Annotated in this window: 53 protein-coding genes, 1 tRNA gene, 3 pseudogenes and 1 riboswitch (1 of these 58 cut by a window edge); of the genes and pseudogenes, 40 read left to right on the top strand and 17 right to left on the bottom strand. The window is 71.5% G+C overall.

The genetic code is table 11. The features are described 5' to 3' along the window. A protein-coding gene (locus ABZS42_RS07305; protein ID WP_355143078.1) for a helix-turn-helix domain-containing protein crosses the window boundary here: on the bottom strand, positions 1-131 show its beginning. Its footprint begins 523 nt before the window's first position; the window shows 131 of its 654 coding nt (coding positions 1-131); the start codon lies at positions 129-131; its stop codon lies beyond the left edge, outside the window. 507 nt (positions 132-638) lie between these two features. On the opposite strand from ABZS42_RS07305, the gene cysS reads away from it, so the two are divergent. Both cysS and rlmB read left to right on the top strand, forming a co-directional pair. Next, positions 639-2,057 carry a cysteine--tRNA ligase gene (gene cysS / locus ABZS42_RS07300; protein WP_355143059.1) on the top strand — a complete coding sequence of 473 codons (1,419 nt, stop codon included), beginning with the start codon at positions 639-641 and terminating at the stop codon, positions 2,055-2,057. Then, entirely contained in the window at positions 2,057-3,190 is a 1,134-nt protein-coding gene (rlmB, locus tag ABZS42_RS07295; RefSeq protein WP_355143058.1) for a 23S rRNA (guanosine(2251)-2'-O)-methyltransferase RlmB, read from the top strand. Before cysS ends, rlmB begins: the two co-directional genes overlap by 1 nt. A 70-nt stretch (positions 3,191-3,260) precedes the next feature. On the opposite strand, the gene ugpC is transcribed toward rlmB, so the two are convergent. Next, on the bottom strand, positions 3,261-4,352 hold the full coding sequence (gene ugpC / locus ABZS42_RS07290) for a sn-glycerol-3-phosphate ABC transporter ATP-binding protein UgpC (RefSeq protein ID WP_355143057.1): 1,092 nt from the start codon (positions 4,350-4,352) through the stop codon (positions 3,261-3,263). A gap of 353 nt (positions 4,353-4,705) precedes the next feature. Between ugpC and ABZS42_RS07285 the strand changes: the two genes are divergently transcribed. Next, positions 4,706-4,782 (top strand) — tRNA-Thr (locus ABZS42_RS07285). Between the two features lie 73 nt (positions 4,783-4,855). Here ABZS42_RS07285 and ABZS42_RS07280 read toward each other — a convergent pair. The 4 genes from ABZS42_RS07280 to mgrA form a co-directional block, all read right to left on the bottom strand. Next, a complete protein-coding gene (locus ABZS42_RS07280; protein ID WP_355143056.1) occupies positions 4,856-5,008 on the bottom strand; it encodes a hypothetical protein in 153 nt (50 codons plus the stop codon). 39 nt (positions 5,009-5,047) lie between these two features. Further along, a complete protein-coding gene (locus ABZS42_RS07275) occupies positions 5,048-5,971 on the bottom strand; it encodes a tetratricopeptide repeat protein (RefSeq protein WP_355143055.1) in 924 nt (307 codons plus the stop codon). Between the two features lie 329 nt (positions 5,972-6,300). After that, positions 6,301-7,440 (bottom strand): VanZ family protein, encoded by a 1,140-nt coding sequence (locus tag ABZS42_RS07270; protein ID WP_355143054.1) that lies wholly within the window; start codon positions 7,438-7,440, stop codon positions 6,301-6,303. Between the two features lie 188 nt (positions 7,441-7,628). Then, entirely contained in the window at positions 7,629-8,660 is a 1,032-nt protein-coding gene (gene mgrA, locus ABZS42_RS07265; RefSeq protein ID WP_355143053.1) for an L-glyceraldehyde 3-phosphate reductase, read from the bottom strand. 148 nt (positions 8,661-8,808) lie between these two features. Here mgrA and ABZS42_RS07260 point away from each other — a divergent pair, with 148 nt between their 5' ends. From ABZS42_RS07260 to ABZS42_RS07245, 4 genes are all read left to right on the top strand, one after another. Next, positions 8,809-9,720 carry a LysR family transcriptional regulator gene (locus tag ABZS42_RS07260; RefSeq protein ID WP_355143052.1) on the top strand — a complete coding sequence of 304 codons (912 nt, stop codon included), beginning with the start codon at positions 8,809-8,811 and terminating at the stop codon, positions 9,718-9,720. A gap of 93 nt (positions 9,721-9,813) precedes the next feature. Continuing rightward, a complete protein-coding gene (locus ABZS42_RS07255; protein WP_355143051.1) occupies positions 9,814-10,212 on the top strand; it encodes an AraC family transcriptional regulator in 399 nt (132 codons plus the stop codon). A gap of 35 nt (positions 10,213-10,247) precedes the next feature. Further along, a complete protein-coding gene (locus ABZS42_RS07250; RefSeq protein ID WP_355143050.1) occupies positions 10,248-10,667 on the top strand; it encodes a VOC family protein in 420 nt (139 codons plus the stop codon). Between the two features lie 201 nt (positions 10,668-10,868). Continuing rightward, positions 10,869-11,636, top strand: a complete 768-nt coding sequence (locus ABZS42_RS07245) for an enoyl-CoA hydratase/isomerase family protein (RefSeq protein WP_355143049.1) — start codon at positions 10,869-10,871, stop codon at positions 11,634-11,636. Between the two features lie 106 nt (positions 11,637-11,742). Here ABZS42_RS07245 and ABZS42_RS07240 read toward each other — a convergent pair whose 3' ends face one another. The 3 genes from ABZS42_RS07240 to ABZS42_RS07230 all read right to left on the bottom strand — a co-directional run bounded on the left by ABZS42_RS07240 (position 11,743) and on the right by ABZS42_RS07230 (position 14,568). After that, positions 11,743-12,186 (bottom strand): HNH endonuclease, encoded by a 444-nt coding sequence (locus ABZS42_RS07240; RefSeq protein ID WP_355143048.1) that lies wholly within the window; start codon positions 12,184-12,186, stop codon positions 11,743-11,745. Between the two features lie 304 nt (positions 12,187-12,490). Continuing rightward, complete coding sequence (locus tag ABZS42_RS07235) at positions 12,491-14,020, bottom strand: FAD-dependent oxidoreductase (RefSeq protein ID WP_355143047.1); 1,530 nt, start codon at positions 14,018-14,020, stop codon at positions 12,491-12,493. Positions 14,021-14,061: 41 nt separating this feature from the next. Then, positions 14,062-14,568 carry an MSMEG_6728 family protein gene (locus ABZS42_RS07230; protein ID WP_355143046.1) on the bottom strand — a complete coding sequence of 169 codons (507 nt, stop codon included), beginning with the start codon at positions 14,566-14,568 and terminating at the stop codon, positions 14,062-14,064. 94 nt (positions 14,569-14,662) lie between these two features. Between ABZS42_RS07230 and ABZS42_RS07225 the strand changes: the two genes are divergently transcribed. Next, a complete protein-coding gene (locus ABZS42_RS07225; RefSeq protein ID WP_355143045.1) occupies positions 14,663-16,636 on the top strand; it encodes an NAD-binding protein in 1,974 nt (657 codons plus the stop codon). A 47-nt stretch (positions 16,637-16,683) separates the two neighbouring features. Here the strand turns inward: ABZS42_RS07225 and ABZS42_RS07220 are convergent, their stop codons facing one another. Together ABZS42_RS07220 and ABZS42_RS07215 are read right to left on the bottom strand one after the other, a co-directional pair. Then, positions 16,684-17,928: an APC family permease gene (locus ABZS42_RS07220; RefSeq protein WP_355143044.1), complete on the bottom strand. Its 1,245-nt coding sequence runs from the start codon at positions 17,926-17,928 to the stop codon at positions 16,684-16,686. Further along, positions 17,925-18,713, bottom strand: a complete 789-nt coding sequence (locus tag ABZS42_RS07215; protein WP_355143043.1) for a phosphatase PAP2 family protein — start codon at positions 18,711-18,713, stop codon at positions 17,925-17,927. Before ABZS42_RS07215 ends, ABZS42_RS07220 begins: the two co-directional genes overlap by 4 nt. On the opposite strand from ABZS42_RS07215, the pseudogene ABZS42_RS07210 reads away from it, so the two are divergent. Beyond that, a pseudogene (locus ABZS42_RS07210) lies at positions 18,598-20,007 on the top strand (DUF4032 domain-containing protein). The gene ABZS42_RS07215 and the pseudogene ABZS42_RS07210 sit on opposite strands and share 116 nt — an antisense overlap. A 390-nt stretch (positions 20,008-20,397) precedes the next feature. On the opposite strand, the gene nagA reads toward ABZS42_RS07210, so the two are convergent. The 3 genes from nagA to ABZS42_RS07195 are packed head-to-tail and all read right to left on the bottom strand — an operon-like array spanning position 20,398 to position 23,413. Further along, a complete protein-coding gene (nagA, locus tag ABZS42_RS07205; protein ID WP_355143042.1) occupies positions 20,398-21,507 on the bottom strand; it encodes an N-acetylglucosamine-6-phosphate deacetylase in 1,110 nt (369 codons plus the stop codon). Then, positions 21,504-22,487, bottom strand: a complete 984-nt coding sequence (locus ABZS42_RS07200; RefSeq protein WP_355143041.1) for an ROK family protein — start codon at positions 22,485-22,487, stop codon at positions 21,504-21,506. The genes nagA and ABZS42_RS07200 overlap by 4 nt, the downstream gene beginning before the upstream one ends. After that, positions 22,484-23,413, bottom strand: coding sequence for an SIS domain-containing protein (locus ABZS42_RS07195; RefSeq protein ID WP_355143040.1), 930 nt, complete (start codon positions 23,411-23,413; stop codon positions 22,484-22,486). Before ABZS42_RS07195 ends, ABZS42_RS07200 begins: the two co-directional genes overlap by 4 nt. Positions 23,414-23,612: 199 nt before the next feature. On the opposite strand from ABZS42_RS07195, the gene ABZS42_RS07190 reads away from it, so the two are divergent. The 19 genes and pseudogenes from ABZS42_RS07190 to ABZS42_RS07100 all read left to right on the top strand — a co-directional run bounded on the left by ABZS42_RS07190 (position 23,613) and on the right by ABZS42_RS07100 (position 36,801). Continuing rightward, on the top strand, positions 23,613-24,398 hold the full coding sequence (locus ABZS42_RS07190; RefSeq protein ID WP_355143039.1) for a DeoR/GlpR family DNA-binding transcription regulator: 786 nt from the start codon (positions 23,613-23,615) through the stop codon (positions 24,396-24,398). Positions 24,399-24,539: 141 nt separating this feature from the next. Continuing rightward, on the top strand, positions 24,540-25,550 hold the full coding sequence (locus tag ABZS42_RS07185) for an ATP-binding cassette domain-containing protein (RefSeq protein WP_355143038.1): 1,011 nt from the start codon (positions 24,540-24,542) through the stop codon (positions 25,548-25,550). After that, positions 25,547-26,563 (top strand): ABC transporter permease subunit, encoded by a 1,017-nt coding sequence (locus tag ABZS42_RS07180; protein ID WP_355143037.1) that lies wholly within the window; start codon positions 25,547-25,549, stop codon positions 26,561-26,563. Before ABZS42_RS07185 ends, ABZS42_RS07180 begins: the two co-directional genes overlap by 4 nt. Positions 26,564-26,984: 421 nt before the next feature. Beyond that, entirely contained in the window at positions 26,985-27,359 is a 375-nt protein-coding gene (locus ABZS42_RS07175; RefSeq protein ID WP_355143077.1) for a DUF3263 domain-containing protein, read from the top strand. Between the two features lie 313 nt (positions 27,360-27,672). Further along, on the top strand, positions 27,673-28,350 hold the full coding sequence (locus ABZS42_RS07170; RefSeq protein WP_355143036.1) for a hypothetical protein: 678 nt from the start codon (positions 27,673-27,675) through the stop codon (positions 28,348-28,350). Next, complete coding sequence (locus ABZS42_RS07165; RefSeq protein WP_355143035.1) at positions 28,347-28,739, top strand: phage holin family protein; 393 nt, start codon at positions 28,347-28,349, stop codon at positions 28,737-28,739. The genes ABZS42_RS07170 and ABZS42_RS07165 overlap by 4 nt, the downstream gene beginning before the upstream one ends. A 21-nt stretch (positions 28,740-28,760) precedes the next feature. Next, positions 28,761-29,531, top strand: coding sequence for a DUF3618 domain-containing protein (locus tag ABZS42_RS07160; RefSeq protein ID WP_355143034.1), 771 nt, complete (start codon positions 28,761-28,763; stop codon positions 29,529-29,531). After that, a complete protein-coding gene (locus ABZS42_RS07155) occupies positions 29,515-30,396 on the top strand; it encodes a hypothetical protein (RefSeq protein ID WP_355143033.1) in 882 nt (293 codons plus the stop codon). The genes ABZS42_RS07160 and ABZS42_RS07155 overlap by 17 nt, the downstream gene beginning before the upstream one ends. A gap of 115 nt (positions 30,397-30,511) precedes the next feature. Beyond that, positions 30,512-31,021 (top strand): GNAT family N-acetyltransferase, encoded by a 510-nt coding sequence (locus tag ABZS42_RS07150; protein WP_355143032.1) that lies wholly within the window; start codon positions 30,512-30,514, stop codon positions 31,019-31,021. Positions 31,022-31,305: 284 nt separating this feature from the next. Further along, positions 31,306-31,719 (top strand): hypothetical protein, encoded by a 414-nt coding sequence (locus ABZS42_RS07145; protein ID WP_355143031.1) that lies wholly within the window; start codon positions 31,306-31,308, stop codon positions 31,717-31,719. A gap of 2 nt (positions 31,720-31,721) precedes the next feature. Then, complete coding sequence (locus ABZS42_RS07140) at positions 31,722-32,918, top strand: SRPBCC family protein (protein WP_355143076.1); 1,197 nt, start codon at positions 31,722-31,724, stop codon at positions 32,916-32,918. Further along, positions 32,915-33,130: pseudogene (gvpJ, locus tag ABZS42_RS07135) on the top strand (gas vesicle protein GvpJ); the annotation flags it as partial. The gene ABZS42_RS07140 and the pseudogene gvpJ (ABZS42_RS07135), both read left to right, overlap by 4 nt. 223 nt (positions 33,131-33,353) lie before the next feature. Next, on the top strand, positions 33,354-34,109 hold the full coding sequence (locus ABZS42_RS07130) for a GvpL/GvpF family gas vesicle protein (RefSeq protein ID WP_355143030.1): 756 nt from the start codon (positions 33,354-33,356) through the stop codon (positions 34,107-34,109). 3 nt (positions 34,110-34,112) lie between these two features. Beyond that, positions 34,113-34,562 carry a gas vesicle protein GvpG gene (locus ABZS42_RS07125; RefSeq protein WP_355143029.1) on the top strand — a complete coding sequence of 150 codons (450 nt, stop codon included), beginning with the start codon at positions 34,113-34,115 and terminating at the stop codon, positions 34,560-34,562. Further along, positions 34,519-34,866 carry a gas vesicle protein gene (locus ABZS42_RS07120; protein ID WP_076466968.1) on the top strand — a complete coding sequence of 116 codons (348 nt, stop codon included), beginning with the start codon at positions 34,519-34,521 and terminating at the stop codon, positions 34,864-34,866. Before ABZS42_RS07125 ends, ABZS42_RS07120 begins: the two co-directional genes overlap by 44 nt. 1 nt (position 34,867) lies before the next feature. Beyond that, on the top strand, positions 34,868-35,245 hold the full coding sequence (gene gvpJ / locus ABZS42_RS07115; RefSeq protein ID WP_355143028.1) for a gas vesicle protein GvpJ: 378 nt from the start codon (positions 34,868-34,870) through the stop codon (positions 35,243-35,245). Further along, complete coding sequence (locus ABZS42_RS07110) at positions 35,229-36,173, top strand: GvpL/GvpF family gas vesicle protein (RefSeq protein ID WP_355143027.1); 945 nt, start codon at positions 35,229-35,231, stop codon at positions 36,171-36,173. The genes gvpJ (ABZS42_RS07115) and ABZS42_RS07110 overlap by 17 nt, the downstream gene beginning before the upstream one ends. Next, positions 36,170-36,451, top strand: coding sequence for a gas vesicle protein (locus ABZS42_RS07105; protein ID WP_355143026.1), 282 nt, complete (start codon positions 36,170-36,172; stop codon positions 36,449-36,451). The genes ABZS42_RS07110 and ABZS42_RS07105 overlap by 4 nt, the downstream gene beginning before the upstream one ends. Beyond that, positions 36,448-36,801: a gas vesicle protein K gene (locus ABZS42_RS07100; protein WP_355143025.1), complete on the top strand. Its 354-nt coding sequence runs from the start codon at positions 36,448-36,450 to the stop codon at positions 36,799-36,801. Before ABZS42_RS07105 ends, ABZS42_RS07100 begins: the two co-directional genes overlap by 4 nt. A gap of 129 nt (positions 36,802-36,930) precedes the next feature. Here the strand turns inward: ABZS42_RS07100 and ABZS42_RS07095 are convergent, their stop codons facing one another. Continuing rightward, positions 36,931-39,207 carry an AAA family ATPase gene (locus ABZS42_RS07095; RefSeq protein WP_355143024.1) on the bottom strand — a complete coding sequence of 759 codons (2,277 nt, stop codon included), beginning with the start codon at positions 39,205-39,207 and terminating at the stop codon, positions 36,931-36,933. A 96-nt stretch (positions 39,208-39,303) separates the two neighbouring features. On the opposite strand from ABZS42_RS07095, the gene ABZS42_RS07090 reads away from it, so the two are divergent. From ABZS42_RS07090 to ABZS42_RS07060, 7 genes are all read left to right on the top strand, one after another. Continuing rightward, positions 39,304-42,171, top strand: coding sequence for an alpha/beta fold hydrolase (locus ABZS42_RS07090; protein WP_355143023.1), 2,868 nt, complete (start codon positions 39,304-39,306; stop codon positions 42,169-42,171). Further along, positions 42,171-43,034, top strand: a complete 864-nt coding sequence (locus ABZS42_RS07085; protein ID WP_355143022.1) for an ABC transporter permease subunit — start codon at positions 42,171-42,173, stop codon at positions 43,032-43,034. The genes ABZS42_RS07090 and ABZS42_RS07085 overlap by 1 nt, the downstream gene beginning before the upstream one ends. Before the next feature lie 612 nt (positions 43,035-43,646). Beyond that, positions 43,647-44,132: a hypothetical protein gene (locus tag ABZS42_RS07080; RefSeq protein WP_355143021.1), complete on the top strand. Its 486-nt coding sequence runs from the start codon at positions 43,647-43,649 to the stop codon at positions 44,130-44,132. Positions 44,133-44,194: 62 nt separating this feature from the next. Beyond that, complete coding sequence (locus ABZS42_RS07075) at positions 44,195-45,127, top strand: hypothetical protein (protein ID WP_355143020.1); 933 nt, start codon at positions 44,195-44,197, stop codon at positions 45,125-45,127. Then, positions 45,124-46,377, top strand: coding sequence for a peptidoglycan-binding protein (locus tag ABZS42_RS07070; protein WP_355143019.1), 1,254 nt, complete (start codon positions 45,124-45,126; stop codon positions 46,375-46,377). Before ABZS42_RS07075 ends, ABZS42_RS07070 begins: the two co-directional genes overlap by 4 nt. Next, positions 46,377-47,057: an ABC transporter ATP-binding protein gene (locus ABZS42_RS07065; RefSeq protein ID WP_355143018.1), complete on the top strand. Its 681-nt coding sequence runs from the start codon at positions 46,377-46,379 to the stop codon at positions 47,055-47,057. Before ABZS42_RS07070 ends, ABZS42_RS07065 begins: the two co-directional genes overlap by 1 nt. A 10-nt stretch (positions 47,058-47,067) precedes the next feature. Further along, the gene (locus ABZS42_RS07060; RefSeq protein WP_355143017.1) at positions 47,068-48,291 is read left to right on the top strand and encodes an ABC transporter permease; all 1,224 of its coding nucleotides are present in this window, start codon (positions 47,068-47,070) and stop codon (positions 48,289-48,291) included. Positions 48,292-48,359: 68 nt separating this feature from the next. On the opposite strand, the gene ABZS42_RS07055 is transcribed toward ABZS42_RS07060, so the two are convergent. Next, positions 48,360-49,043, bottom strand: coding sequence for a DUF4232 domain-containing protein (locus tag ABZS42_RS07055; protein WP_355143016.1), 684 nt, complete (start codon positions 49,041-49,043; stop codon positions 48,360-48,362). Positions 49,044-49,150: 107 nt separating this feature from the next. Next, a riboswitch (SAM riboswitch) is annotated at positions 49,151-49,284 on the top strand. 10 nt (positions 49,285-49,294) lie between these two features. On the opposite strand from ABZS42_RS07055, the gene thrC reads away from it, so the two are divergent. From thrC to paaN, 3 genes are all read left to right on the top strand, one after another. Continuing rightward, positions 49,295-50,581 (top strand): threonine synthase, encoded by a 1,287-nt coding sequence (gene thrC / locus ABZS42_RS07050; RefSeq protein WP_355143015.1) that lies wholly within the window; start codon positions 49,295-49,297, stop codon positions 50,579-50,581. Between the two features lie 342 nt (positions 50,582-50,923). Next, positions 50,924-51,943, top strand: a complete 1,020-nt coding sequence (locus ABZS42_RS07045; RefSeq protein ID WP_355143014.1) for a GNAT family N-acetyltransferase — start codon at positions 50,924-50,926, stop codon at positions 51,941-51,943. A 52-nt stretch (positions 51,944-51,995) separates the two neighbouring features. Next, positions 51,996-53,669, top strand: coding sequence for a phenylacetic acid degradation protein PaaN (gene paaN / locus ABZS42_RS07040; RefSeq protein ID WP_355143013.1), 1,674 nt, complete (start codon positions 51,996-51,998; stop codon positions 53,667-53,669). A 74-nt stretch (positions 53,670-53,743) separates the two neighbouring features. On the opposite strand, the gene ABZS42_RS07035 is transcribed toward paaN, so the two are convergent. After that, positions 53,744-54,199, bottom strand: a complete 456-nt coding sequence (locus ABZS42_RS07035; RefSeq protein WP_355143075.1) for a GNAT family N-acetyltransferase — start codon at positions 54,197-54,199, stop codon at positions 53,744-53,746. Between the two features lie 297 nt (positions 54,200-54,496). On the opposite strand from ABZS42_RS07035, the gene ABZS42_RS07030 reads away from it, so the two are divergent. Beyond that, positions 54,497-54,700: a cold-shock protein gene (locus ABZS42_RS07030; protein ID WP_076466951.1), complete on the top strand. Its 204-nt coding sequence runs from the start codon at positions 54,497-54,499 to the stop codon at positions 54,698-54,700. Between the two features lie 391 nt (positions 54,701-55,091). Then, positions 55,092-55,420: pseudogene (locus ABZS42_RS07025) on the top strand (RDD family protein); the annotation flags it as partial.

Below are 55,420 nucleotides of genomic sequence, written 5' to 3'. Positions count from 1 at the left end.
ATGCCCAGCCGGTTGGCGGCCTCGGTCACGGTCAACCCGTTCGGTGCCTCCGCCACCAGGTGCAGCAGGCGCAATCCCCGGTCCAGGGTCTGCGCCGACTCGCCGGCGCGCACCGTCGTCTCGCCCGCCATCGCCCCGGCGACCGGTCCCGGGTCGCGTGGGCTCGCGGTCGGGCGGGTGGGGGATTCGGTGCGGCGGGTGCCGTGGGCGGGAGACGTGCTGTCGTTGACCGGCCGCGGGTGGCGTGGGCTCGTGGCTTGGCTGGTGGGGGTTTCGGTGCGGCGGGTGCCATGGGCGGGAGGCGTGCCGTCGTTCACCGGCTGCGGGTCGCGTGGGCTCGCGGTTGGGCGGGTGGGGGGTTCGGTGCGGCGGGCGATGCCGGCCGGAGACGCCCCGTCGTCCGGTTCGCCGCCGGTCGGGGCCCTGCTGGCGATGGCCGCCGGGCCCGGGTCGCGCTGGCGTCCGGCCCGGCCGCTTGGCCGGATCACCGGGTCGTCGCCCCGCGTCGATGCCGCTCCGGACGGGTTCGCGGCATGGCCCGCTGCGCCGCCGCCGAGCCGTGCCGCCGTGTCCATGACAGCGAGCGTACGACGAGCCACCGGGCGGCCCGGAGATACGCGGACGGCTACCCTTGTACGGTGACGCTGCGCTTGTACGACACCGCCACCCGATCGGTCCGGGAGTTCGTTCCCCGCGAAGCCGGCAAGGTGGCCGTCTACCTGTGTGGTCTCACCCTCCAGGCGCCGCCACACATCGGTCACCTTCGCTCCGGAGTGAACTACGACATCCTGCGCCGTTGGATGACCGCCGAGGGCTACCAGGTCACGTTCGTCCGCAACCTGACCGACATCGACGACAAGATCCTGGTCAAGGCGCAGGAGCAGGGGCGGCCGTTCTGGTCGATCGCGTACGCCAACGAGCAGATCCTGGCTGATGCGTACCGGCAGCTCAACGTGTTGCCGCCGACGTACGAGCCGCGGGCGACCGGGCACATCCCGGAGATGCACGAGCTGATCGGCAAGCTGATCGCCGACGGGCACGCCTACCCGGCGCTCGACGGCTCCGGCGACGTCTACTTCGATGTCAGGTCCTGGCCGGAGTACGGGTCGTTGTCCAACCAGTCGCCCGACGACATGCAGTCGGCCGGCGACGCCCCCGACCGGGGCAAGCGCGACCCGCGTGACTTCGCCCTGTGGAAGGGCGCCAAGCCTGACGAGCCGGCGGACGCGTACTGGCCGTCGCCGTGGGGCCGGGGTCGTCCGGGCTGGCACATCGAGTGCTCGGCGATGTGCTGGCGCTATCTGGGGGCGGAGTTCGACATCCACGGCGGCGGGCTCGACCTGACCTTCCCGCACCACGAGAACGAGCTGGCCCAGTCGAGGTCCGCCGGCCTGCCCTTCGCCCGCTACTGGGTGCACCACGGCCTGCTCAGCATCGGCGGAGCGAAGATGGGCAAGTCGCTCGGCAACACCCTCGACCTGGCGTACGTCCGGTCGCTCGGCGTACGGCCGGTGGAGCTGCGCTACTACTACGCGGCGGCGCACTACCGCTCCCGGATCGACTACTCGGAGGAGGCCCTCCGCGAGGCGGCCACCGCGTACCGGCGGATCGAGGGGTTCGTGCAGCGGGCCGCCGAGCGGGTCGGTCCCGGTCTGCTCGGCGAGTTGCCGGCCCCGTTCGTCGAGGCGATGGACGACGACCTGAACACCTCCGCCGCGCTGGCCGTATTGCACGAGGTTGTCCGGGACGGCAACTCCGCGTTGACGGGCGGTGACGATGTGACCGTCCGCACGGCGCTGGCCGCCACCCGCGCGATGCTGGATATCCTCGGCATCGACCCCCTCGACCCGGCGTGGAGCGCCGGCGGCCAGGCGGACGACCTGCGTGATGTGGTGGATTCCCTCGTGGCTCTGGCCTTGGAGCAGCGCGCGCAGGCCCGCGCCCGTAAGGACTGGGCCGCTGCGGACGCCGTACGTGACCAGCTCAAGCAGGCCGGTGTGGTGGTCGAGGACACCCCGCAGGGCCCCCGTTGGACTATTGGAGAGCAGAAGATCTGATGGCTGGCAATTCCCAGCGTCGCGGTCGGCGGTTGACGCCCAAGGCGCGCGCCCCGAAGGGCTCCGGCGGTAAGAACCGGGACTCCCTCGCCGGCCGGGGGCGTACCCTGCCGGCCGACGAGCGGCCCTGGCACAAGGCGTACTCGGGCACCGAGAAGCTGCCCCAGCGCACCGCCTGGAAGCAGGAGAAGGAGCGTCGGGCCGCAGCCGATGAGGGGCGGGCCCCCAAGATCGGTCAGCCCGGCAGCAAGGACACCACCTGGGGCAAGGGTGGCGGCCGGGGCGTTCCGGCGGGCGGCGGTCGCGGTGCGGCCGGCCGCGGTGGCAAGCCGACCGGTCGGACCGGCCCGCGGGTCGCCCCCGGGCGCAAGTCCAACCCGTCCCGGGACGCGCCCGAGCTGCTGGTGGGCCGCAACCCGGTGGTGGAGTCGCTGCGTGCCGGCGTGCCGGCGACCGCGCTCTACACCGCCCAGGGTATCGACATCGACGACCGGATCAACGAGATCGTCCGGACGGCCGCCGACCGGGGTATCGCGATCCTCGAGGTGAGCCGGGCCGAGCTGGACCGGATGACCGGCGGTGTGCTGCACCAGGGGGTCGGCCTCCAGGTGCCGCCCTTCGCCTACCAGCCGTTCGAGGACATGTTGGCGGCTTCCGTGGAGCAGCCGGCGCCGCTGCTCGTCGCGCTGGACGGAGTCACCGACCCGCGCAACCTCGGCGCGGTGCTCCGTTCCGCCGCGGCGTTCGGCGCGCAGGGTGTCTTCGTACCCGAGCGGCGGGCCGCCGGCATCACCGCGACCGCCTGGCGGACCAGCGCCGGTGCGGCGGCGCGCGTCCCGGTCGCCCAGGTGACCAACCTGACCCGGTCGCTGAAGGCGTGCCAGAGCGCGGGGTTCATGGTGGTGGGCCTGGACGCGGACGGCGAGACCGACCTGTACGACCTGGAAGCCGCCGTCGGGCCGGTCGTCGTGGTGGTGGGCTCGGAGGGGCGCGGGTTGTCCCGGCTCGTCGGGGAGACCTGTGACCTGACCGTGCGTATCCCGATGGTCTCGGACGTGGAGTCGCTGAACGCGAGCGTCGCGGCCGCGGTCACCCTCGCCGAGGTGGCCCGGCGCCGTTCGGCCGCCGAGTGAGGTAGTTCCGAAGCCAGACGACGAAAGGGGCGGTCCGCCGATGGCGGGCCGCCCCTTTTCTGGTCGTACGTCAGATCCGCTTGCCGGTGGCGGCGTTGAAGACGTGCGTACGGTCGGCGTTCGGCTTGACGAACACGGTGTCACCCATGTTCGGCATGTTGCGCCGGTCGGTCCGCAGGACGAAACGCTCCGAGTTGCCGCCCAGCGCGGCGTGGCCGTAGATGTTGGCGTCGGAGCCCAGGTCCTCGACGAGCTCGACCACGATCGGCATGCCGCCCTCGGTCGGGCTGACCAGGTCGACGTCCTCCGGACGGAAGCCGACGGTCACCTTGCCGTCGCCGCCCTCGGCCTTGGCCGCCTCGGCCTGCTCGCGGGTCAGCGGCACCAACAGCTCGGCGAACTCGGCGCCCTTCTCGGTCAGCGGCACCGTCTTGATGTTCATGGCCGGGGAGCCCATGAAGCCGGCGACGAAGACGTTGGCCGGGGTGTCGTAGAGCGCCCGCGGGGTGTCCACCTGCTGAAGCTCACCGTCGAGCAGCACCGCGACCCGGTGGCCCATGGTCATGGCCTCGACCTGGTCGTGGGTGACGTAGACGGTGGTGACGCCGAGCTTGGCCTGCAGCGACGCGATCTGGGTACGGGTCTGCACCCGCAGCTTCGCGTCGAGGTTCGACAGCGGCTCGTCCATCAGGAAGACCTGCGGCTCACGCACGATCGCGCGGCCCATGGCGACACGCTGGCGCTGGCCGCCGGAGAGCGCCTTCGGCTTGCGGCCCAGGTACTCCTCCAGCTGGAGCAGACCGGCCGCCTCCTTGACCCGCCGGTCGATCTCCGACTTCGGGGTCTTGCGGAGCTTCAGCGCGAACGCCATGTTCTCGTACACCGTCATGTGCGGGTAGAGGGCGTAGTTCTGGAAGACCATCGCGATGTCGCGGGCCTTCGGGGGGAGGTGCGTGACGTCGCGCTGGTCGATGTAGATCGCACCCTGGTCGACGTCCTCGAGGCCGGCGAGCATGCGCAGGCTGGTGGACTTACCGCAACCGGAGGGGCCGACGAGGACGAGGAACTCGCCGTCGCCGATCTCGAGGTCGAGCTGGTTGACGGCGGGACGCTCGGTGCCCGGGTAGATCCGGGACGCCTTGGCGTAGGTGACCGTAGCCATGGTTGTGCGCTTCCTTTCACCGGCAGGAACGTGCCGGACGATCCGAGTGAAGGAGCGACCGGCGCGTGTCGCGCCGGCCAAACGGGGGCAGGGAACCGGTCGAGGGCGGCCGATTATGACGTCCGTGTCATTGAACCGTAAACGCCTTTGCGGACGCTGCCAAGCGGCGAGCGATCTTCGGCACCCCGTCCGGTACGCATTCCGGTCAAGCGGGCACGGGCGGACATCAATCGCCGCCCCTTGGTGCCCCGGTCGCTCGGATCGACGTCGGGATGTTGACGTTTCCCGTGCTGGGAGGGCCTGCCGAGCGGGAAATCCGGACGTCACTCGCTATGCTGGCCACGAAACCCAGCGCCCCTGTAGCTCAGCTGGCCAGAGCACTCGCCTTGTAAGCGAGATGTCGCCGGTTCGATCCCGGCCGGGGGCTCCAAATCCACCAGGCGTTTTCGGCCGATGGTCGCCGTGAGACGACGAGTTGACAGCAACGCTGACAGCAACGCGGTTCATGACAGCCGTCCGTCGAGCTTGCCGAGCGCCTGACGCATCGCGTCAAGGTTGGCGTGAGCGTAGACCCTGAGCGTGATCTTCACATCGGCGTGTCGGGCGATGGCCTGGACGACATACGGCGGAACGCCCAGCTCCATCAGCAGGGACACGACTGTGTGACGCTGGCCGGCTGCCAGCGGTGTCGGGTCTCAGGACCCGCGTGACAGGTCGGTTTCAGGACCTGCGTGACGCAACCGGCTGGGTGAGCTACGGCCAGTCGTTGGTTCTTTTGGCGTGCCTTTTCGTGCGCCGCGACGCGAGAGGGGGATTCCCGACAAGCCTGATATCGCGACGGAGGTCAGGCCAAGGGTGGCTGCGGCTGGGATTGCTCGCGTGGCGCCGTACCCCGCACCGGCCGCGATGACTCCAGCGACGATCGCCGCCGTGGACACCTGGGTCAACGTGAGCATCGGGAACACTCGTTCTGCCGAGCGAGTGAGCGGGCCGCTAACCACCATGGCGGCTAAGGCGACAAAGCCGGGCCAGATCATCCAACGAGCGTCGCTCGACCTGCCGGTGTCTACCGCGAACCAACCACACAGCAGTACGACCGCGACCGGGAAGGCCGCAAGGTTTGCCGCGACCGCCACGGTGCGGCGCCGGATCCCCCGATACCCCCTGAGCGCGCCCCTCGCTGCGGCGCTGCCTGGATTCACGATGAGCGCTCGTTGGATGAGCTCTTTGAACCGTGCCGTGTCGCGACCGACCGCGAGGACATTCAAGGCGAGCAGGCTCAGCGCCTCGTGATCATCGGGTGCAAGCTCCACTGCGCGCTTCGAGTCGGCATACGACTCCCGGTACCTGCTGAGCAGCTGATTAGCCAGCGCGCGGTAGCGGTAGGCCACCGCATCCTCGGAATCGACCTCGATTGCTCGGCTGGCCGCATCGACCGCGGCAGCTTCCTCGTCGAGCCCAATCAACGCGCCGGCGAGGCGGCGCCAGCCAACACCGTCGTCCGGATGCGCAGTCAGATGTTCGCGCAGCAGTGCGACGGCGGGCTCGAACTGCTTGGCCAGAACTAGCTCCCGCGCCTGTGCGACGGCATCGTCGCCGTTTCCGGACTCCGGCTGCATGCGGCTGCTCCTTGTCGCCCTCGATCAGCGGGCAAGGAAGTATCACCCACGACCGCGATGTCGGTGGATGCGGGAGTGTCGCGCAGGTCCTGATACCGATTTGTCATGCAGTGATCTATGACATCGGCGGTACGCAGCCGAGGGCGGCCCATGGTCGAGCTGGGCCGGCAGCCCACCCGGCTACGAGCCGAACTGGAGCGTCCCGGAACGCCGTCGGTAACCGGGCATCTTCTTCCTGCCGTCACGCACCTCCAGCGCGGAAGTCGGGACGTGAGGATGGGCGGTCAGGCCGGCCGCTTGGTCGGCCTGACCGCCGGTCGAAGTTCAGATCAATCGGCAGGGCCGGTACCACCACCGCCGGCCGAGACAGCGGTGACGGGCTGGGGCTGTCGGCCGTGATCGTGGCCCGGCAGGGCGGCCCGGGTGGTGGTCACCGTGCCCGCGAGGAGACCCACCGGGCTGCGGCGATCGTGGCGAACGCGGGCCGCGATGCCGAGCAGCAGCATGACCGCCGCGACGACGTTGGTGTGCTCGACGCCGATGAGGACGGCCGCCGGCAACCACCAGCCGACGAATCGCCGTACCACGTTGGCGGGACCGGCTACGGCGAGCGACCCGCCGGCGGCGGCCGCCCGCGCCGGGGCCAACGCGAAGATCACCTGGCCGACGGTTGCCCGGTCCCGGCGGAGCAGGGGTACGACGAGCGTGGTGGCCAGGGCGACGGCCACGATGGCGACCAGGTCGACGAGCGTCCGGTAGTGGTGCGCTGGCGGCTCGGCGAGCAGGGTCAGCGCGCCCCCAACGGCGGAGCCCGCGATTGCGGCGAGTGCCAGGTCGCTGATCATCGCCAGGCCGCGCCGCAGCAGTCGCGGGCCGGCGAGGTCCTCGACGTGATCGGGTACGGCGCTCGGGAGGACCCGGCCGACCGCCACCGCGATCAGCCAACCGGCCACGGCACCGAGCGTGTTGGTCATCAGGTCGTCCACATCGGCGACCCGGTAGGGGCACGGGTAGAGGCCGAACACCGCGGTGCCCTGGGTGAGTTCGATCAGCAGGGATCCGCCGAGTCCGAGCAGGGCCGTGACCGGCAGGCCGCGCCGGAACCGGTAGCGGACCAGGAACCCCAGCGGGACGAAGAGCACCACGTTCAGCGCGACCTGTGCGAATTCGGTGCTGGTGACCGAGGTCACGAGGTCACCGTGGCCGGCGCGCAGCACGTCAGCCACCGACGCGAGCGGCCGCAGCTGGTGGTGGTCCCCGACGCACGCAGCGGCGGTCCTCGGTGGCAGCGGGAACAGGGTGAACGCCAGCACCCCGCACAGATACAGCGCGGCCGCGCCGGCGATCATCGCCGACCAGCCGCGCAGTCGCCCGTAGTGGGCGTAGTGCCAGCCGATCCACGGGAGGATCGCGACCGGCGCCAGCAGCGCGAACAGGACGAGCGTGATCACTGACTCGGTGATGTGCATGAGGAGCTACTTCCGGCGATGACGTCTGGCCTCGCCAGGCGGAACCCGTCGGGTGCGACGAGGCAGCGGCGGGGTCCGAGCGGGGCGCGTGCGCGGTCCACGGTAATTCCGAGGATCGGACGCCCGGTTCCGGCCAGAGCGGCGCGGGGGTCGGGCCGCCGCCGCAGCCCGACCTGCGCGTGCCGGTGTCAGTCCGCGCTCGACCGGGCCCAGAGGTTGATGCCGGACTCGGTCGCGTACTGGTCGATCTCGGCCAGCTCCTCGGCGGTGAACGTGGCGTTCTCCAGCGCCGCCACGTTCGCCTCCAGCTGGGCGACGCTGCTCGCGCCGAGCACCGTGGAGGTCATCCGCGGGTCGCGCAGCGTCCAGGCGATCGCCAGCTGTGCGAGGCTCTGCCCGCGCCGGGCGGCGATGTCGTTCAGCGCCCGGATCTTGCCCAGATTCTCCTCGGTGAGCCACTCCGGGAACAGCGACGTCTGCGCGTTGGCCCGGGAATCCGCGGGCACCCCGTTCAGGTAGCGGTCGGTCAGCATGCCCTGGGCCAGCGGCGAGAAGCCGATGCAGCCAACCCCGTCGCGCTCCAGCACGTCGAGCAGCTCGTCCTCGATCCACCGGTTCAACATCGAGTACGACGGCTGGTGGATGAGCAGGGGAGTTCCGAGGTCGCGGAGGATCGCGGCGGCCTCGGCCGTGCGGGCCGGCGAGTACGAGGAGATGCCGACGTAGAGCGCCTTGCCGGCGCGTACCGCCGCGTCCAGCGCGCCCATGGTCTCTTCCAGCGGGGTGTCCGGGTCGAAGCGGTGCGAGTAGAAGATGTCGACGTAGTCGAGCCCCATCCGCCGGAGCGACTGGTCCAGCGACGCGGTCAGGTACTTGCGGGAACCCCATTCGCCGTACGGGCCGGGCCACATGTCGTAGCCGGCCTTCGTCGAGATGATCAGCTCGTCCCGGTACGGCCGGAAGTCGCCGGCCAGGATGCGACCGAAGTTCTCCTCGGCCGACCCGTACGGCGGGCCGTAGTTGTTGGCGAGGTCGAAGTGGGTGATGCCCAGGTCGAAGGCGCGGCGCAGGATGGCCCGCTGGGTCTCCAGCGGGCGGTTGTCGCCGAAGTTGTGCCACAGGCCGAGCGAGACGGCGGGCAGCTTGAGGCCACTGCGACCGGTCCGGCGGTACTCCATGGCGTCGTACCGATCGGGTTCGGCGACGTAGCTGGTGTTCACGGCACTCCTGTGGTTCATTGACGGGCGGTGGTGGCAGTTCCCACTGCCCGATCTCGTTGGTCAGGTCGGGCCGCTCAAGCCTTCAGCGCCATCGCCCCACCGTCCAACAGCAGAAAGCGCTCAGATTCAGCACCTAGACTGCTCAATCATGGAGTTGCGGCACCTGGAGTACTTCGTGGCGGTCGCTGAGGAACGCCACTTCACCCGGGCGGCGGAGCGGATGCGCGTGGCGCAATCCGGATTATCCGCCTCGATCCGGGCGCTGGAGCGGGATCTGGATGCCGAACTCTTCGTCCGAAGTACCCGTCGGGTCGAGTTGACGGATGCCGGGCGGGCCCTGCTCGCCGAGGCACACCGGACCCTGGCCAGCGCCGCGGCGGCGCGTAACGCCGTGGCCGCCGTACGTGGACTGCTGCGGGGCAGCCTAACCGTCGGCACCGAACAGTGCCTCGGCGTGATCGACCTGCCGCCGCTGCTGGCGTCGTTCCGCCGGGCACACCCCGGTGTGGAGATCCGGCTGCGCTACGCCGGCTCCGGACACGTCGCCGAACAGATCCGGCTCGGACGGCTCGACGTTGGCTTCGTGGCCCTCCCCGGCCCGGCGCCGGACGGCGTACGCCTGTTGCCGCTCGCCGCCGAGGAGATGGTCCTGCTCTGTCACCCTGCGCACCCGCTCGCCGAGCGGGAGAGCGTCGACGTGGCGGCGCTGCTCGACGAGGACTTCGTCGACTTCAGCGCCGACTGGGGTGCGCGGCGGGTCAACGACCAGACGTTCGCCCGGGCGCGCGCCGAGCGGCGGATCTCGGTCGAGGTCAACGACGTGCACACCCTGCTCGACTTCGTACACCAGGGTCTCGGTGTGGCGCTGGTGCCGGCGCCGGTGACCCGCAAACCGCACGCCAAGGGACTCCACGTGGCCGCGCTCGCCGCGGCGGACGCCCCGACCTGGCAGGTGTCGGTCGCGGTCCCGGCGTCCGCGCCGCCAGGCCCGGCCAGCGCCGAACTGCTCCGGATGGCGCTGCCGGAACGGGCCGTGGGCACGCCGGCCCCGGTGTGCTGAGCAGTGCCTGGACGGCCGTTTCGGCCCGACCGGGCGGCCGTCGAGGCCCGGTCACCGCGTCGATAACCTGGCCGTGAGCGGAAGAGGAGAGCGGTGAGCCGAGCGGCCGAGGAGTCGAACCGGGCGATGCTGCGCGCCCGGGACGCGATGGACCGGTCGTACGCCGATCCGCTGGACATCCCGGCGCTGGCCCGGATAGCCCACGTGTCCGAGGCGCACTTCGTCCGCACGTTCCGCGCCACGTTCGGCGAGACCCCGCACCGTTACCTGCAGCGGCGGCGGATCGAGCGGGCCATGTACCTGCTGGTGCAGACCGGCCAGGACATCACCGACATCTGCCTCGCCGTGGGCTTCAGCAGCCTCGGCACCTTCAGCCGCACCTTCCGCCAGATCGTCGGGGAGCCGCCGACCGAGTACCGCAGGCACAAGGCGCCGGTGGACGTGCCGACCTGCTTCGCCAAGGCTTGGACCAGACCCAGCAGTTTTGGATAAGCAGCAGGTCAGGGCGGTCCTCTAGCGTCATTGGCATGACGATGAACGCGCTGACCCGCTCCCAGATCTACGTCCTCGACCAGGACGAGGCGCTCGACTTCTACGTCGGCAAGCTCGGCCTCGAGGTGAACACCGACGTCGACCTCGGCTTCATGCGCTGGCTCACGGTCAACGTCCCCGGCGACAAGAACCGGGAGATCCTGCTGGAGAAGCCCGGCCCGCCGGCGCTCGACCCGGCGACCGCCGGGCAGGTTCGCGAGCTGCTGACCAAGGGCGCCATGGGAGGTTGGCTCTCCATCACCACAGACGACGCGCACAAGACGTACGAGACGCTCGTCGCCAAGGGCGTCGACATCACGGACGAGCCGACCGAGAAGCCGTACGGGATCGACTTCGGCATCCGCGACCCGTTCGGCAACAAGATCCGCATCGGCCAGATGCGCCAGCAGGGCTGAGGGGGCGGGACCGGTGACCATGGTCGGCTTCGGGCTCGCCGTGACCGTCGGCTTGGCCTGGGTGACGGTGGTCCTCGCCCGGGCCGCGCCGGCCGGCCGGAGCTGACCCGGGCCCGGACGGATGGTCGCCCGGCAGGCATCCCTCGTGGTGGCTGCCGGGCGACCGCCGTTAAGGTCTCTCGCACCAGGCGGCGAGGGAGGATGACGGTGGCGGACGCGGAACTCGTCGTCGAGGTGGCCGGGCCGGTGGCGACAGTGATCATCCACAATCCGGCCCGGCGCAACGCGATGACGCCGGACATGTGGCGGCAACTCCCGCCGATCCTCGACCGGCTGGAGGCCGACCCCGCCGTCCGCGCGTTGGTGCTCACCGGCGCCGGTGACGCCTTCTGCGCCGGTGCCGACCTGGGCGACCTGGACGAACTGCTGGCGGCCGGCGACGGAAGTATCGCGGTGGCCGCCGAGGAGCGGCTCGCGGACTTCGGCAAACCGACCATCGCGGCGGTACGGGGTGCGTGCGTCGGTGGGGGCTGCCAGCTCGCGGTCGCCTGTGACCTGCGGATCGCCGCGGACGACGCCCGGTTCGGCGTACCGCCGGCCCGGCTCGGTCTGGTCTACCCGGCACCCACCACGCGGCGCCTCACCCGCCTGGTCGGCCCGTCCGCCGCCAAGTTCCTGCTCTTCACCGCCGAGCTGATCGACGCTGAGCGGGCCCTGCGGATCGGCCTGGCCGACGAGGTGTTGCCCGCAACGGCGCTCGACGCCCGGGTGGACGAGATCACCACGGCAATCGCCGAGCGCTCGCCGATCAGCGTCGCCGCGGCGAAGGAGATCGTCGACGATCGCGCCGGGCCGGCCCGGATCGCCTGGTGGCACCGGAAGGTCGCGGAGAGCGGCGAGGCCCGGGAGGGGATCGCAGCCGTTCGCGAGCGCCGTACGCCCCGCTTCGCCTGGACGCCGCCCGACTGAACTCGACGCCTCGCGGGTCGGGTTGCCCGTTGAGGCGAGGGGCCGGCGGGTGCCACGCCGGAGGTGTCCCTCCGGCGCGGCCCCCCGTTCCCGCCGGCCGGTCCGCTCACCGCCCGGCCAGCGCCGCCCAACCCGGGACGAGCGCCTCCCGGCGCAGCGGCATGCCCGCCTCGGCCGGCGTACGGTCGCCCTTGCGCTGGTTGCACGCGTAGCAGGCGGCGGTCGTGTTCCGCCAGGTGTTCCGGCCGCCGCGCGAGCGGGGCAGGATGTGGTCGACGGTGTCGGCCGGCCCGCCGCAGTAGCCGCAGCAGCGGCCGTCGCGTCGTAACACCCCCGCCCGTGACCAGGCCGGTCCGCCGGTGAACCGCCAACGGGTCACCACGTACCGGACCAGTCGGACCACCCGGGGCATCGGGAAGACCCCGATCACCTGGTCCGGATCGGACTCGTGGATCTCGGCAACCCGGCGGCAGAGCATCCGGATGGCGTGCTGGATGGTGACCCGGTGCAGCGGGCCGAGGTCGGCGTTGACGACGAGGACGGCATTCACCGGAATCTCCCTCCACGATGACGGACGAACAGGGGCCGGACAGCGAACGAGCCGCCCGGTCCGGAGGTGGGACGGGCGGCTCGACGGGTGCGGGTGCGCGTCAGTCGGGCCGGTCGTCTCCGGGACCTTCGGCTCGGCAACCGTCGCTGAGCAGCCACGACGGCACGGTGGTGACGTGCGACATCGACATGGACGGCTCCCGGAGCGGCGGTTGACCTTGCGCGCTCACGGTAGGTCCGCGCGGTCGACCGGGGCAACGGATTTCGATCGGACGGCGGCGGTCACCGGGCGGGGCGGGCCGGGTTCAGGTTCGCCTGGCGAGCAGACCGCGCGGTCGGACGGAGTAGACCGGTTCGGCCGCTGCGCGCTCCGCGCGCAGGATGTGGTTGGCCGCGATGATGCCCGTCGCCGCCGCACGTTCCATCAACGCGCTGGGGAACTCCGTGGCGATGCCGTCGCCGGCGAGGTAGACGCCGTCGGCGTCGGTGCGTACCCCTGGCCGCTGGGCGTGACTGCCGGGGGTGAAGGCCGGCGCCCGCGCCTGCACCCGGGCGCGCAGCTCGCGGGTCGACAGTTCGGCGACCTCCGGCCAGAGCGCAGCCAGCTCGCCGCGCATCCGTTCGGCCAGTACCGTGGCGGGCACGTCCGGCTCGCAGGCGTACGCGTGCAGCTCGAGCACGCTGCCGCCGGTGCGCTCGGCCCAGCGCCGGGACTCCCGCTCCAGCCGGTGGTAGAGCGTCACCGAATCCAGAGTGGACTGACGGGAGACGCCGTTGAAGATCGCCCGGTCGGGCCGTACGTCCCCGTCGAACCAGTAGCGGGCCACCGCGTAGGGCGGACCGGGCACACCGAACCGGAGCATGGCGGCCACCAGCCGTGGCGCGTGCGCCGCCAGTGCGGGGGAGGCGCGGACCAGCTCGGCGAGCGCGGGCGGATCGACGGCGAGTACGACGTGCGCTGCCTCGTGCCCGATGCCGCCGTCGGTCAGCACCCGCCAGCCCGCACCGGTGGGGTGCAGCGCGGTGGCCGCCGCACCGGTCAGCACCCGCCCGCCGTGCCGTTCCAGGTGCCGGGCCAACGGCGTCCAGATCGCCGCCGTGTAGTCCTCGTCCGGCGCGTCGAACGCCAGCCCCTCCCCGTTGCCCAACAGGTAGAAGTGGAACTGGGCGACCAGCTCGGCGGCCGACATCTCCGACTCGTGGTTGAAGAAGGAGTGTGCGAAGACCTCGAAGAGCATCGCGCGGGCCCGGTCCGGCAGCCGCAGCGAGTCCAGCAGTTCGTCAGCGCTGGTGTCGTCCAGTTCGGCGTACGTGCGCACCGGGTGGTAGCTGAGCAGCGGCAGCGCGGCGTCCCGGTCCATCCGCCGCAGGTCGGGCAGGCGGATGCTGGGACTGCGGGCCAGCAGGGCGAGCAGGTTCAGCGGTGGTACGGCAGGCAGGTCGCCGAACTCCTCGGTCGGCCACCGGTCGGCGAGGATCGGGTAACCGGGCACCGGCCGCAGGAAGCCCAGCGCCGGATCGATCCGGCGCAGGATCGAGCGCCAGTTGTAGTACTGCCGGAAGAACGCGTGGAACCCGTGCTCCACCTGCTGCACACCGTCGGCGAGCTGCTCCGGCCAGGCCGCCAACCGGCCGCCGAGAGTCGCCGAGGACTCCAGCACGGTCACCCGTACCCCGCGCTCGGCGAGCACCACCGCCGCCGACATGCCGGCGATCCCGCCCCCCACCACGACCGCGGCCACCGGGTGCGGCACCCGGGGCGCACCGTCGCCGCCGGGGTCGACGACGTGCCGCCGTACGCCGAGGAGCCGGCCGGTCAGCCGCGACAGCACCATCAGGCCATCTCCTCTGGTTCGCCGGACGAGACCGTCGTGCGTCAGGAGGGGAGGTCTCCCTGTCCTTCGGCGGTGCGGCAGCGTCGCTCCCGGTCCGAGTCGGGCCAGACGTACTCGAGGTCGGGCGGGACGTCGCCGAAGAGCGGGCGGTAGTGCTCCGGGTCCTTGCGTACGAGCGACGAACGGTGACTCAGGTGCAGTTCCTCCCGGCCCAGCCAGGGCGGCAGCTCACCGGCGGCGGCCAACTCCGCCTGGCCGCGGACGATCCCGATACCGCAGGCGGCGGCGAGATCCCGGGCCATCGTCACGGCACAGGTGTCGGCCCGTCCCGGCTCGACCCAGACCGCGCACATGTCCAGCCCGTACCGGGTCAGCGCCTCCTCGTACCCCGCCCACATCTTCACCGCGGGGTGGTTGCGCCAGCCGTACGTCGGCCAGGTCAGCCCGCGCAGCACCTGGATCGTCTCCACCCGCTGCTTCCCCAGCCGCTTCTGGTCCAGCGTCCGGGCGCTGGCCAGGAAGTCCGGGTACGGGAGGAAGGTCTGCATGCCGCTGCTCTACCCGCCGGCTCGGGGCCCCATGCCTGGCCGGGGCGAACCGGAAGGTCTCGCCCAGCGTGGTCGTCCTTACTACGATTCCGGCATGGGGGAGCCGTGGCGGGACCGGGCACGTCGGGCGGTCGAGTGGAACTGGCGGCTTCGCCCAGCCGGTGATCCCCGCCCGCACTACGTCATCTGCGGGCGCGACTCGCTGGCCTACTACGTGGCCGAGGCCCTGCTGCAGAGTGACCTGCCCGCCGGCGGCGCGCGGGTGACCGTGGTCGTGCCGGAGCGGCACCGGTCCAACGGGGCCGACGTGGCGACGCTGCGGGGCGTGCGGGTGGTCCGTTCCGACCGGCTCGATGAGGCGACCTTCCGGGCCGCCAACCTGCCCGGGGCGGCCGGCGTCGCCCTGCTGGACCAGGACGACGTGGGCAACCTGCACGCCGCGCTCTGCGCCCAGGCGGTCGACAAGAACGTCCGGCAGGTGCTGCGGATGTTCAACGGCACCCTCGCCGACGGTGTCCGTACCCTGCTCAAGGCCCCGGTCGAGGTGCTCTCCGACGCCGAGATGGCCGCGCCGGCGTTCGTCGCGGCGGCGCTCGGCGAGGTCGACCCGACGCACTTCCAGCACCGGGGCCGGACGCTGCGGGTGGCCCGCCGAGCCGACGTGCGGGAGCAGGACGTGGTTTGCGCGCTGGCCGACCTGCGCGACCCGCAGCGGGTGGTGTTGCTGCCGGCCGACCAGTCCGCCGCCGATCTGGTGCTCGCCGAGGCGACCGGGCAGCCACCCGGCACCGAGGTCGCCGCCCGACGGCTGGTCCGGGCCCGGCGCCGGCCGGTCGCGGTGTTCATGCGGGCGGTAAGCGGCTTCGCCACCCGCAAGATCGGCATCGCGATGATGCTCGTGCTCGCGGTCGTCGCCATCCTCGGCGCGCTGATCGCCCAGACCGAGGACCACATCTCGCCCGCGGAGGCGCTGTACGTCACCCTGGTGACCACGCTCAGCGGCGCCGACCCGGACCCCGACAAATCGGGGGGCGCCCAGGTGATGCAGGTCGTGCTGAACCTCGCCGGGCTGGCGCTGATCCCGCTGCTCACCGCCGTCGTGGTGGACGGGATCGTCAACGCCCGGCTGGCCCTGCACACCGGCCGGCTCCAGCCACACCGCGCCGGTCACGTGGTGGTGGTCGGCCTCGGCAACGTCGGCACCCGGGTGATGGCCCAACTACGTGAGTACGACGTCGAGGTCGTCGCCATCGACAAGGATCCGGAGCCACGCGGCGGCGGCCTCGCCCGCCAGTTGGGGGTGTCGCTGATCGTCGGCGATGCGGCTCGGCCGGAGACGCTGGAAGCCGCCTCGGTCGCCGCCTGCCAGGCGCTGGTGATCGTGTCGACCGACGACGTGGCCAACCTGGAGGCGGCGCTCGTCGCGCGTGACACGCGGGCCGATCTGCGGGTGGTGCTGCGGTTGTTCGAGAACGACTTCGCCGAGCGAGTCGAGGAGGCGTTCGGCCTGGGGGTCTCCCGGTCGGTCTCCTACCTGGCCGCACCCGCGTTCACCGGTGCGCTGACCGAGCGGGCGGTCATCGCCACCATTCCGGTCGGGCGGCACGCGCTGCCCGTCGCCGAGGTGCCCGTCGCCGCCGGTTCGGAGCTGGACGGGCGACCGCTCGGCGGGGTCTTCCGGGAGGGGCAGGTGCGGGTGATCGCGCGTACCCCGGTCGGTGGCGGGCGGACGATCTGGTGGAAGGACCTGGACCCCCGCCAGGTGATCTTCGCGGGCGACCGGTTGACCGTGGTCGCCCGCCGCGCCGGGCTGGAGTGGCTCACCCGCCAGAGCGCCCCGCCGGCACCGCCGGACGTACCCGTCTCCCGGTCCGGCACCCCGCTCCGCGGCACTCCATCGCCGTCCGGCGGATCCGGCGTCCCGCCGACCTTCGGGGCGGCCGCCCTGCCGGAACAGGCGACCGGCGAACATCCCACGCCTCCGGGCGGCGGCAACGGCGGACCCCCGACCGGGCCCACTCGGGACGACGACGCCCCCGGCCCGCACCCGGCCGCCCACCCCAACTGAACCCGCCCTGACCCGGTCAGCCGGAGTCGCCAACGGCGACCTCCCGATCAACGTGCCGGTAGGAAGCGGCGGAGCGCGTACCAGGCGGCACCGACGGCGAGGACGCCGAAGCCGGCGACGACGCTGGTCAGCGGCAGGTTGACGGCGAGCAGCAGGCAACCGGCCAGCCCCAGCAGGGCGAGCGCCTGGACCGGCAGCTTGCGGCCCGGGTCGCGGCCGAGCGTGAGCGCCGCCGCATTGGTGATCGCGTAGTAGACCAGCACCGTGCAGCTGGAGAAGCCGATCGCCTGGCGGACGTCGCCGAGCAGCACCACCACGATCACCACCGCGGCGACCGCCAGCTCGGCCCGGTGCGGCACCCGGTACCGGGGGTGTACGGCCGCCAACGCACCCGGCACGTCCCGGCGGCGGGCCATCGCCAGCAGGGTCCGGCCCACCCCGGCGAGCAGGGAGAGCAGCACGCCGGTGACCGCTACGGTTGCCCCGGCCCGGACCACCCAGGCGAGCCCGGGCAGGCCGGCCGCCGTCACCACGTCGGCCAGGGGCGCGACGGAACCGGCCAGCCGGTCGGCGCCGAGCACGCCGAGCGCGACGACGGCGAGCACCAGGTAGGTCGCCAGCACCACGCCGAGCGCCAGCGGCACGGCCCGGGGGATGGTCCGCTCCGGGTCGCGGACCTCCTCGCCGAGCGTGGCGATCCGGGCGTACCCGGCGAAGGCGAAGAAGAGCAGGCCGGCAGCGGTGAGCACGCCCCGACCGGAACCCCCGGGTCCGGCCAGCCGAGCAAGCTCGACCGGCCCGCCGATGACGCCGGTGACCGCGACCAGCGCCAGCACCGCCAGCACCAGCGCGACCAGTGCCTTGGTCACGGCCGCGGTCTTGCCGATGCCGCGCAGGTTCACCGCGGTCACCGCGAGCACCGCGGCGACCGCGACCAGCCGGGCCTGCCCCGGCCAGAGGTACGCCCCGATGGTCAGCGCCATCGCCGCGCAGCTCGCGGTCTTGCCGACCACGAAGCCCCAGCCGGCGAGGAACCCGGCGAACGTCCCGAGCCGCTCCCGGCCGTAGACGTACGTGCCGCCGGACTCCGGGTAGCGGGCGGCCAGCCGGGCGGAGCTGGTCGCGTTGCAGAAGGCGATGAAACCGGCCAGCACCACGGCGGGCAGCAGTCCGGCGCCACCGGCCGCCGCCGCTGCCGGAGCGAAGACCACGAAGACACCCGCGCCGAGCATCGACCCCAGGCCGATGAGCACCGCGTCGGGGACGCCCAGCCGGCGTTCCAGTCCAGTCACGGCGGGCCAGGGTACGGACCGGAGGTGAACAACCGGGTGCGGCCCGACCAGGGCACCCGGGCGGGCAGCGGTACGTCGTCCCACGGCACCCGGTGCATCAGCCGGTCCAGGAACAGCCCGAGCAGCAGCCCGGCCACCGAGTCGGTGAGCCAGTGAAAGCCCAGGTAGGTGGTGGTGCAGAGCACGATCAACGGCGGGAGGATCCGGATCGCGAGGACGAGCCGGGGCGGGACGGTGCGCCCGTAGGTGCGCAGCAGCGGGGCGAGCAGCAGCGCGAGCACGCCGTACCAGACGATCGCGTTGGCCACGTGCCCCGACGGGTACGACTGGGCGAAGCGCAGCGGCAGGTTCTCCTGGAACAGCGGCAGGGTCTGCTCGGGCGACAGGAAGGGCTCCTTGATGCTGGCGCTCGGCGCCGGCCGGGCCGTCCAGACCTTCAACGGCCCGATGGTGAAGGTGGTGAGCACAAATCCGAGGACCGGCGGCAGGATCGGCCGGATCGAGCGGACCCGGATCGCGACCAGCACCCCGAGTCCGGCCGCGATCAGGGTCAGGGGGGTGCCCTGACCGAGCAGGTTCAGGGTCCGGGCCAGCCAGTACGCCACGGTCGGGCGGTGCGTGTCCGCCCAGTCCGCCACCGCCTTGTCGAGGCCGAAGAGGTGGTGGGTGGTGAGCGCCACAGTAAGGCCGACCAGGGCGGCGAGCAGCAGTGCGTCGTACCACCAGCCGGCGGGTCGCACCGGCCGCAGCCGCACCGGTTCGCGTACCCCTACGGTGTTGCGCATCCGACCAAGCTACCGGGCGGCGCTGTGGGCCCAGCCACGATGGGGAGCGTTGTGCGGGTGGACGGGTCACACTTGTGCCCGTGCGGATCACCTCTGCTCTCGTGGACCCGGCGTTGCTCGACCTTCCGTGGTCGACCCCGCTGGAGGAGTGGCCTGCCGAGCATCTGGTGGCGCTGCCGCAGGGCATCTCCCGGCACATCGTCCGCTTTGTCCGGCTGGGCGACTACGTCTACGCCTTCAAGGAGACCCGCGAGCGGATCGCCGAACGGGAGTACGACCTGCTCCGGGCCCTGGAGCGGATCGACTTTCCGGCGGTCGAGGCGGTGGCGGTCGTCGCGGACCGGCAGACCGACGACGGCGAACCCTCGAGTCGGTGCTGATCACCCGGCACCTGCAGTTCTCGCTGCCGTATCGGGCGCTCTTCTCGCACACGCTGCGCCCGGAGACGATGGGCCGGCTGCTCGACGCCCTCGCCGCGCTGCTGGTCCGGATGCACCTGACCGGGTTCTTCTGGGGCGACTGCTCGCTGTCGAACACCCTGTTCCGTCGGGACGCCGGGGCGTTCGCGGCGTACCTCGTCGACGCGGAGACCGGGGCGCTGCGCCCCTCGCTCTCCAACGGCCAGCGGAACGAGGACCTGGAGATCGCGCGGGTCAACATCTTCGGTGAAGCGCTGGACCTCCAGGCCGCCGGGTTGCTGCACGAGTCGATCGACCCGGAGGTGGTCTCCGAGGAGGTCGTGCAGCGTTACGAGCGGCTCTGGCACGAGATCACCTACGAGCAGCAGGTCGAGCGGGAGGCCCGACACGACATCGAGAGCCGGATCCGCCGCCTCAACGAGCTGGGCTTCGACGTCGCGGAGGTGGCCATGTCGACCATCGCCGACGGGCGTTACCTGGTCCGCCCGAAGGTCGTCGACGCGGGCTACCACACCCGCCGGCTGCTGCGGCTCACCGGCCTGGACGCCGAGGAGAACCAGGCCCGCAAGCTCCTGAACGACCTGGACGCCTACCGGGCCGAGAGCGACCTCAGCGATGAGCAGCAGGCCGCGCACCGCTGGCTGACCGAGGTCTTCGAGCCGGTGGTACGGGCGGTGCCGGCCCACCTGCGGCGCAAACTGGAGCCGCAGGAGCTGTTCACGCAGATCATCGAGCACAAGTGGCTGATCTCCGAGCGGGCCGGCCGGGACGTCGGGATGCGCCACGCGGTGCAGTCGTACCTGTCGGACGTGCTCGTGCACCGTCCCGACGAGCAGGCCGTGCTCGGTGTGGAGCTCCCCACCGTCACCGGCTGACGGACTGTGGCGGGCCCGCTGCCTGTTGTTCGCTGCCCGTTGTTCGCTGCTCGCGGGCAGGGCTGCCGGGGCGGGGATTGCTGGTTCGGGTGCTTTAGATCTGATGACGCAAACGAATCAAGCCCTCGGAGCGCCCGGACCGGTGCCCGGACGGGGTGCCAGGGTGCAGTGGATCGGTGCCCGGACGTGTCTGGGCATGCTGCCCGGACGCAGTCCGAAGGGGCGCCGGTGATGACGCGGATGACTCAGTTCTAAAGGGAGTGCGGGGTGGTCGCGGTGCCGGGCTCGACAAGGCCGCAGAGGTGAACGTCTGTCGCGGTGCCGGGTTCGACAAGGCCGCAGGGGTGAACGTCTGTCGCGGTGCCTCAGGGCCGGGGTGACGGGAGTGGGTTACTCCTGCCAGGCGCCCGCCCGCAGTACCCGGACCACGTTGAGGTCGTCGTCGAGGATCACCAGATCGGCGCGCAGCCCCACCTGGAGAGCGCCGAGCTGGTCGCCGAGGCCGATGGCGCGGGCCGGAGTGGTCGCGGCCATCCGGGCGGCGTCCGCCATGGGGATGCCGGCGGCGACGGCGTGCCGCAGCGCGGCGTCCATGGTCAGCGTGCTGCCGGCGATCGCGCCGTCGCGGGCGAGCCGGGCCACCCCGTCGGCCACGGTGACCGCCTGGCCACCCAGCTCGTACTCGCCGTCGGGCATGCCGGCGGCGGCCATCGCGTCGGTGATCAGCGCGGACCGCTCGGGGCCGGCCACCGACGAGGAGAACGTGAGCATCCCGTCGTGCAGGTGCACACCGTCGGCGACCAGCTCGCAGACCACGTTCGGGGCGTCCAGCAGAGCCGTCACCGGGCCGGGCTCGCGGTGATGTACCGGCCGCATCCCGTTGAACAGGTGGGTGCCGACGCTCGCGCCGGCGGCGATCGCCGAGCGGGTCTCGTCGTACGTGGCGTCGGTGTGGCCCACCGCGGCGACCACCCGGTGCGCGGTGAGCAGCTTCACGGCCTCCAGCGCGCCGTCCCGCTCGGGGGCGAGGGTCACCATCCGGAGGGCGGACCCGGCCAGTTCGATCAGCTCGGCCAGCTCGTCGGTGGACGGGTCGCGGAGGTACTCCGGGTTCTGCGCGCCGCACCGGGCCGCCGAGAGGTACGGCCCCTCGAAGTGGATGCCGGCGAGCACGCCTTCGCTCACCAGCGGGCGGAACGCGGCGGTGGCCGACCGCATCAGCTCGAACGGGGAACTGACCAGGCTGGCCAGCAGCGTCGTGGTGCCGTGACGCAGGTGGAACGCGGCGGCCTGCCGGGCCTGCTCGGGATCTCCGGTGGTGAAGGTGTGCCCGCCGCCGCCGTGGGTGTGCATGTCCACGAAGCCGGGCAGGATCCAGTGTCCGTCGTGGACCGACGGGTACTCGGCCACCGCCGTGATCCGCTCGCCGTCCCACTCGACACAGCCCTGCCGGATGACGCCCGCCGGGGTCACCACCTTGCCGCTGACCCGCTGGGTCATCGCGCCTCCCTGGTTGTCGAGACGCCACCGTGGGCGTCGAGAGCTAGCAGAGCGGCGCCGAGGCACCCGGCCTCGTCGCCGAGGGCCGCCGCGACCAGGCGCGGCTCCCGGTGAAAGGTCACCCGCTCGTGCAGCGCCGCCCGGAGCGGGTCGAGCAGTCGCGCGCCGGCCTGTGCCAGCCCGCCGCCGACCACGACCGTGGCCACGTCGTAGAGCGCCTGTGCGGTGGCGAGCCCGTCGGCCAGCGCCTCGACGGCCTCCTGCCAGACCCGTACCGCGACGGGCTCACCCGCGGTCGCCCGCTCGGCGACCTCGGCCGCGGTGCCCGGTGTGCCGGCGAGTTCCTGGTACCGGCGGCCGATGGCCGCGGCCGAGGCGACGGCCTCCAGGCAGCCGGGTCGGCCGCAGCCGCAGCGCGGCCCACCCGGCCGGACCAGGATGTGCCCGAACTCGCCGGCCGCGCCGTGCGCGCCGATGTTCGCCGTCCCGTCGACGACGTGCGCGGCCGCGATGCCCGTGCCGATCGCGACGAAGAGGACGTGGCCGGCCCCGCGACCGGCGCCCAGCCGGGCCTCGGCGATCCCGCCGGCCCGCACGTCGTGGCCGAGCGTCGCGGGCAGGCCGAGCCGCGCCACCGCCAGGTCCCGCAGTGGTACGTCCCGGAAGCCGACGTTCGCCGACCAGACCGCCACGCCGCGCGTCTCGTCGACCACACCCGGTACGGCGATGCCGAGTGCGACGGGGGTGAGACCGTCGGCGCGCGCCTTGTCGGTCAGCCCCTCGGCGACGTCGAGGATCGTGTCGACCACTGCCGCCGGGCCGCGTGCCGCCTCCGTCGGGTGTCGTTCAGTGTGTACGGCGACGCCGTCCGGGCGGACCAGGCCGCACTTCATGCCGGTGCCGCCGACGTCGAGCGCGACGACGACGTCGCTGTCGGCCGCGTTGCCGTGCTGGATGGTTCGGTCGTGCTGCTCGCTCACGCAAGCACCACGGACCGGGTGAGGTGCCGGGGCGCGTCCGGGTCGAGGCCGCGGCTCGTGGCGAGGGCGACCGCGAACCGCTGGGCCAGGATCAGATCCGCCATCGGGTCGACCGGCTTGCGTCCCGCCGCCCAGTTGCCGAGCACGGTGCGGCAGCCGTGGGTGCGGCTGTGCACGAACGCCGCGCCGGTCGCGGCGACATCCTCCGGCAGCCCGTCGGGGAGGGCGCCGAACGCCCAGACGAGCCGGCCGGGGGCGGCGATCGAGATCGGGCCGTGCCGGTAGTCCATCGCCGGGTACGCCTCGGCCCAGAAGCTGGCCGCCTCGCGGCACTTCAGCGCGGCTTCCTGGGCCAGGCCGACCGTCCAACCCCGACCGAGGAAGGTGACCTGCTCGATCGACGTGGGGTCGATCGGTAGCGGGGCTCGGACGGCCACCTCGGCGTCGGCGGAGAGCGCGTCGAGGTTCTCGCCCAGGTGGGTGCGGAGCAGGGCCAGGGCCGTGGTCGCGAAGCGGGTCTGCACCACCGATCGCTCGTCGGCGAAGGGCATGAGGACCGCGGCGTCGGCCAGCTGGGCCGCCGGCGAGTCGGGGTCGCCGACGAGGACGGTGGTGGGCGTCTGCCCGCGCAGGGCGTCGAGCAGCTCCACCACCTCGGTGGTGGTGCCGGAGCGGGTGATGCCGATCAGCCGGTCGTAGCGGCGGCCGGTCGGGAACTCCGAGGCCTGGAACGCGTCCGTCTCGCCCTGGCCGGCCTGCTCGCGCAGTGTCGCGTACGCCATGGCCATGAACCACGACGTGCCGCAGCCGACTACGGCGACCCGTTCGCCGGGCGCCGGCAGGTCGGCACGTACGTCGGCGGCCAGCTCGGCGGCCCTTCGCCAGCAGTCGGGCTGGCTCGCGATCTCCGCGTGGACGTACGCCATGAGAACTCCTCGGAGGAGGCAGCCGTGCGCAATAGGGCTCGATACACCCGTCTTTCGAGCGCCATTCTGCGCGAAATCGGGTGGCCGTGGCAACCGGCTGAAGGATCGAGCAGGTCAATGTTTTGCGCCAGCGTAGTTTCGCGCACTACTGTGCACGCAATCAATCACCGATTGTGCAGCAGCTGGGAGGGCATCCGCGGTGGACCGGTACGCCAGATGGAATGCCCTGCTCGAGATGCTGACCGAGGACGGTCGGGTCAGCGTCGAGGAGGCGGCCGAGCGACTGGACGTCTCCCAGGCGACCATCCGGCGCGACTTCGACCAGCTCGCCCAGCAGCAGATGATCACGCGTACCCGTGGTGGAGCGGTGGCCAACGGGGTCTCGTACGACCTGCCGCTGCGCTACAAGACCGCCAAGCACTCGGCGGAGAAGCAGCGGATCGGCACTGCCGCCGCCGCGCTGGTCACGCCCGGCACGGTGGTCGGTCTCAACGGCGGCACCACCAGCACCGAGGTGGCCCGGGCCCTGGCCGTACGGCCGGACCTGAACACCAACACCGACGGTGCGCAGCTGACCGTGGTGACCAACGCGTTGAACATCGCCAACGAGTTGCTTGTGCGTTCCCGGATGAAGGTCGTCGTGGCCGGCGGCGTGGTCCGGCCGAAGTCCTTCGAGCTGGTCGGGCCGCTGGGCGGGGCGTTGCTGCGCGAGGTCACCCTCGACATCGCCCTGCTCGGCGTGGACGCGATCGACCCGCAGCTCGGCGCCGCCGCCCACCACGAGGGTGAGGCGGCGATGAACAGCCTCATGGTGGCCCGGGCCAAGCGGGTGGTGATCATCGCCGACTCGTCCAAGCTGGGGGGTCACGCGTTCGCCCGGATCTGCTCGCTGGAACGGGTGGAGACCCTCGTCACCGACTCCGGTGCGAACGTCGATCTGGTCGAGGCGTTCCGCGCCGCGGGTGTGCACGTCGTCTGCGCCTGACCTGCACGGACAGGCCCCCCACAGTGGTGCTTGACCCCATCTGGCTTCCCGGTCGGCGCGTCGGTGCATACCGAGTATTACCGCGCAATGCATACCGCGTATGGTGAGCGCTGTCACGCCCACCATCGGGGGAGGTGCAGCTTGCCAGCTGTCCTGGAGATCGAAGCTCTACGGAAGACCTACAAGAGCCGTCGGCGCGGCACCCGCAACGCGCTGGACGGTTTCAACATGCGAGTCGAAGCTGGGCAGGTGCACGGCTTTCTCGGCCCGAACGGGTCGGGCAAGACCACGACCCTGCGTACGCTGCTGGGCCTGATCCGGCCCGACGGCGGGCGGATGACCATCCTCGGCCACGAGGTACCCGCCGCGCTGCCGGACGTCGCCGGACAGGTCGGCGCCATCGTGGAGAGTCCGCAGTTCTTCCCGCACTTCACCGCCCGGGACACGCTGTCCCTGCTGGCGTCGGCCGGCGACGTGCCGTCGAACCGGGTCGACGAGGTGCTGGAGCTGGTCGGGCTCCGGGAGCGGGCCGGCGAACGGGTCAAGACCTACTCGCTCGGCATGAAGCAGCGGCTCGCCGTCGCCTCCGCCCTGCTCAAGAACCCGAAACTGCTGATCCTGGACGAGCCGGCCAACGGTCTCGACCCGGGCGGCATCCGGGAGATGCGCACGCTCACCCGCAATCTCGCCGAGTCCGGCATGACCGTGGTGCTGTCCAGCCACATCCTCGGTGAGATCCAACTGATCTGCGACTCGGTCACCATCATCTCGCTGGGTCGCCGGGTCGCGTTCGGCCCGGTCGACGACGTGCTGGCGCAGCACTCCTCCGGAGCGGTGCGGGTACGCCTGGAGGCCGTGGCCGACCTGCCGGCCGCCGCCGACGCGCTCACCCGCTCGGGGATCCTGGTCACCGGGCACGCCGACCACCTGATGCTCGCCGGCGTCGACAAGCCGGCGGCGGTGACCCGGCTCCTCGCCGAGCAGGGCCTGTACGTCAGCGAGCTGGCGCCGGTCACCGTCGACCTGGAGAGCGTCTTCCTCGAACTGACCGCCACCGCGCCCGTACCGGGCCAGCACCGGCAGGTCGACCAGTCCTTGAAGGTCGGTGGCGCGGAGCAGTCCGGCGCCACCGGAGGGGGGTGGGGGGCGTGAGCCTCTACCGTACGGAGCTGCGCCGGCTGACCAAGCGGCGGTTCACCCGCTACATGACGTTGCTCGGTCTGCTGGTGCTCCTCGCCGTGGTGGTCGGCACGTTCTTCACCAACCAGAAGCTCGACGCCGACGCGCTGGCCGGCGCCGAGCGGCAGGCCGACCAGCAGTACGCGCAGCAGGTCCGCTGGAGTGAGCAGGAGCGCACGGCCTGCGAAGCGGCCAAGGCGGCCGGTACGCCGAACGACGGCCGTTATCCCGACGACTGCTCGGTGATCAGCGCTCCGCCGCGTGAGGACATCCAGGCCTCGTGGTTCCTGCCGTCGACGTTCGACTTCCGCGAGACGTTCCCGGGGACCCTGATTCCGTTCGCGGCGATCCTGGCCCTGGTCGGCTTCGTGATCGGCGCGTCCTTCGTCGGCGCGGAATGGAGCAGCGGCGGGATGATGAACCTCCTGCTGTGTCGGCCCAAGCGGCTGAACGTACTGCTGACCAAGCTCGCGGCACTGCTCACCGGGATGCTCGCGGTGACCCTGCCCGCCGCGGTGGCCTGGTTCGCCGGGTTCTGGCTGGTCGCCACGTTCCGGGGCACCACCGAGAAGGTGACCTCCGGGGTGTGGCAGTCCGCTGCGCTGACCGGGCTGCGCGCCGTGGTGCTGGTACTGGTCGTCACCGCGGTCGGCTTCGCCCTGGCCTCGCTGGGACGGCACACCGCGATGGCCCTCGGCGGCGTGGTCGCGGTGGCGGTGGTCGGCCAGTTCGGGCTCGGCATCCTGCTGGACATGGCCGGCGTCCGGTTCCCGGAGGCGTGGCTGCTGCCGACCTACGCGCTGGCCTGGATTCAGAAGACCGTCACCCTCTACGACTACGAATCCTGCAACGCCACGGTCTTCGGGCAGTGCAATCCCGCGACGTTCGACGTCACCTGGCAGCACTCGTCGGTGTTGCTGGCGGTGGGCGCCGCGGTGATCCTCGGGGCGGCGCTCTGGGCGATGCGCCGCCGCGACATCTCCTGACTTCGGCCCGCGGTTCCGACGTCGATCGCTGACGTCGTCGCGCCGGGACGGCGGAGCCGTCCATCGGGGAGCACCCGGTGGGCGGCCCGCCGTCATCCGCGCTCTTCCGGGCGCCTTCGCCCCGGTGGCGCCTCGGGCGAGGCCCAGACCTCGTTGTCGGGTCTGCGCCGGTGTTCACGCAGGGCGCGGCAGCGGCGGATGCGGCAGGCGTCCGCCCTGGTTAGGCTGGTGTCCCCGGTCGGTGTTGCCGTGCCGGCCCGTCCGACCGAGGAGCGACATGCAGCCCGCCGACGCCGCCCCGGCCGCCGCCGAGCCGCCCGCCGACGCCCCTGCGGATTCCGCCGGCGCGGCCTCGCGGGCACCCGCTCCCCGCGCCGCTGAGCAGACTGCCGACCGGCCGGACGACGGAAGCCCGAGGGTGATGGCCCGGCCGGTTCCACCGCCCCGTTCCGCGCCGGCCGTGGAGGCCGTCCCCGGTGACGACATGGTCGAGCCGGCCACGCCCGACGATCCCGCCGAGACGCACCCTGATGCCGGCGGCGGGTCGGCGGCGGACGCGGCGCGCCCGGGACTCACCGAGCGGGAAGTCGCCGTCCTCGCCTTCGAACAGCGGTGGTGGCGGCACGCCGGGGCGAAGGAGCAGGCGATCCGGGACACCTTCGGGGTTACCGCGACCCGCTACTACCAACTGCTCAACGGGCTGCTCGACAACCCGGCGGCACTCGCCGCCGAACCCGTGCTCATCGGCCGGCTGCGCCGGCTGCGATCCTCCCGCGCCCGTAATCGCCGCCGTTGACCGGATCCGGGCCAGGTCGCGGCGACCTGCACGGGTCGCCCCGGGAACGGCCCGCTGCGGCCGGCGTCCCGGCTCGCCGTGCCGGACGGATCCGCCCGGCTAGGTAACTGTGGTCGCACCCGTCGGAGATGACGCCGACCGTCCGGTCGCGACCACCGAGCGCCCGGCACGGCGAGCCTGCATGACCTGGCCGGATCCCCGCCCCCGGGACGTCGCGACCGGTCGGCGACGAACGAATGTCGCCGGACCCGACGGGTAGGCGGTAGACGTCCCGGGTCCCACCGTGGCTCGGGGCAGATGAAGGGAGCGTGTGATGACGGCGATCAACCAGAGCAGACCGCCGGACAGCACCACCGGACAGGCCCGTCAGCAGGCCTCCCGGGTCGGTCATCAGACCGCGCAGGCCGGTGGCCAGGTCGGCCACACCATGGCCGAACAGGGCCGGGAAGTGACCGCGCAGGCGCGGCAGCAGGTGCGGAACCTGGGCGGCGAGGCCACCACGCAGTTGCGTGACCAGGCCATGTCGCAGAAACACCGGGCCGCCGAGGGGTTGCGCGGGTTGGGGCACGACCTCGACTCGATGGCGGAGGGCAGCCAATCCCAGCTTGCCGGTGAGGCCGTCCGCCGGGCGGCGGACATGGCACAGCGGGCCGCGGGGTGGATCGACGAGAACGAGCCCGCCGATCTGCTGCACGAGGTTCGCGGGTACGCCCGCCGGCATCCCGGCGCGTTCCTGGCCGGGACGGCCGTGGCCGGACTGCTGTTCGGCCGGCTCGCCCGGAACCTGACCTCGTCGGGCAACGGGCGGGGTTCGGGCGGCCAGGCCGGGCAGATGGGCCAGCCGATGGAGGCCGGTTCGCAGCCGCACGAGCGGCCGGTCGACCCGGCGTACAGCGCCGGAGGACCCTACGCCGGAGCGGCGCGGGCGCAGAACATCTCGCCCGACGGCCGGCGCCAGGATCCCGGGATTCCCGGCGGGGTGGCACCGTGAGCGCCCCGTTCAAGGAACGCACCCAGTCGGTAGGCGAGCTGCTGGGTGACGTGACCCGCGACATGTCCACCCTGGTCCGCCAGGAGGTACAGCTCGCCAAGGTGGAACTGCGCGAGGAGGCCACGCAGGCCGGTAAGGCCGGTGCCATGTTCGGCGTCGCGGCGCTGGCCGGCTTCCTCGTGGTGCTGTTCCTCTCGTACGCGGCCTGGTGGGGTTTGTCCAACGTGATGGACCAGGGCTGGGCCGCACTGATCGTGGCGGGCTTCTGGGCGGTCGTCACCGCCGTCACGCTCGTCATGGGGCGGTCGAAGATGCGCCAGATCGGTGGGGTGCTACCCCGGACGCAACAGACCGCACGGCAGGTGCCGGACGCGTTGCGCGGCCGATGACCGGCCGGGAGGGAGCAGGTTATGTCGACCGATCCTGATCGGATCCGACAGGAGATCGAGTACACCCGGCGAGATCTGAGCAGTAGCGTCGACGCGTTGGCCGACAAGGTCAGCCCGCGTCGGATCGCCGGTGACCGCGTCGGGGAGGCGCGTGGCGCGCTCACCCGGATGAAGGAGAAGGTGATGGGTACCTCGGCACACATGGGCGATGTGGCTGGACAGCGCATGTCGTCCGCCAGAGGCACGGCACAACACCTGGGCCAGCAGGCCGGCCAGAGCGCGTCGTCCGCCGCTGGCTCGGTCCAGCAGATGGGTCAGCAGGCCGGCCAGACCGCGTCGTCCGCCGCCGGCTCGGTCCAGCAGATGGGTCAGCAGGCCGGCCAGCGGATGTCCTCCGCCGCCGACTCGGTGCGGGACGAGGCCCGATCGGTCGGGCAGCAGTCCCGGGAGCAGATGCACGGCAACCCGATGGCGGCCGGTCTGATCGCCTTCGGCGCGGGCCTGCTGGTGTCCGCCCTGCTCCCGCCGAGCCGTCGCGAACGGCAGCTCGCCGGGCAGGCCAAGGGGATGGTCAGCCAGCAGGTCGGCCAGCACTCGGGTGAACTGCGGGAGCAGGCCAGCCAGTTCGGTCACCGGCTCCGCGACAACATGCGGCAGCCGACGTCGCAGGCGGCTCGGTCCGTCGGGTCCACCGCCATCAAGGGCGCGGCCGAGATACGCGAGCAGGGCCGGTCGGCCGCCCACCAGATGCGTGGGCAGACGCAAGAGGCCGTCGGTGAGTTCCGACGTTGAGCCGGTGCGGGCGGTGGGGCGGGCTCCGCTGATGCGGGTCCGCTCCGCCTCCGCGGCGGCGCCGGGCCGGGACGTGAACGAGGACGTCGTGTTCCGGTTCGGTTCGCTGGTCGGGGTCCTCGACGGCGCCACCGTCCCCGAGGGCTTCGACACCGGCTGCGTACACGGGCCGGAGTGGTACGTCCGGCACCTGGCCGCCCGGATCGGGCTGGCCGAGGCGGCGCGCCCCACCGCGTCGCTGATGAGCAACCTCGCCGCGGCCATCCTCGCGGTACGCGCGGACCACGACGGCAAATGCGACCTCGACCATCCGGGCACCCCGTCCAGCACCGTCTGCCTGCTTCGTGAGGGCGGTGACCAGGTGGACTACCTGGTGCTGTGTGACAGCCCCCTGGTGTTGGACACCGGCGGCCGGGTCAGTGTTGTCTCCGACGACCGGCTGGACCGGGCGATGGCCGAACTGCGCGAGACCGTCGCCATGGTGCCGGCGGGCGCGGCGGCGGACCGGGCGACCCGGTTCCGGCATGCGGTCGGCCTGCAACGCGAACGCATGAACCGGACGCACGGCTACTGGGTGGCCGCCGCCGATCCGGACGCGGCATACCACGCGGTGACCGGCACCGTGCCGCTGCGCGGGCCGGGCGCCTTGCGGCGGGCGGCGCTGCTCAGTGACGGTGCGTCCAGCGCGGTGGAGCAGTTCCGCCTCTTCGACTGGCCGGCTCTGCTCGATCTGGTGGCCACCGAGGGGCCGGGCGCGTTGATCGACCAGGTCCGGGCCGCCGAGCGGGACCTCTCCGACCGGCTCCGCCGGCACAAGCGCGCCGACGACGCCTCTGTGATGCTCTGCGAGTTCGGTCCCGATTGATAGCGGAGCGTGAGGCGCATCCGGTGCCGTCCGACCGGCCGATCCCTCTCGACGGACCGTCAGTAGCGGCTCAACGGGGTGGACTTATGCCGGTGGGGACGGCAAACTGCGCGACGTGACGGGTGCGGTCCGGTTGGAGCCGGTGAACGAGCGGAATCTCGAGCCGTTGCTCTCCGTAGCGGCGGCCGAGGCGGAACCGGGCGAGGTGATGCCGCCGGTGGAGGCACCGGCCGGCTGGTCGCACGCCCGCCGGGAAGCCTTCCGCGAGTTCCACCGCGCCAGCTTCGCCGGGCTGACCGGTCCGACCGCCACCCAGATGTACGCGATCCTGGCCGGCGGCGAGGTGGTCGGGATGGTCCGGATGACCCGCTGTGACGAGGCCGGCACGGTCGAGACCGGCATGTGGCTGGGCCGGTCGGCGCGCGGTCAGGGACTCGGTGTGGCCGCCCTGCGGGAGTTGCTCAACGAGGCCGCCGCGGCGGGCATGCGTACCGTGGTCGCGGAAACGACTTCGGAGAACACCGAGGCACTGAAGGTGCTCGCAAAAAGCGGTGCGAAATTGCGCGAGGACAGCGGCAAGGTGCATGCCGAAATCTGCCTCGATTCGACACCACCAGTTCTCTGATCCCGTTCTTACGGTAGCTCCGTCAGTGGTCGCTCCGCGCCCCTGGGCTGCCTGTCTGCGCCTCAGTGCCCGTTTTGACGGGTTGCTGCGCCACTTTTCGGAATTCGTTTCCCGAGTACCCGCCGAAATTGCCTGTGCGGTTTCGCGATCTGGCCGTGGGGTACTGCCCGCCGGGTCCGCCAAAACGGGACGCCTGATGAGAGGTCCCGCTCACGTCGATCAGCGGGCCCCTTTCGGCCCCGAAGGCAGCAGGCGTCCGAACAGCGGGGAGCGAAGGAGAATTGATGAACAGCGGAGCACGAATCGGACTCGCGGTGGGTCTGGGCTACCTGATCGGTCGCCGCCGCAAACTGCGTACCGCACTCGCCCTCGCCGCGGCCGTCGCGGCCGGCCGAGCGACGATGCATCCTGGCGGGCTGATGAAGCGCGGCGCGGACCTGTTGAGCTCCTCCCCTCACCTGGGCAACCTCGGCCGCCTCGGCGGCCCGTTCGCCATGGCCGGGAAGGCGGCGGCCACCGCCGCGGCCGGCAGCGGCGTCGACGCACTCAGCGACAAGCTGCACAGCTCGGCCGATGCGTTGCGCCGCCGTACCGCATCGGTCACAGGTGCCTCGGGTGGCGGCGAGCGGAAGTCGGAGCGTGACATCGAGCCGTCGCCGGACGAGGCCGAGCCCGCCGGCCAGCGGCGGGGGCGGTGAGCATGGCACCGAACCCGAGCAGCGGCGGACTGGGCGGCAAGGTCCGCGGCGAACTCGCCGACGAGGTGCGGAACCTGGCCGAAGCGCTCGGTGAGCGGGCCGCGTCCGTGGTGACCGAGAAGGTCGCCGGCGCGACGCATCGGCTCAGCGAGTACGCCAAGCAGGGCGGCGGTCCGGGCCTGATCGCCGCCGCTACCGGGGCGCAGCGGATGGCCGCGGGGGACTCCCCGATGAAGGCGATGATCCACGCCGGGATGGCCGGCGGTAAGGAGAAGGTGATGTCGGCGCTCGGCCGGCGTAAGGAGCGCGCGGGCGGCGGGAGCCGCAAGATCAAGGTGACGAACATCGTTGAGACGGTCGACGTCGGCGTGCCGGTGCGGGTCGCGTACGACCAGTGGACCCAGTTCGGCGACTTCCCGAGCTTCATCAAGAAGGTCGAGAACGTCGACACCGAGTCCGACGAGAAGCTCATGTGGAAGGCGCAGGTCTTCTGGTCGCACCGGACGTGGGAGTCCACCATCGTCCGGCAGATCCCGGACCGGCTCATCCACTGGCGCTCGAAGGGTGAGAAGGGCTCGGTCGACGGGACGGTCAGCTTCCACGAGCTGACTCCCGACCTGACCCGCATCCTGGTCGTGCTCGAGTACCACCCGCAGGGGCTCTTCGAACACACCGGGAACCTGTGGCGCGCCCAGGGACGCCGCGTGCGGCTGGAGTTGAAGCACTTCGTCCGGCACGTGATGACGCGGACCGTGCTCGACCCGGACTCGGTGACGGGCTGGCGCGGCGAGATCCGGGACTCCCAGGTGGTCAAGGACCACGACACGGCCGTCCGCGAGGAGCAGGAACACGAACAGCGCGACGAGGAGGGCCAGGAGCAGGCGGAAGAGGGACGCCCCGAGCAGCGGCCACGCCGGGCCCGCCCCGAGGTGGGGGCACGCCGCCGGCCGGCGCGGCGCCGTCCGGCTGATGACGAGTACGAGTACGAGGACGAATACGACGAGGACCACGAGGAGTACGAGGACGAACCGGAGGAGTCGGAGGATCCGCGACCGGTGCGCCGGCGCGCGCCGCAACGAGCCCGCCGGACGCGTCCGCCGGAGGAGCCGGAGCCCGGTACGGAGCCACGCCCCCGCCGTGCGCCCACGCCTCCCCGCCGCCCCGCGGTCCGTCGTCGACGGGAGGTGTCGGACGAATGACTGTCGCGACGACTGACGGCCAGTCCGGAAGCGCGTTACAGCGGAGCGGATCGTCGTCGAGCCTGGCCGACGTCGTGGAGACCGTGCTCGACAAGGGAGTGGTGATCGACGCCCAGGTCTCCGTCGCCGTGGTCGGCATCCAACTGCTGGAGATCAACGCCCGGGTGGTGGTGGCGAGCGTCGAGACGTACCTGCGGTTCGCGCAGGCGGTGGACCGGCTCGACATCACTCCACGCAACCAGAAGGGGCTGCCCGACCTGGTCGAGGGGGCCTCCGGCGCGGTCGGCGCCGGAACCACGGCGGCCGGACTGAGCAGGACCGTCGGGAAGATCGGCGGTGCGGTCCGCGATGCGGTCGGCGAACTGGGCGCCGACCGCGATCGGGACCACGAACGTGGGCGGCCCCGGCGTCGCCGCCGCGACGAGGAGTACGACGATGAGTGATCAGCCCGGACTGTTCATCTACGGCATCGTGCCGTCCGACGTGGAGCCGTCGCCGGACGTGCCGGGCGTCGGCGACCCGCCGGGCTCGGTGACCGTGGTGCGGCACGGCCCGGTCGCCGCGCTGGTGAGCGAGGTGGCACCGGACGCGGCGCTCGGCCGACCGGCGGACCTCACGACGTACCAGATGCTGCTGGACGGGACGGCCGCGGTGGCCCCGGTGCTGCCGGTCCGCTTCGGCACGGTGGTCAGCGGACCCGACGCGGCCGTCGAACTGCTCGACGCGCACGCCGACCGGTTCGCCGCGGTCCTCGACGAGTTCGAGGGGCGGACCCAGTACGTCGTGCACGGCCGCTACGAGGAATCGGCGCTGATCCGGCGGGTGCTGGACGACGATCCGGCCGCCGCGGATCTGGCCGACCAGGTGCGCGGGCGACCGGAGGAGGTGACCCGGGAGCAGCGGATCCGGCTCGGTGAGTTCATCGGCAGGGCGGTGGAGCAGCGGCGGGAGGCGGAGAGCCGCCACCTGATCGACCTGCTCGCAACGCTGGCGGTGTCCACCGTCAACCGGCCGCCGAGCCACGAGCTGGACGCGCTGAACGTGGCGTTCCTCGTCGACGCCGACCGGGAGGACGAATTCGTCGACGCCGTCGAGGCGTTCGCCGAGCGGCGGCGGGAGCTGATCCGGATGCGGTTGCTCGGGCCGCTCGCCCCGTACGACTTCGCGAGCGCCCACCAGGTGACGGGGTGAGGCGTGGACATCCTCTGGACGCTGCTGACCCTGCCGTACGCACCGATGCGTGGCCTGACCGCGGTGGTGAAGGTGATCGCCCGGGAGGCGGAGGCACAGCGGTACGACCCGGCCAACATCCGGCGGGAACTGGAGGAACTGGATGCGGCCGTCGCCGCCGGTGAGCTGACCCCGGCCGAACGGGACGTGCGTCAGCAGCAGGTCCTGGAGCGGCTCACCGGCCGAGGGCTCGGGACGTCCCCCGCCGACCGGCGCGAATCCGCGCAGGCCGGGCGGGTGGGCGCGTCCCGGCGCGACGCGCCAGTCGTACGGCGGAGCGGGTCGCGGCGCGGCGGGCCTCGGCCGGTCACGGACCGGGCGCGGCGGACGGACGCGGAGTGGCGGCGAGACGGCGGAGGAGGTGTACGCGATGGAGCGGATCCGCGGCGACGGCGGCCGAACCCGCCGGCGTGAACCGGAACCGGAGGACGAGTGGGTCGGCGACGAGGAGTACGTCGAACCGCTGTCGGCCGCCGAGGCCGCCCGAGAGGGGCTGCGGCAGGTCGTGGAGCTGACCGGCCGGGAACCGGTGGGGACCACGTCGCTGAAGGCGGTGCGGGACGGCTGGCTGGTCGGGGTGGAGGTGATCGAGGATCGCCGCATCCCGGCGTCGACGGACCTGCTCGGCCTCTACGAGGTGGAGCTCGACATCGACGGCACCCTGCTCGGCTACCGGCGGGTGCGGCGCTACCAGCGGGGGAAGGGCGAGGTGGGCTGAGATGACCAGTACGCCATCGGTGGTGCAGAACTCCGGCCAGGTCCTGCCGGCCGGGCACGAGCCGGCCAACCTCGGCGACATCCTGGAGCGGGTCCTCGACCGGGGCATCGTGATCGCCGGCGACATCCGGGTGAGCCTGCTCGACATCGAGTTGCTGACGCTGAAGCTGCGGCTGGTCATCGCCTCGGTCGACACCGCGCGCCAGATCGGCATCGACTGGTGGGAACACGACCCGTGGCTCAGCTCGCGGGCCCGCCCACCGGTCGAGCCGGGCCCACGTGATCCCGAAGAGGTGGAGGCCGAACGCCGGCCCCGGGCCGCGGCCCGGGCCCGGCGGCGGGAGGTCCGACAGGAGGAGTGGGATGAGGTCGACGGCTGACTCCCGATCCGGTGCCGAGGGCGCCGGCCGCTGGTTGCACGGCGTCGTCCGGCAGGCGGATCTGGGGCTGCTGAGCACGGTGCCGGGGATGACGGGCGAACCGGTCCGCCCGGTCCGCGCCGACGGTCTGGTGGCGGTGGTGAGCACCGTGCCGCTGACCGACTACGGCGAGGAGGCGCTGCGCCGCAACCTGGAGGACCTGGGCTGGCTGGAACGGGCCGCCCGGGCGCACCACCGGGTGGTCGACGCGCTGGCCGGAGCCGGAGCGGTCGTACCGGCCCGGCTGGCGACAGTGCACCGCGACGACGACGCGGTCACCGCGTCGCTCACCGGCCGGCGCAGCGAACTGGTCGCCCTGCTCGACGGCCTCACCGGCCGCGGCGAGTGGGGCGTCAAGGGGTACGTGGTGTCGGGCGTCGCACCCCGGGCCGCGGAGACCGCCGGCCCGGAAGGGGTCGGTACGGCGTACCTGCGGCGGCGGCGGGCTCAGCTCGCTGCCCGGGAGGACGCGCAGCGGGACGCCGCACACGTCGCCGCGACCGTGCACGAGGCGCTCGTGCGGCACGCGGTGGTGGCCCGCCGGCATCCACCGCAGGACCGCCGGCTCTCCGGTGTGGCGGCCACGATGGCGCTCAACGGCGCGTACCTCGTCGACGCCGGGGCGCAGGCCGGTTTCGCGCGGCTGGTGGAGACGCTCGCCGAGCGCCATCCGGAGCTGCGGCTGGAACTCACCGGCCCGTGGCCGCCGTACTCCTTCGTGACGGACCGGCCGGCGGCGGCTGGCGACGATGCGCCGGCCGGTGGTCCGGACGGTGAGGTGGACGCGCCCGCCCTGCCCGGCGACACGGCACCGTCGGGCGGATCTCCGTCGGCGCGGCCGGCGACGTCGGGTCTCGACGTGGCGGTGGTTCGGGGGTCGGCGTGGTGACCACCTCGCTCGCCCCGAGCAGTGCCGACCACCCCCTGGCGTATCGGCCGGTCGCCCTGGTCGATCTGCTGGACCGGGTACTGGCCACCGGCGTGGTGGTGAGTGGTGACATCACCCTCGCCATCGCCGACGTGGATCTGGTCCGGATCTCGTTGCGTGCCCTGATCGCCTCGGTCGGCGCGCTCGCCCCGCCCGAGCCGGCCGCGTGGCCAACCGCCGAAGCGGGGACCGGAATCGCCGCCACCGGTGGCAGCGATGCGTTCGGGGCCGGGGAATGACCGGGCGCGACGAGGCGGCCGAACTCGCCGCCGCACTGGACGCGCCACAGTGGCGACCGCCCCGGGTGACCCCGCTCGACCGGCGGCTCGCCGTGGACCGGGACTCCGTCGAACGGGGACTGGCCAGCCTCGTGCTCACCGTGATCGAGCTGCTCCGCCAGCTGATGGAGCGGCAGGCGCTGCGCCGGGTGGAGCTGGGCGATCTCAGCGACGAGCAGATCGAGCGGATCGGGGTGACGCTGATGGCGCTGGAGGAGCAGATGGTCGGACTGCGCGAACACTTCGGCCTGGCCCCCGAGGACCTGAACCTCGACCTGGGCCCCCTCGGCCCCCTCCTTCCCACCGACTGACCCACCCCACCCCCCCATCCACCCAGCTCACCCCCACCTCAGCCCCGGTGATCATGAAGTTATTGCTCGTCGCGTCGGCGTGTCGCCGCAATAACTTCATGATCAACCCGGGTGTGGGAGGGGGCTGGGTTAGCGGTGGGTGGTGGCGTAGGTGGAGAGGTGGGCGACCTGGGCCGGGTCCAGGGACGGACGTACCCGCTCACGGGCGGCCGCGACGTGCGCGGCGGTGACCGTGGAGGCGCTCAGCGACTCCCGCATCGCGGCCAGTGCCGCCTCGCGTACCAGCGCCGCGCAGTCCGCCGCCGAGAACCCGTCCAACTCGTCGCCGAGCGCGGCGAGGTCCACGTCCGGTGCGAGGGGGACGTTGCGGGCGGCGGCCAGCAGGATCTCCTTCCGGGCCGGCCCGTCCGGCGGTGGCACGTAGACCAGTCGTTCCAGCCGGCCGGGGCGCAGCAGCGCCGGGTCGATCAGATCGGGCCGGTTGGTCGCGCCCACCACCACCACGTTGCGCAGCGTCTCCACCCCGTCCAGCTCGGTGAGTAGGGCGGCCACCACCCGGTCGGTCGTACCGCCGTCGCTGGACTGGCCGCGTACCGGGGCGAGCGCGTCCACCTCGTCGAGGAAGATCAGGGTCGGCGCGGCCTCGCGGGCCCGGCGGAACAGTTCGCGGACCGCGCGTTCGCTCTCGCCGACCCATTTGGAGAGCAGCTCGCCGCCCTTCACCGAGAGCACGTTCGCCCGGCCCGATCCGGCCAGCGCGGTCACCAGGTACGTCTTGCCGCAGCCCGGCGGACCGTAGAGCAGCACGCCGCGTGGCGGCTGCACCCCGAGCCGGGCGAACGTGTCCGGGTACGTCAGCGGCCAGAGCACCGACTCGGTGAGTGTCTGCTTCACCTCGACCAGGTCGCCCACGTCGTCGAGCGTCACGGTGGCCAGCTCCAGGGTGGACGCGGCCATCGTGGTCGGCCGGACCACCTCCAACGCGGCGACGAAGTCCGCCATCGCCACCGTCGGCGTCTGGGCCGACTTCTGCCGTAGCGCCGCCCGCACGCCGGCCTCGCGGACCAGCGCGGCCAGGTCGGCGGCGACGAACCCGGGGGTACGGCCGGCGATCTCGTCCAGCCGGACGTCGTCGGCGAGGGGCACCTGGCGGGTGAGCACGGTGAGTTGCTCCCGGCGCAACGCCGGGTCGGGCAGGGCGATGCCGATCCGCAGGGAGAGCAGGTCCGGGGCGCGCAGCGCCGGGTCGACCGCCTCCGGGCGGCCGGTGGTGCAGACGACCGCCGCCCCGGCCCGTACCGTCTCCGCGAGCACCTGGCGGAACACGGTGGCCACCGGGCCCGGTTCGTCGGCCGAGGCGAGCGCCTCCACGTCGGTGACCAGCAGCACGGCCGGCCCGTCGGCCCGGACCGCGGCTCCGGCGGCGCGCAGCCGCTCGGCGGCGGCCTGGTTGTTCAGGGCGGCGACCTCGGGTGCCCAGAGCGGGAAGACCCGCGCCCCGACCTGCGCCGCCACCGCGTGGACCAGCGCCGATTTGCCCGAGCCGGCCGGGCCGCTGATCAGGACACCGAGCGACACGTTGGTGCCCAGCCGGTTCAGCACCTCCCGATGGTGGAAGCCCAGGTCGAGCAGCTCGGTCAGCTCCTCCGCCTGTGCGCGCAGCCCGGGCAGCTCGTCGACCGTCGGCGCGTCCGCCGGTGCCACCGCCTCGACCCGGCGGGCGCCGCCGACCAGTTCACCCCCGGCCGGTACGTCGACCCCGCGGGTCGTCGACACGCCACCCGTGGCCGCCCGGTGGGGCGGCGCTCCGGCGGCGGTGGGGCCGTGGGTGACCGGACCGTGTTCCCAGCCGACCAGGGTCTCCATGGTCACCAGCGCGCTGTCGGCCGGCTCGGTGCCGACCACGGTGAGCAGCGTGCTGGTCCACGCGTAGCCGACGGTGTTGGCCAGGCTGTGCCGGGCCGCGGCGACCAGGCTGCGGACCGAGGCGTCCGGCAGCACGTCCTGGGGCAGCAGCGACACGTCGTCCCCGGCGGTGACCATCTTGCCGAGCAGCGCCAAGCGGAGCATCTCGGGGCTCACCGCGGCGACGATCTCCACCGGGGCGGCCAGGGTGACCCGGCTCGCGGCGGTCACCGGGAGCGGGGTCACCGACACCTGGCTGCCGTCGCGGATCCCGAGGTTTCCCAGCATCAGGTCATCGGCGTAGAGCAAGGCCCTGCTCGCGTCCGCGTCCGCCGCCGCCGCGATCCCCGCCGTGATCCGCCGACCGGCGAGCCGGACCGGGGAGCCCGGGCGCAGGCCCAGTGCCGCCAGGATCTCCGGGTGCAGCCGTACGATGCCGCGCCGCGCGTCCAGCGCCGCCGGGCGCAGACTCGCGGTCAGGATCAGGTCAGGTTGCGCCATCGCCCGACCCTAGCCGCCGTGGGTCGGCGGCGTCGGCTGCGACGGGGTACGGAGATCTCAGCCAACCCTCAGGGATCGGCCCGTACCGTGTGCCGCATGACATCGCGGTTGTCGATCCCTCGGATCCGGCGTGCCCTTCCCACCGGCCGACGGGCGGTCGTCGCGGCGGTGGTCGCCGTGCTGCTGGCCGCCGCCGTCGGCTGGGCGGTCCGGCCGCGCGAGCCCGACCTGCGTACCGAGGCGGCCATGCTGACCGTGCGCTCCGGACCCGACGGGCAGCAGCAGGTCGACCTGGACACCACGTTCTACCTGCCCGAGGACGCCTCAGCGCGGCACAAGGTGCCCGCGGTGCTGCTGGCGCACGGCTTCGGCGGCACCAAGGAGTCGGTACGCGACGACGCCGAGGCGTTCGCCGAGCGTGGGTACGCCGTACTCACCTGGACGGCGCGTGGCTTCGGTCGCAGCGGCGGCGAGATCCACCTGGACAGCCCCGACTACGAGGTACGCGACGCGCAGCGGCTGCTGGACTGGCTCGCCGCCCGTCCGGAGGTCCGCACCGACGCGGCCGGGGATCCCCGGATCGGCGTGGTCGGCGGCTCGTACGGCGGAGCACTCGCCCTGCTGCTCGCCGCGCAGGACCGGCGGGTGGACGCGATCGTCCCGATGATCACCTGGAACGACCTGGCTCGGAGCCTCCTGCCGGACAGCGCGGGCGGACCCGCCACGGCAGGCGTGTTCAAGAAAGGTTGGGCGGGCCTCTTCTTCGGTGGTGGCGGCAGCGTCGGCTCCGGGCCGGCCGGGTTCTCCGGCAACATCGCGGCCCAGCCGCAGGGGGCGCCGGCGTCGGCCGGGCCGCCCAGCCCCGACCCGGGTGCGGGTCCGGGCAGCGGTCCGGGGCACGCCCCGGGTGCCCCGGCCGACCCGTCCTGCGGGCGGTTCGCGGCCGACGTCTGCGCCGCGTACCTGCGGATGGCCACCTCCGGCCGGGCCGACCAGGCGGCGGTGGACCTGCTGCACCGGTCCAGCCCGGCCGGGGTGCTGGACCGGATCACCGCACCTGCCCTGCTCGTGCAGGGCGAAGCGGACAGCCTCTTCCCGCTCGCCGAGGCGGACGCCAACGCCCGGGGCCTCGCGGCCAACGGCATCCCCGTCCGGGTGGCCTGGTTCACCGGTGGGCACGACGGCGGTGACGGGCCGAAGACGGACTCCGACCGGGTGCGTTTCCTGACCGTCCAGTGGCTGGACCACTACGTGCGCGGTGCGGGCGAGGCGCCCGGGAACGACTTCACCTGGTCGCGGATCGCCGGCTTCGACGCGCTGGACCGTGGTCTGGTCGCCACCGGCTACCACACCACCGACTACCCCGGCACGGGCGGGCAGCGTCGTACCGAGGTGGCGCTCACCGGCCCTGAGCAGCGGATCGCCAACCCGCCGAACGGCAATCCGGCCGCCATCTCCTCGGTGCCCTTCGCGGGCGGTCTCTCCGCACTGCTGGACGGGGTGGCCGGGGACGTGCCGGGTCAGCACGCCCGGTTCGAGTCGGCGCCGCTGGCCGAGGCGATTGACGTGGTGGGCGCTCCGACGGTGTCGATCCGGGCCGCGTCCCCGACCGGCGAGGCGGTGCTCTTCGTGAAGCTCTACGACGTGGACCCGAACGGCGCGGCCACGCTGCCCAACGGGTTGATCGCCCCGATCCGGCTCACCGGCCTGCCGGAGCGGGTCGCCGACGCCCGCCCGGTCACCGTGACCCTGCCGGCGATCGTCCGCCGGTTCGAGGCGGGGCACCGGCTGCGGGTGGTGGTCGCGACGTCCGACCAGGCGTACGCGAGCCCGGCGGAGCCGAACGTCTACACCGTCGCGGCGGGTGACGCGCCGCTCGACCTTCCCGACGTCGCGGGCGACCCGATCCCGACGGCGGCGACCATCTGGCGCTGGGTGCTGGTCGGGCTGCTCGCCGCGATCGTGGTCGGGCTCGTCGTGGTCGTCGCCCTGGTCCGTCGCCGGCAGCGCCGTCACGACAGCTCGGTGCATCCGGAGTACGCGCAGGTGCCGCTCGCGGTACGCCAACTGCGCAAGGAGTACGCGGACGGCTTCGTTGCCGTGTCGAACGTGGACTTCGAGGTGCGCCCCGGCCAGGTGGTCGGCCTGCTCGGGCCGAACGGCGCCGGCAAGACCACCACCCTGCGGGTGCTGATGGGGCTCACCCAGCCCACGGCGGGCGAGATCTACGTGTTCGGCCACCGGCTGGTGCCCGGTTCTCCGGTGCTCTCGCGGATCGGCGCGCTGGTCGAGGGGCCCGGTTTCCTGCCGCACCTGTCCGGCCTGGAGAACCTGCGGGCGTACTGGCGGGCGACCGGGCGTCCGGAGTCGGACGCGCACTTCGACCAGGCGCTGGAGATCGCCGGCCTGGGCGACTCCGTGCACCGCAAGATCAAGACGTACAGCCACGGGATGCGGCAGCGGCTGGCAATCGCGCAGGCCATGCTCGGCCTACCGGAGCTGCTGGTTCTCGACGAGCCGACCGACGGGCTGGACCCGCCGCAGATCGCCGAGATGCGCCGGGTGCTCCAGCGCTACGCCACGGACGGCCGGGCGGTGCTGGTCTCCAGCCACCTGCTCGCCGAGGTCGAGCAGACCTGCACACACGCCGTGGTGGTCAACAAGGGCCGGATCGTGGCGTCCGGGCCGGTCGAGGAGATCGTCGGCGAGTCACCCAGCGTGCTGTTCGACGTGACCGATCCGGCCGCGGCGCGGGCCGTCCTGGACCGCCTCGACGGGGTCCGGGTACTGCCCGAGAGTGACGGGCAGCTCGTGGTGGACACCAACGGCACCGCGCGCAGCGACGTGGTGGCGGAGCTGGTCCGGGCCGGCATCGGAGTGGACCGGGTGGTGCCTCGGCGCCGCCTGGAGGACGCGTTCCTCGCCCTCGTGGGGGAGAGTTCGCGGGGAAGCGGGGACCGCTGATGAGTACGTCCACGGTGGGCGCCGCCCCCGGTTACCGGCCGTCGGCCACCCTGCCGTTCGTCGCGGAGTTCCGCCGCCAGGCGGCCCGACGGCGTACCCAGTTGGCGCTCGGGTTCATGGTGCTGCTGCCGCTGATCATCCTGATCGCGTTCCAGTTCGACGCCGGTGACGACGACAACGGTGGGGGCGAGTTCGCCAGCCTGATCTCGTTCGCCACCTCGGGCGGGCTGAACTTCACGCTGTTCACCATCTTCGTCTCGGCGTCGTTCCTGCTGGTCGTGGTGGTGGCGCTCTTCTTCGGCGACACGGTGGCCAGCGAGGCGAGCTGGGGAAGCCTGCGGTACCTGCTCGCCGTGCCGGTGCCGCGCGCCCGGCTGCTCACGGTGAAGCTGCTGGTCGCGGCCGCCTACTCGGCGTCGGCGCTGCTGCTGCTCGCCGGCACCGCCCTGGTGGCCGGCACGCTCCGCTACGGCTGGTCGCCGCTGCGCAGCATGGTCGCGGCGGAACTGCCGCCGGGGCAGGGACTGCTCCGGCTGCTGGCGGTGCTCGGCTACCTGGCCGTCGTACTGCTGGTGGTGGCCGGCCTGGCGTTCCTGCTGTCGGTGAGCACGGACGCCGCGCTCGGTGCGGTCGGCGGCGCGGTGCTGCTCTGGATCCTCTCCAGCATCCTGGACCAGATCACCGCGCTCGGCGGGCTGCGTGCCTTCCTGCCGACCCACTTCAGCACGGCGTGGCTCGGGTTGCTCTCCACACCGGTGCAGACCGACGACGTGGTACGCGGCGCCATCTCGTCGATCAGCTACGCGACGTTGTTCTGGGCGCTGGCGTACTGGCGTTTCACCCGCAAGGACGTCACCTCGTAGCGGCACTCACAGCCGGCTGTCCGGGGCTGATCGTCGCCGACGACGCCCTCCGCTCGGCTGTGCCCGGTGCGGCGCTCACGCCGATCCGGGTCCTGCCGGTGGCCGGCGCGGCGTCCCTGTACGAACGGTAACCGGGAGACGTCCTGCACATGTCACTGCGATGGCCGCAAGAGACTGAGCGATCTTCTTCGACAGCCGTCGTGGCCTCACCGCAAATCGTTCTAAAGCCGCAAGTCTCCGCGTTGGGTTGGGCCTTTCGGTCGAGCCCAGACCCGCCGATCCGGCATGACGGCGCGCGGAGGCTGCGTGTTATCAGATTGTGACCTTAACCATGAGTGATCACCCGCGAGCTCGCTCCTTGGAAGTTCTATGTGATCGTGCTGCGAATCGATTGCGCTGAGTCACGCAGGAGGGCGATCGCCGCGAGGGTGTCGATTGTGGACGCGGCCGGGACCCGCGCGGACCCGGCGAACGGGTACTGTTTCGCCCTGACCGTCAGGTCGACCGCTTGCCCGGGCTGGTTCGTTGGTTTGCCTACCACACAAAGTGGTGGTCACGGCGCTGCAACGCCATGACCACCCAGCTCTCACCGCACCAGTCCGAGGAGTACAGATGAGAACCCCAAACATGATACGTCTGCTCGGCCGCACGGCACCCCGCGCTGCCGCGGTTGCCGGGTTGAGTCTCGCCTGCGTGGCCGTATCCCCGATGCCTGCGATGGCGCTCGACCAAGGTGCCAACACCGCGGCGTGCACCACCACCGAGATCTGCTTCAGCGAGTATTCATCGGACTGGAACCGCTCGCACAAGGACTTCTGGTACGACGCCAACCATCACTCGAACAACGCGCATGTGGCGTATGCGTTCAACGCGGGAACGAACTTCACTCGGCACGACGTGATGGACCATGCGGCCGGGATCTGGAACCGCGACAGCGAGTGCAGCGTCTACGTATGGGACGTCAACGCGCAGGGAACGTGGTACGTGATCTCGGCCTACGGCAACTATGCCAGCGGATGGACGAGCCTGTCTCCCGTCGCGAACCGGAACAATGGCCATTCTCGGTGCAGTAGCACCGCAAACCCGGTAAACAAGTAACTGTTTGCGGGAGCGGCCCTCCTTGGCCGCTCCCGCATATTCCTTGTAAGGATGGCATCCATATGATCGGCCGGCGGCGCTTGGTGGCCCTGTCGATAGCCCTTGTGGCTCCGGTTCTCGTATCGAGTATTGCCGCCTGTGGCAGCAACGAAAGTGCGACGAAGCAGCCGGAGATGAGTGGGCTGAAAAATTCGGAGTTCGCATTCGATAACTACCGTGGCCTCGACATGGAGGTGATCGGGTATGCACTCCAAATCCAGCGGGACAAATGCCTGGCGGAAGCGGGGTATCCGCAGAACCTCCAGGTCGACGAAGGTCGGCCCTACCCCACGACCTCCGTATTTGTTACCGATGAATCACAGTTCGGGCTCCTGAGTGAGGAGCAGGCCAGGGTTAAGGGGTTCGGCCGCGATCCGGGGTGGCAGCCACCAAAGATCGCGTCGTTCGACAAGAACTACGACCAGGTGTCGGAGAAGTGCCGAGAAGCGGGTTGGCGCGACCTGGGTGCAGGTTCAGCGGAGCTCGTGCAGAAGTACCAGGATCTTGGTAACGAACTCTTGCCGTACCGCCAGGAAGTGGACCGCCGGCTCCCCAAGGACCTGGCTGCCAAGATGCTGGCGTGCATGAAAGGTAAGGGCTACCGGGTCGCGGACGAGCAGAAGTTCCTGCAGACACCTCAGCCGCAGCTGCTCGGGGTGGAGTTCGGCGGCGTAGAGGGCGGGTCCCAGGAATGGACCCCGGAACCAAAGCCCGGCACCATCCAGGTCGATAACGCTTTCATGCCGGGGAAATACGTCCCGAGCCCGGAGGAGTCGAAGCTGGCCGTCTCCTGGTACCGGTGCCAACAGGAGACCGGAACCACGAAGGCCAATCGTGAGACAATGGCTCTGGTTCAGCGCGAGTACGTCGAACGGCATGCCGAAGTGCTGATCGAGTTGAATCCGAAGATCGAGGCACTCGCGAAGACTGCGGCACGTTTGGTTGGCAAGGGTTGAGCGAGGAAGTTCCGTCAGGCGACGGACCATCCGGTGTTCGACCTTCGGCCAGGGTTCGTCGGCCGCGCAAACGCCTGGTAATCGTCTCGATCGCCGTCGTGCTCGGTGTCGCCGTCGTTGGCGGAATCTCCGCCCTTGAGCACGTCCTGCGCACGCCGGGGCAGGCGGCGGCAGATGCCGCGCCGCCGGATGCGTCTCTGGTCACTGCCCTCGTCGAGCGGCGCGTCCTCGGTGAACCGATCCTGGTTCGAGGAAACATCACCCCGGGTCCGAGCACCAAACTGCTTCCGCCGATCGGCGCGACCGGTCCGGAAGCTGTGGTGACACGTGTTCGGGTACGTACCGGGCAGACCCTGGTGGAGGGCGCCCCGATCCTTGATGTCGCCGGACAGCCGCTCATTCCGCTGGATCTGCCGTTTCCGCTGTACCGAGACCTTGCGCTGGGTCTGGCGGGGCCGGACGTAGAGGCGGTGCAAGTGGCGCTGCGCCGTCTCGGCTACCACCCGACGAAGGATGGCAAGGTCGGCACCACCACCGCGCGAGAAATCCGCAGGTTCCTCGCCGACAGGGGGTATTCGTCACCGTCGGCGGAGGCCGGTACCAAGCCACTGGTCACCCCGTCCGCCGACCCGCAGGGTGCCACGTCCGCCGGCCTCGGCTCAGCCGAGAGCGCGGTGGTGTTGCCGCGCTCTCTGGTGCTGCGCGTGACCAAGCAGAAGTCCAAGGTCACTGCCGTCCGGGCAAAGGTCGGCGCGGTGCTGTCGGCCCCTGACACAGTATTGCTTGAGCTTGACGGAACGGGTCCGTTCATAGCGCTTTCCCTCACCGTTGATAAGGCCACCCGACTGCGTGTCGGCCAGCCCGCCTTCGCGCTCGACGAGGAATCCGGAAAACGTGCCCAAGTGCAGGTGAAGGCGATTGGTACGAAGGTCGGCGTCGACAGCGTCACAGGCTCTTCCGGCGTGCCCGTGACGCTCAGCTTCAAAGGCGCGCCGATGGCTGCGAACGACCGTTCCCTGCTCGTGGAAATTCCATCCGAACAAGACGGCGATCCGGTTCTCGCGGTTCCCGTGAGCGCCGTCTACTCGAAACCCGACGGGTCCTCCTTCGTGACAGTGGTTATGGCAGACGGAGGCACCGAGGATGTTGCCATATCCGCGGACCAAGCCATCGGCGGATGGGTCAAGATCCAAGGTGACGCGTCCGATGCCTTGAGTGAGGGAAGCAGAGTCGTGGTCGGGCTGCAATGATGCTCGAGCTCGACGGCGTACAACGAGTTTTCCGGGACGGGCATCCAATCCATGCCCTGCGTGAGACGAACCTTGGTGTCGCGCAGGGTGACTACGTCACGATTACCGGAGCATCGGGTTCCGGAAAATCGACCCTGCTGAACGTCCTGGGCCTGCTCGACACTCCGACGTCCGGTTCCTACAAGGTACTCGGCCACGAGACGACCGACATGGACGAGAAGTGGCGCGGGGCGCTGCGGGGGCAGTTGTTCGGATTTGTATTTCAGGCGTTCCACCTGCTTCCGGGGCGGAGTGCCCTGGAGAACGTGGAACTGGGGATGATCTACGGAGCGGTTCACCGCAAACGACGACGAGATCTGGCGATGACCGCCCTGGACCGAATGGGACTCTCAGCCCGCGCTGCGTCGGATCCGCGGACCATGTCGGGTGGTGAACGACAGCGGGTGGCGATTGCGCGAGCGATCGCCGGTGGGCCGAGCGTCCTGTTCTGCGACGAACCTACCGGGAGTCTGGACAGCGCCAACACCGGTGTGGTGCTGGACGTCCTCGAGGGCATACACCAAGAAGGCATGACTGTCGTCGTCGTGACCCACGATCCCGTTGTTGCCGGACGAGGACTCCGACGATTCGAGGTGCTGGACGGCCGCGTCTCCGAGTCGCTCACCAATATCCAGAGGTAGCAGGCTCGACATGAAATGGCGATTGCGCGCAAAGTCCCTGCACCCGGCGTTGGGGGTGCGGCTCGCTCGACTCAAGCTGGCCGATTTTCTATTCGAGTCGACATTCTCGATAATTCGTTTCCCGGGTCGTTCCCTCGTAACGACCGTCGGCACCATCCTCGGCGCGTCGGCCTTCGTTGCGACGCTCGGCGCCGGCTCCACCATGGAGAAACAGGTGTCCTCGTCTTTCGACGTACGTCGAGCGACGGAGGTTCGCGTCGTGCCGCAGGTCGAAGGTCTCGACTCGTCCTGGCAAGATCCGTCGAAGCTGTTCACCGTGCGATCGTTGAACGGGGTTGTCGCCGCGGGCGGACGTACGATGCTCTCGGACCAGTCCGTACGGCGAACGATCGGGTCTCCCGCTACAGCCGTCCAAGTTGTAGGCGCCGATCCCGGGGCGATGGCTGTGGTAGGCCCACAGATCCGCTTGGGCCGTGCGTTCGGAGAGTTTCACGACGAGCACCAGGTGCCGGTGGTGATGCTGGCCGCGCCGGTTGCGGAGAAGTTGGGCGTCAGCAGGATTGGCGTCGCGGTGTTCATCAACGACCAGGCGTTCACTGTCATCGGTATTTACGATGACGTTGTGCGACACGGCGAGATGATGTCCGCCGCCGTGGTTCCGACAAGCGTCGCCGCGAAGATGGTGACATCAGGGCAGCCGCCGGAGCGTGACGTCATCATCGAGACCCGGCCCGGTGCCGCTCAGGTCATCGGCGCGCAAGCTGCCCTCGCCATGCGTCCGCAGGCTCCTTACGAATTGCGAACGATCGCGCCGCCTGATCCCAAGACTCTACGGCTCGAGATCGAGGGGAACATCAAATCGTCCAGCCTCATGCTGAGTGGCATCTCCCTTGTCATAGGCGCTGTATCGATCGCTACCGCCGCCGCCGCATCGATCAACTCACGTACCTCGGAGATCGGGTTGCGGCGTGCGATGGGGGCCCGGCCGGTACACATTCTGGCGCAACTTCTCGGCGAGACCACCGCGCTGGGTGCGCTCGGAGGCATGGTCGGAGTGGTCGTCGGGTCGGTGACGGTCTGCGTTATTGGGTGGCTCAACAGCTGGGTGCCTGTGCTCGATGTTCGCTCGGCGCTGCTGGCGACGGCCTGCAGCGGTGCGGTCGGGCTCATCGCAGGACTCCTGCCCGGCTTGCGAGCGATGCGCATTCAGCCCGTCGCCGCTCTACAGCGGTGAGGGACCAGTTCCATCCGGCCCGGTAGCGGTGGGTGGGTGAATGGTGGGGGCGTCACCTCGTCGAGCGTTCACACGCGGCCGTCCGGGGTGACCGCCACCGAGGGCGCCCCGCTCGGCTGTGACGGGGCCGGTGGTGCGCCGGGAGTCGTCGGCTCCGCCGCCTTCCAGGCGCTGACGCCGATCCGGCCGGTGTTGCCCAGATCGATCGGGCCGTCCGGGTCGACTGCCTGGGCGGCCCGACCGGCGTCCGGGGCGACGTCCAGGTACGCCCCCGTGGCCGCCTCGACCGTCGCCTCGGTGACCGTGTTGCGCCAGAGCACGGCGGCCGTGGCCCGATCGCCGCGGCGCAGCGTGATCGGCACGGGCGGTGCGTCGAACCCGCTGGTGATCTCCTTGGCACCGTTGATCACCGTGACCCGGATCTGCTGGTGCTGGTCGTCCTGCACGGTGAGCGCTGGGTAGCCGTTGAGCCGGTACGGGTTGGCGCCGCAGTTGATCAGCTCCAGGCCGAGCGCGCGCAGGCCCATGGCGGCGTCCGAACCGGTCGACCGGATGAGCACGCCCGACGCCGGGCAGGCGGCGTCCGTCGGATCGTTGCCGGGTGCGGTGGACCCCGCCCCGGGCCTCTCGCCTGTCAGGGGCCCGTCCCCGCCGGTACCGGCGTGGTCTGCGGTGCAGGCGCCGAGCAGCAGAGCGCCGGCGAGCGGCAAACCGGCGAGCAGGAGCTGACGGCGGGCCGGTCGAGGTGTCATCGCGGCATCCTCTCATCGGGTCCGGCTCGGCTCCGTCTCACTCACTCCGTGGGAACCCCGCTGGGGCCGGCCGCGGTCGGCGCATAGACTCGGCGGCACAACTGAATACCTCATCCAGAGGGGCTTAGGGATACGGCCCGATGACGCCCCGGCAACCACCCAACGCGCTCACCGTCGAGCGCCGGCGGGCAGGTGCCAATTCCGTCCCCGCCGCAGAGTGCGATGCGGGGGAAGATGAGAGGAATCTCGACATGACGTCGACGATCGCCGCATCCGGCATCGACACCACCGCCAGCCCCGCCCGCGCCCTCGTCTGCCGTGCCTGCCAGGCCCGCTACCCGCTCGCCGCGCAGCACGCCTGCTACGAGTGTTTCGGACCGCTCGAGGTCGACTACGACGCCGCCGCGCTGGCCGCCGTGACCCGGGAGCAGATCGAGGCCGGCCCGCGAAACCTCTGGCGGTACGCGGCGCTGCTTCCCGCCGGTCAGGACCCGGCCACCCGGGTCACCCTCGACCCCGGCCTCACCCCGTTGGTCGCCGCCCCGAACCTCGCCGCGGAGCTGGGCATCACGGCCCCACTCTGGGTCAAGGACGACAGCGCCAACCCGACCCACTCGTTCAAGGACCGGGTCGTCTCGGTGGCGCTGACCGCCGCCCGGGCGCTCGGCTTCACCCGGTTCGCCTGCGCGTCGACCGGCAACCTCGCGAACTCGGTCGCCGCCCACGCCGCCCGGGCGGGCGCGCCGTCGGTGGTGTTCATCCCGAGCGACCTGGAACAGGGCAAGGTCGTCACCACCGCCGTCTACGGCGGTGAGCTCGTCGCCATCGACGGCTCGTACGACGACGTGAACCGGCTCTGCGGCGAGCTGGTGGAGACCGACGAGTTCGAGGACACCGCGTTCGTCAACGTCAACGTCCGTCCGTACTACGCCGAGGGGTCGAAGACGCTCGGTTACGAGGTGGCGGAGCAGCTCGGCTGGCGGATCCCGGCTCAGGTGGTGATCCCGATGGCCTCCGGCGAACTGCTCACGAAGATCGACAAGGCGTTCACCGAGCTGATCGAGATCGGACTGGTGGAGGCGCCGGCCGGCGGTTGGAAGGTCTTCGGCGCGCAGTCGGCCGGCTGCAATCCGATCGCCACCGCGCTGCACGGCGGCAGCGACGAGATCGTCCCGGTCAAGCCGACCGGCATCGCCAAGTCGCTGAACATCGGCGACCCGGCAGCCGGCCTCTACGCCCTGGAGGCGGTCCGCCGTACCGGCGGCTGGATGGAGTACGCCGACGACGACGAGATCCGCGCCGCCATCCGCCTGCTGGCCCGCACCACCGGCGTCTTCGCCGAGACCGCCGGTGGCGTCACCGTGGCGGTGCTGCGCAAGCTCGTCGAGTCCGGCAAGCTCGACCCGGCCGCCGAGACGGTCGTGTTCAACACCGGCGAGGGGTTGAAGACGATCGACGCCGTCGCCGGCCAGGTGGGACCCACCCATCACATCCGTCCGTCGCTGCGCGCCGCGCGCGACGCCGGTCTCCTCGGCTGACCGGTCGCGATCGTCCGACTGCGGGCGGCGTCCACCGCGGCGCACGGCCCGGAGTTCGGGAAGTCGGATGGATCATGGGCGGATCGCCCGATCGGGGGATCAGGCCGATCCGCCGGGTAACCGGCTTTTCGCTCTGGGTGCGAGAAACCCGCCCCTAAGGACTTGACGGCAGGAACCGGACGGCGCAAGATGCTCCGTGCGGGAGGGCGTATCGCCGAAGACTTTCAGTTCTTTCGACCCAACGCCGGAGGCGTTGCGCGATCGTCCCTCCCGACCAACGTCCGAACGGGCCAGCGATTAAATCGCTGGCCCGTTCGTCATACGGCGGGCACGCTCGCCGGCATGACAATCACGATCGCGTCGTTCGACGCCACCGATACCGCCGCGATCGAGGCGGCGTACCACGTCGGGGCCGCGGCCAACGACGCGGACGTGCCCGGCTATCCCCCGTTCTGCCGTCGCCGTTTCGAGGCGAAACTGCGCCACCCCTTCCCGGGCATCGTCACGCTCTGGGCGTTGGCCCGGCTGGACGGCGTACCCGCCGGTTACCTGGCGCTGGACCTGCCGCAGCTCGACAACACCGACAACGCCACCGTCGAACTCGCCGTCGATCCGGCGTACCGGCGCCAAGGTGTCGGCCGGGCGTTGCACGAGCACTGCCTGCGGCTGCTGCGTGAACAGGGCCGAAAGCGGGTCATCGGGATGGCCGTCTCGGCGCTGCCGGACGGGCCGGCGCGATCCGGGGCAGGCGGCGCGTTCGCCGCCGCGATGGGCGCCCGGCCGGCCCTCGCCGAGGTCCGCCGCCGGCTCGACCCCACCGGAGTCGACCAGATCGCGCTGGAGGCGCTGCTGACCGGCGCCCGCGCCCACGCGGAGGGCTACCGCACGGTCCGGTGGCACGGTCTCGTGCCCGAGGAGTACGTCGCCGACGTCGCCTACCTCGACGGCCGGTTGAGCACCGACGCACCCATGGGCGACCTGGAGTGGGAGGCGGAGAAGGTCGACGTCGAGCGGATCCGGAACACCGAGCGGGCGCTGGCCGCGCGGGGACGGCGGCAGTACCACGTCGCGGCCCAGCACCTGGCGTCCGGACGGCTGGTCGCGTGGACGCTGCTCGACATCGGCCCGTCGGCCGACTGGCACGCGTTCCAGCAGATCACCCTCGTCGACCCGGAGCACCGCGGGCACCGGCTGGGCCTGCTCGTCAAGGGCGAGAACCTGCATCACCTGCTCGCCCACGAGCCGTCCGTACGCGCGATCGACACCTTCAACGCCGCCACCAACAGCCACATGATCGCGATCAACGAGCAGCTCGGCTTCCGTCCGGTGGACGGCTGGACGGACTGGCAGTTGACGATTTGAGTTGTGACACAGGTCTACTGATCGCGACCCCTTCTGTTGCATCATGACGGGCATGACGGACACCCCGCACCCCCTCTACGACCGGCACGTCGACACTCTCACCCGTGCGCTGACCGCGATCACTGAGCGCGGATACTGGTCCGCCTACCCGGAATCGCCCAGCCCCCGCGTGTACGGCGAGACCGCCGCCTCCGACGGCAAGGCCGCCTTCGAGGCGTACCTGAACGGCGACTTCCCGATCGACCAGCCGGGCGCCGGCGACCGGGTCGCCACCGAGACGAGCCCGTTCGGCGTGGAGCTGGGTGTGCGCTACCCGCACCCCGGGGTCGACGAGTTGGTCGCAGCGGCGAGCGCCGCCCTGCCCGCCTGGCGTGACGCCGGCCCGCAGGCGCGGATCGGCGTCTGCCTGGAGATCCTCGACCGGCTGCACAAGAACGTCTTCGAACTGGCCAACGCGGTGCAGTTCACCACCGGCCAGGCCTTCGTGATGGCCTTCCAGGCCGGCGGGACGCACGCGCTGGACCGCGCGCTGGAGTCGCTCGCCTACGCGTACGCCGAGATGACCCGGCACCCGGGGCAGGCCGGTTGGGAGAAGGCGGCGGGCAAGGGTGACCCGCTGCGGATGACCAAGACGTTCCACGTGGTGCCGCGTGGCGTGGCCCTGGTCGTCGGCTGCAACACCTTCCCGACGTGGAACTCGTACCCGGGGCTCTTCGCCTCGCTGGCCACTGGCAACCCGGTGATCGTCAAGCCGCACCCCCGTGCGGTCCTGCCCCTGGCCATCACCGTCAAGTACGCCCGTGAGGTCCTGGCCGAGGCCGGGTTCGACCCGAACCTGCTGCTGCTCGCCACCGAGGCGCCGGGCGAGAAGCTCGCCTCCTCGCTGGCCCTGCACCCGGCCGTGAAGATCGTCGACTTCACCGGCTCCACGGAGTACGGCGACTGGCTGGAGGCCAACGCCCGGCAGGCGTCCGTCTACACCGAGAAGGCCGGCCTCAACACGGTGGTCATCGACTCCACCGACGACTTCGCCGGCATGTGCCGCAACCTGGGCTTCACGCTCACGCTCTACAGCGGGCAGATGTGCACCACCTCGCAGAACATCCTGATCCCCGCGGACGGCATCGAGACCGACCAGGGGCACAAGAGCTTCGACGAGGTGGCCGGCGGGATCGCCGCGGCGGTCGCCAAGCTCACCGCCGAGGCGGCCCGCGGGGTCGAACTCACCGGGGCGATCGTCAACGACGGCGTGCTGGAGCGGCTCGACGAGGTCACCAAGGTCGGTGAGCCGGTGCTGGAGTCGCGTACGGTCGAGCACCCGTCCTTCCCGGGCGCGGTGGTCCGTACGCCGACGGTGGTCAAGGTTGCCGCGAACGACACCGCGACCTACGGCCGGGAGTGGTTCGGGCCGATCTCGTTCGTCATCCCCACCGAGTCCACTTCGCACAGCCTGGAGATCATGCGCAGCACGGTGGGTGAGAAGGGCGCGCTGACGGCGGGCGTCTACTCGACCGACGAGGCGGTGCTCGACGCGGCCGAGGCGGTGGCGATCGAGGTCGGGGTGCACCTGTCCTGCAACCTGACCGGCGGGGTGTTCGTGAACCAGTCGGCGGCCTTCTCCGACTTCCACGGCAGCGGCGCGAACGCGGCCGCCAACGCCGCGCTCACCGACGGGGCGTACGTCGCCAACCGCTTCCGCGTCGTCCAGTCCCGCCGTCACGTCTGAGCTGCGGGAGGGCCCCGGTCGATCGTTGCGGTCGGCCGGGGCCCTGCCGCCGACGCCGGGGCGCGGTACGGCGCTCAGGCGGCGCGGCGCATCTGGAGTTCGGTCATCGCCGGGATGGTCGGATGGGGTACGCGGACGCCGGTGTCCGCGAAGCCGAGCCGCTGGTACGCCCGGTAGGCGCGGTCGTTGCCGACCACGACCTCCATCATCAACTCGGGTCGTCCGCACGCCCGCGACCAGGCCGCCACCGCCTCGACAAGGTCGGCGAGCAACCCGGTGCCCCGCCAGAGCGGGGTGATGTAGACGGCGTAGACGACGGTCAGCCCGGGCTCGGACGGGGTCACCGTGCCGCCGGCGTGCCCGACCAGCCGGCCGCCGGGGTCGGCGACGAACTGCGCGGTCTGCGGCCCGGTGGAGGTGGCGGCGACCCGGAAGGCGTACTCGGCGTGTGGTCGGGCCGCCGCGTCGGCGACGGTCTCCAGGAAGGCCAGTGGCGCGTCGGCGAGCATCTCCAGCCGTAGCGCTCGCATCCGGGCCGCGTCTCCTGGCCGGACCCGGTGGACCTCCGGCCGGCTGCGTCCGACGTCGTCCGGAGCGCTCGTCACACCCGCATACCTACCACAGCGACAGCCAACGATGACTCCCGGCATTCATCGGCGAATTATGTCCCGTTTTGTGGTCGTGCACCGCCGTCACGCCTCGTGTAGCGTGCGATTTCGGTCACCGTTTTCCCGTCCGTCGCCGATAGCGGAAACGGTGGTTTCCGAGCGCCCGGCCGTGCCCGGGCACTCGGGTAGGGAACGCCGGGCAGAGTGAGGAAGTACACCGTGGCACAGGGCACCGTGAAGTGGTTCAACGCCGAGAAGGGCTACGGCTTCATTGCCGTCGACGGCGGTCAGGACGTGTTCGTCCACTTCTCCGCGATCGAGATGGACGGCTACAAGGCGCTGGACGACGGCCAACGGGTGGAGTTCGAGATCGCCCAGGGGCAGAAGGGTCCGCAGGCGGAGCGGGTGCGCGTCGTCGGCTGAGCCGTCCGTCCCGCGCGCGCTCCGGGTGTTATTCGGGCCGGGTTTGCGCCGCGTCGTCGGCGGCCGGGGAGCCTGTCCCGCGCGCGCTCCGGGTGTTATTCGGGCCGGGTTTGCGCCGCATCACCTGGTCCGGGCCTCGGTCTGCGAGCGAGCGTGGTGGTGCGCGTCGGAGGCGTGACCCTGTCCGCGGCCTGAGCGTGAATGATCGACTCGTCGTCATTGATGTCGGGCTGTCGCGGATCGGGTGACCCCCCGACATCAAGGAACCCGAGTCGATCAAGCGTCTTCCGGGCGGTTGATTCCGGGTCGGGCATCCGCCTGGGCGGGGCTGCGCCAGGGGCACACCAGCAAGGAAGATCATGAGCCGGTCCAGCTGTTGCTAGGAGGGTTCATGTCCGACCTGCCGCCCCCGGCCACCCCACCCCCGGGCCAGCCCGGCCCCGAGCCCGGCTATCCCGGTTCGCAGCCCGGCTATCCCGGTTCGCAGGCTGGTCAGCTCGGTTATCCCGGTCCGCAGCCCGGCTATCCCGGCTATCCCGGCCAGCCCGGCTACCCCGGTCCGCAGCCCGGTTATCCCGGTTCGCAGCCCGGTTATCCCGGTCCGCAGGCCGGCCAGCCCGGCTATCCCGGTCCGCAGGCCGGCCAGCCCGGCTATCCCGGTCCGCAGGCCGGCCAGCCCGGCTATCCCGGTCCGCAGGCCGGCCAGCCCGGCTATCCACG

The sequence above is a fragment of the Micromonospora sp. NPDC005367 genome (assembly GCF_040606825.1).
Classification (GTDB): Bacteria; Actinomycetota; Actinomycetes; order Mycobacteriales; family Micromonosporaceae; genus Micromonospora.
This window is presented reverse-complemented; position numbering and strand designations above follow the sequence as displayed.

Bases quoted from the DNA above. Each gene is read 5' to 3' on its own strand.
- rlmB (WP_355143058.1), top strand. From the start codon at position 2,057: ATGGCTGGCAATTCCCAGCGTCGCGGTCGGCGGTTGACGCCCAAGGCG.
- ugpC (WP_355143057.1), bottom strand. From the start codon at position 4,352: ATGGCTACGGTCACCTACGCCAAGGCGTCCCGGATCTACCCGGGCACC.
- ABZS42_RS07275 (WP_355143055.1), bottom strand. From the start codon at position 5,971: ATGCAGCCGGAGTCCGGAAACGGCGACGATGCCGTCGCACAGGCGCGG.
- ABZS42_RS07270 (WP_355143054.1), bottom strand. From the start codon at position 7,440: ATGCACATCACCGAGTCAGTGATCACGCTCGTCCTGTTCGCGCTGCTG.
- ABZS42_RS07260 (WP_355143052.1), top strand. From the start codon at position 8,809: ATGGAGTTGCGGCACCTGGAGTACTTCGTGGCGGTCGCTGAGGAACGC.
- ABZS42_RS07250 (WP_355143050.1), top strand. From the start codon at position 10,248: ATGACGATGAACGCGCTGACCCGCTCCCAGATCTACGTCCTCGACCAG.
- ABZS42_RS07245 (WP_355143049.1), top strand. From the start codon at position 10,869: ATGACGGTGGCGGACGCGGAACTCGTCGTCGAGGTGGCCGGGCCGGTG.
- ABZS42_RS07235 (WP_355143047.1), bottom strand. From the start codon at position 14,020: ATGGTGCTGTCGCGGCTGACCGGCCGGCTCCTCGGCGTACGGCGGCAC.
- ABZS42_RS07230 (WP_355143046.1), bottom strand. From the start codon at position 14,568: ATGCAGACCTTCCTCCCGTACCCGGACTTCCTGGCCAGCGCCCGGACG.
- ABZS42_RS07225 (WP_355143045.1), top strand. From the start codon at position 14,663: ATGGGGGAGCCGTGGCGGGACCGGGCACGTCGGGCGGTCGAGTGGAAC.
- ABZS42_RS07215 (WP_355143043.1), bottom strand. From the start codon at position 18,713: ATGCGCAACACCGTAGGGGTACGCGAACCGGTGCGGCTGCGGCCGGTG.
- nagA (WP_355143042.1), bottom strand. From the start codon at position 21,507: ATGACCCAGCGGGTCAGCGGCAAGGTGGTGACCCCGGCGGGCGTCATC.
- ABZS42_RS07195 (WP_355143040.1), bottom strand. From the start codon at position 23,413: ATGGCGTACGTCCACGCGGAGATCGCGAGCCAGCCCGACTGCTGGCGA.
- ABZS42_RS07175 (WP_355143077.1), top strand. From the start codon at position 26,985: ATGGCCCGGCCGGTTCCACCGCCCCGTTCCGCGCCGGCCGTGGAGGCC.
- ABZS42_RS07170 (WP_355143036.1), top strand. From the start codon at position 27,673: ATGACGGCGATCAACCAGAGCAGACCGCCGGACAGCACCACCGGACAG.
- ABZS42_RS07160 (WP_355143034.1), top strand. From the start codon at position 28,761: ATGTCGACCGATCCTGATCGGATCCGACAGGAGATCGAGTACACCCGG.
- ABZS42_RS07145 (WP_355143031.1), top strand. From the start codon at position 31,306: ATGAACAGCGGAGCACGAATCGGACTCGCGGTGGGTCTGGGCTACCTG.
- ABZS42_RS07140 (WP_355143076.1), top strand. From the start codon at position 31,722: ATGGCACCGAACCCGAGCAGCGGCGGACTGGGCGGCAAGGTCCGCGGC.
- ABZS42_RS07130 (WP_355143030.1), top strand. From the start codon at position 33,354: ATGAGTGATCAGCCCGGACTGTTCATCTACGGCATCGTGCCGTCCGAC.
- ABZS42_RS07120 (WP_076466968.1), top strand. From the start codon at position 34,519: ATGGAGCGGATCCGCGGCGACGGCGGCCGAACCCGCCGGCGTGAACCG.
- gvpJ (WP_355143028.1), top strand. From the start codon at position 34,868: ATGACCAGTACGCCATCGGTGGTGCAGAACTCCGGCCAGGTCCTGCCG.
- ABZS42_RS07110 (WP_355143027.1), top strand. From the start codon at position 35,229: ATGAGGTCGACGGCTGACTCCCGATCCGGTGCCGAGGGCGCCGGCCGC.
- ABZS42_RS07100 (WP_355143025.1), top strand. From the start codon at position 36,448: ATGACCGGGCGCGACGAGGCGGCCGAACTCGCCGCCGCACTGGACGCG.
- ABZS42_RS07095 (WP_355143024.1), bottom strand. From the start codon at position 39,207: ATGGCGCAACCTGACCTGATCCTGACCGCGAGTCTGCGCCCGGCGGCG.
- ABZS42_RS07090 (WP_355143023.1), top strand. From the start codon at position 39,304: ATGACATCGCGGTTGTCGATCCCTCGGATCCGGCGTGCCCTTCCCACC.
- ABZS42_RS07085 (WP_355143022.1), top strand. From the start codon at position 42,171: ATGAGTACGTCCACGGTGGGCGCCGCCCCCGGTTACCGGCCGTCGGCC.
- ABZS42_RS07080 (WP_355143021.1), top strand. From the start codon at position 43,647: ATGAGAACCCCAAACATGATACGTCTGCTCGGCCGCACGGCACCCCGC.
- ABZS42_RS07075 (WP_355143020.1), top strand. From the start codon at position 44,195: ATGATCGGCCGGCGGCGCTTGGTGGCCCTGTCGATAGCCCTTGTGGCT.
- ABZS42_RS07065 (WP_355143018.1), top strand. From the start codon at position 46,377: ATGCTCGAGCTCGACGGCGTACAACGAGTTTTCCGGGACGGGCATCCA.
- ABZS42_RS07060 (WP_355143017.1), top strand. From the start codon at position 47,068: ATGAAATGGCGATTGCGCGCAAAGTCCCTGCACCCGGCGTTGGGGGTG.
- ABZS42_RS07055 (WP_355143016.1), bottom strand. From the start codon at position 49,043: ATGACACCTCGACCGGCCCGCCGTCAGCTCCTGCTCGCCGGTTTGCCG.
- thrC (WP_355143015.1), top strand. From the start codon at position 49,295: ATGACGTCGACGATCGCCGCATCCGGCATCGACACCACCGCCAGCCCC.
- ABZS42_RS07045 (WP_355143014.1), top strand. From the start codon at position 50,924: ATGACAATCACGATCGCGTCGTTCGACGCCACCGATACCGCCGCGATC.
- paaN (WP_355143013.1), top strand. From the start codon at position 51,996: ATGACGGACACCCCGCACCCCCTCTACGACCGGCACGTCGACACTCTC.
- ABZS42_RS07035 (WP_355143075.1), bottom strand. From the start codon at position 54,199: ATGCGAGCGCTACGGCTGGAGATGCTCGCCGACGCGCCACTGGCCTTC.